The organism is Erwinia plantamica (assembly GCF_043420595.1).
Taxonomy (GTDB): Bacteria; Pseudomonadota; Gammaproteobacteria; order Enterobacterales; family Enterobacteriaceae; genus Erwinia; species Erwinia aeris.
Map to the genome: position 1 here is coordinate 115,344 of NZ_JBGCUC010000002.1, position 57,671 is coordinate 173,014.

General features: G+C 56.0%; 51 protein-coding genes, 1 tRNA gene and 1 pseudogene (2 of these 53 cut by a window edge). 10 read left to right on the forward strand and 43 right to left on the reverse strand.

Translation table 11 applies throughout. The annotated features are described in order from the left end of the window. The 3 genes in view from mutY to mltC are tightly spaced (at most 51 nt apart) and all read left to right on the forward strand, a layout consistent with a single transcriptional unit that may run on beyond the window. Nucleotides 1-820, forward strand: partial view of an A/G-specific adenine glycosylase gene (gene mutY, locus AB3U87_RS02360; RefSeq protein WP_301253216.1) — the 3' portion only. The gene continues 257 nt to the left of window position 1, outside the view; 820 of the gene's 1,077 nt are visible here — the last part of the coding sequence; the start codon falls outside the window, past its left edge; the stop codon is at nucleotides 818-820. Next, nucleotides 820-1,092 (forward strand): oxidative damage protection protein, encoded by a 273-nt coding sequence (locus AB3U87_RS02365; RefSeq protein WP_125287307.1) that lies wholly within the window; start codon nucleotides 820-822, stop codon nucleotides 1,090-1,092. The genes mutY and AB3U87_RS02365 overlap by 1 nt, the downstream gene beginning before the upstream one ends. Nucleotides 1,093-1,143: 51 nt before the next feature. Continuing rightward, nucleotides 1,144-2,220: a membrane-bound lytic murein transglycosylase MltC gene (gene mltC / locus AB3U87_RS02370; protein ID WP_199746323.1), complete on the forward strand. Its 1,077-nt coding sequence runs from the start codon at nucleotides 1,144-1,146 to the stop codon at nucleotides 2,218-2,220. Between the two features lie 111 nt (nucleotides 2,221-2,331). Here mltC and AB3U87_RS02375 read toward each other — a convergent pair whose 3' ends face one another. Both AB3U87_RS02375 and AB3U87_RS02380 read right to left on the reverse strand, forming a co-directional pair. After that, entirely contained in the window at nucleotides 2,332-3,159 is an 828-nt protein-coding gene (locus AB3U87_RS02375) for a phosphoenolpyruvate hydrolase family protein (RefSeq protein WP_301253196.1), read from the reverse strand. A 2-nt stretch (nucleotides 3,160-3,161) separates the two neighbouring features. Continuing rightward, on the reverse strand, nucleotides 3,162-4,382 hold the full coding sequence (locus AB3U87_RS02380) for a Tm-1-like ATP-binding domain-containing protein (protein ID WP_253458575.1): 1,221 nt from the start codon (nucleotides 4,380-4,382) through the stop codon (nucleotides 3,162-3,164). A gap of 280 nt (nucleotides 4,383-4,662) precedes the next feature. On the opposite strand from AB3U87_RS02380, the gene AB3U87_RS02385 reads away from it, so the two are divergent. Further along, nucleotides 4,663-5,298, forward strand: a complete 636-nt coding sequence (locus AB3U87_RS02385; RefSeq protein ID WP_253458572.1) for a TetR/AcrR family transcriptional regulator — start codon at nucleotides 4,663-4,665, stop codon at nucleotides 5,296-5,298. A 62-nt stretch (nucleotides 5,299-5,360) separates the two neighbouring features. Here the strand turns inward: AB3U87_RS02385 and AB3U87_RS02390 are convergent, their stop codons facing one another. Next, the gene (locus tag AB3U87_RS02390) at nucleotides 5,361-7,505 is read right to left on the reverse strand and encodes an ornithine decarboxylase (protein ID WP_394148261.1); all 2,145 of its coding nucleotides are present in this window, start codon (nucleotides 7,503-7,505) and stop codon (nucleotides 5,361-5,363) included. Nucleotides 7,506-8,295: 790 nt separating this feature from the next. Between AB3U87_RS02390 and AB3U87_RS02395 the strand changes: the two genes are divergently transcribed. Beyond that, a tRNA-Phe gene (locus AB3U87_RS02395) sits at nucleotides 8,296-8,371 on the forward strand. Nucleotides 8,372-8,666: 295 nt separating this feature from the next. On the opposite strand, the pseudogene AB3U87_RS02400 reads toward AB3U87_RS02395, so the two are convergent. The 36 genes and pseudogenes from AB3U87_RS02400 to AB3U87_RS02575 form a co-directional block, all read right to left on the reverse strand. Then, a pseudogene (locus tag AB3U87_RS02400) lies at nucleotides 8,667-8,774 on the reverse strand (helix-turn-helix domain-containing protein); the annotation flags it as partial. Nucleotides 8,775-9,131: 357 nt separating this feature from the next. Further along, entirely contained in the window at nucleotides 9,132-9,620 is a 489-nt protein-coding gene (locus AB3U87_RS02405) for a GNAT family N-acetyltransferase (RefSeq protein WP_394148262.1), read from the reverse strand. Further along, a complete protein-coding gene (locus tag AB3U87_RS02410) occupies nucleotides 9,617-9,910 on the reverse strand; it encodes a type II toxin-antitoxin system TacA family antitoxin (protein WP_394148264.1) in 294 nt (97 codons plus the stop codon). The genes AB3U87_RS02405 and AB3U87_RS02410 overlap by 4 nt, the downstream gene beginning before the upstream one ends. Before the next feature lie 393 nt (nucleotides 9,911-10,303). Next, complete coding sequence (locus AB3U87_RS02415; RefSeq protein WP_394148266.1) at nucleotides 10,304-11,641, reverse strand: VasL domain-containing protein; 1,338 nt, start codon at nucleotides 11,639-11,641, stop codon at nucleotides 10,304-10,306. A gap of 95 nt (nucleotides 11,642-11,736) precedes the next feature. Then, a complete protein-coding gene (locus AB3U87_RS02420; protein ID WP_394148406.1) occupies nucleotides 11,737-11,922 on the reverse strand; it encodes a DUF1283 domain-containing protein in 186 nt (61 codons plus the stop codon). Beyond that, the gene (locus AB3U87_RS02425) at nucleotides 11,843-12,076 is read right to left on the reverse strand and encodes a YHYH domain-containing protein (protein WP_394148268.1); all 234 of its coding nucleotides are present in this window, start codon (nucleotides 12,074-12,076) and stop codon (nucleotides 11,843-11,845) included. The genes AB3U87_RS02420 and AB3U87_RS02425 overlap by 80 nt, the downstream gene beginning before the upstream one ends. 57 nt (nucleotides 12,077-12,133) lie before the next feature. Further along, complete coding sequence (gene tssE / locus AB3U87_RS02430; protein WP_394148270.1) at nucleotides 12,134-12,589, reverse strand: type VI secretion system baseplate subunit TssE; 456 nt, start codon at nucleotides 12,587-12,589, stop codon at nucleotides 12,134-12,136. Continuing rightward, nucleotides 12,589-13,125, reverse strand: a complete 537-nt coding sequence (gene tssJ, locus AB3U87_RS02435) for a type VI secretion system lipoprotein TssJ (RefSeq protein WP_253458560.1) — start codon at nucleotides 13,123-13,125, stop codon at nucleotides 12,589-12,591. The genes tssE and tssJ overlap by 1 nt, the downstream gene beginning before the upstream one ends. Further along, nucleotides 13,103-14,188, reverse strand: coding sequence for a type VI secretion system baseplate subunit TssG (gene tssG / locus AB3U87_RS02440; RefSeq protein ID WP_394148273.1), 1,086 nt, complete (start codon nucleotides 14,186-14,188; stop codon nucleotides 13,103-13,105). The genes tssJ and tssG overlap by 23 nt, the downstream gene beginning before the upstream one ends. Next, nucleotides 14,152-15,906, reverse strand: coding sequence for a type VI secretion system baseplate subunit TssF (gene tssF / locus AB3U87_RS02445; protein WP_394148408.1), 1,755 nt, complete (start codon nucleotides 15,904-15,906; stop codon nucleotides 14,152-14,154). Before tssF ends, tssG begins: the two co-directional genes overlap by 37 nt. A gap of 431 nt (nucleotides 15,907-16,337) precedes the next feature. After that, on the reverse strand, nucleotides 16,338-16,655 hold the full coding sequence (locus tag AB3U87_RS02450; protein ID WP_394148274.1) for a hypothetical protein: 318 nt from the start codon (nucleotides 16,653-16,655) through the stop codon (nucleotides 16,338-16,340). 81 nt (nucleotides 16,656-16,736) lie between these two features. Further along, nucleotides 16,737-18,266, reverse strand: a complete 1,530-nt coding sequence (locus tag AB3U87_RS02455; RefSeq protein ID WP_420883676.1) for a T6SS effector phospholipase Tle3 domain-containing protein — start codon at nucleotides 18,264-18,266, stop codon at nucleotides 16,737-16,739. 118 nt (nucleotides 18,267-18,384) lie between these two features. Further along, nucleotides 18,385-19,149: a T6SS immunity protein Tli3 family protein gene (locus AB3U87_RS02460; RefSeq protein ID WP_394148278.1), complete on the reverse strand. Its 765-nt coding sequence runs from the start codon at nucleotides 19,147-19,149 to the stop codon at nucleotides 18,385-18,387. Between the two features lie 32 nt (nucleotides 19,150-19,181). Next, a complete protein-coding gene (locus tag AB3U87_RS02465; protein ID WP_394148280.1) occupies nucleotides 19,182-19,544 on the reverse strand; it encodes a T6SS effector phospholipase Tle3 domain-containing protein in 363 nt (120 codons plus the stop codon). Then, nucleotides 19,534-20,328, reverse strand: coding sequence for a T6SS immunity protein Tli3 family protein (locus AB3U87_RS02470; protein WP_394148281.1), 795 nt, complete (start codon nucleotides 20,326-20,328; stop codon nucleotides 19,534-19,536). The genes AB3U87_RS02465 and AB3U87_RS02470 overlap by 11 nt, the downstream gene beginning before the upstream one ends. A 366-nt stretch (nucleotides 20,329-20,694) precedes the next feature. Then, the gene (tssA, locus tag AB3U87_RS02475) at nucleotides 20,695-22,293 is read right to left on the reverse strand and encodes a type VI secretion system protein TssA (protein WP_394148282.1); all 1,599 of its coding nucleotides are present in this window, start codon (nucleotides 22,291-22,293) and stop codon (nucleotides 20,695-20,697) included. Beyond that, nucleotides 22,290-25,670, reverse strand: coding sequence for an ImcF-related family protein (locus AB3U87_RS02480; RefSeq protein ID WP_394148284.1), 3,381 nt, complete (start codon nucleotides 25,668-25,670; stop codon nucleotides 22,290-22,292). The genes tssA and AB3U87_RS02480 overlap by 4 nt, the downstream gene beginning before the upstream one ends. After that, nucleotides 25,670-26,752: a hypothetical protein gene (locus AB3U87_RS02485; RefSeq protein ID WP_394148286.1), complete on the reverse strand. Its 1,083-nt coding sequence runs from the start codon at nucleotides 26,750-26,752 to the stop codon at nucleotides 25,670-25,672. The genes AB3U87_RS02480 and AB3U87_RS02485 overlap by 1 nt, the downstream gene beginning before the upstream one ends. Nucleotides 26,753-27,117: 365 nt before the next feature. Continuing rightward, nucleotides 27,118-27,381: a PAAR domain-containing protein gene (locus AB3U87_RS02490; RefSeq protein WP_301253507.1), complete on the reverse strand. Its 264-nt coding sequence runs from the start codon at nucleotides 27,379-27,381 to the stop codon at nucleotides 27,118-27,120. Between the two features lie 14 nt (nucleotides 27,382-27,395). Further along, nucleotides 27,396-29,480, reverse strand: a complete 2,085-nt coding sequence (locus AB3U87_RS02495; RefSeq protein ID WP_370734653.1) for a T6SS effector phospholipase Tle3 domain-containing protein — start codon at nucleotides 29,478-29,480, stop codon at nucleotides 27,396-27,398. 16 nt (nucleotides 29,481-29,496) lie between these two features. Continuing rightward, on the reverse strand, nucleotides 29,497-30,246 hold the full coding sequence (locus AB3U87_RS02500; RefSeq protein WP_394148288.1) for a T6SS immunity protein Tli3 family protein: 750 nt from the start codon (nucleotides 30,244-30,246) through the stop codon (nucleotides 29,497-29,499). A gap of 335 nt (nucleotides 30,247-30,581) precedes the next feature. Then, nucleotides 30,582-31,331: a T6SS immunity protein Tli3 family protein gene (locus AB3U87_RS02505; RefSeq protein ID WP_394148289.1), complete on the reverse strand. Its 750-nt coding sequence runs from the start codon at nucleotides 31,329-31,331 to the stop codon at nucleotides 30,582-30,584. Between the two features lie 337 nt (nucleotides 31,332-31,668). Then, nucleotides 31,669-32,412 (reverse strand): T6SS immunity protein Tli3 family protein, encoded by a 744-nt coding sequence (locus AB3U87_RS02510; RefSeq protein ID WP_394148291.1) that lies wholly within the window; start codon nucleotides 32,410-32,412, stop codon nucleotides 31,669-31,671. A 241-nt stretch (nucleotides 32,413-32,653) separates the two neighbouring features. Continuing rightward, on the reverse strand, nucleotides 32,654-35,146 hold the full coding sequence (locus tag AB3U87_RS02515; RefSeq protein ID WP_394148292.1) for a type VI secretion system Vgr family protein: 2,493 nt from the start codon (nucleotides 35,144-35,146) through the stop codon (nucleotides 32,654-32,656). An 82-nt stretch (nucleotides 35,147-35,228) separates the two neighbouring features. Next, complete coding sequence (gene yiaA / locus AB3U87_RS02520) at nucleotides 35,229-35,669, reverse strand: inner membrane protein YiaA (protein ID WP_253458524.1); 441 nt, start codon at nucleotides 35,667-35,669, stop codon at nucleotides 35,229-35,231. Between the two features lie 75 nt (nucleotides 35,670-35,744). Then, nucleotides 35,745-38,402 (reverse strand): type VI secretion system ATPase TssH, encoded by a 2,658-nt coding sequence (tssH, locus tag AB3U87_RS02525; RefSeq protein WP_394148293.1) that lies wholly within the window; start codon nucleotides 38,400-38,402, stop codon nucleotides 35,745-35,747. Between the two features lie 176 nt (nucleotides 38,403-38,578). Beyond that, nucleotides 38,579-39,070 carry an Hcp family type VI secretion system effector gene (locus AB3U87_RS02530; protein ID WP_253458518.1) on the reverse strand — a complete coding sequence of 164 codons (492 nt, stop codon included), beginning with the start codon at nucleotides 39,068-39,070 and terminating at the stop codon, nucleotides 38,579-38,581. Between the two features lie 118 nt (nucleotides 39,071-39,188). Next, nucleotides 39,189-40,871 (reverse strand): OmpA family protein, encoded by a 1,683-nt coding sequence (locus tag AB3U87_RS02535; protein WP_394148294.1) that lies wholly within the window; start codon nucleotides 40,869-40,871, stop codon nucleotides 39,189-39,191. Then, the gene (gene tssL, locus AB3U87_RS02540) at nucleotides 40,868-41,542 is read right to left on the reverse strand and encodes a type VI secretion system protein TssL, short form (RefSeq protein WP_394148295.1); all 675 of its coding nucleotides are present in this window, start codon (nucleotides 41,540-41,542) and stop codon (nucleotides 40,868-40,870) included. The genes AB3U87_RS02535 and tssL overlap by 4 nt, the downstream gene beginning before the upstream one ends. Further along, nucleotides 41,539-42,873 (reverse strand): type VI secretion system baseplate subunit TssK, encoded by a 1,335-nt coding sequence (tssK, locus tag AB3U87_RS02545; protein WP_301250583.1) that lies wholly within the window; start codon nucleotides 42,871-42,873, stop codon nucleotides 41,539-41,541. Before tssK ends, tssL begins: the two co-directional genes overlap by 4 nt. A gap of 12 nt (nucleotides 42,874-42,885) precedes the next feature. Next, nucleotides 42,886-44,433, reverse strand: coding sequence for a type VI secretion system contractile sheath large subunit (gene tssC / locus AB3U87_RS02550; RefSeq protein ID WP_301250584.1), 1,548 nt, complete (start codon nucleotides 44,431-44,433; stop codon nucleotides 42,886-42,888). A 147-nt stretch (nucleotides 44,434-44,580) separates the two neighbouring features. Beyond that, a complete protein-coding gene (gene tssB / locus AB3U87_RS02555; protein WP_253458501.1) occupies nucleotides 44,581-45,078 on the reverse strand; it encodes a type VI secretion system contractile sheath small subunit in 498 nt (165 codons plus the stop codon). Nucleotides 45,079-45,708: 630 nt separating this feature from the next. Then, the gene (locus AB3U87_RS02560) at nucleotides 45,709-46,512 is read right to left on the reverse strand and encodes a carboxymuconolactone decarboxylase family protein (protein ID WP_253458499.1); all 804 of its coding nucleotides are present in this window, start codon (nucleotides 46,510-46,512) and stop codon (nucleotides 45,709-45,711) included. Between the two features lie 40 nt (nucleotides 46,513-46,552). Further along, on the reverse strand, nucleotides 46,553-47,296 hold the full coding sequence (locus tag AB3U87_RS02565; RefSeq protein ID WP_394148298.1) for a putative quinol monooxygenase: 744 nt from the start codon (nucleotides 47,294-47,296) through the stop codon (nucleotides 46,553-46,555). Between the two features lie 51 nt (nucleotides 47,297-47,347). Next, on the reverse strand, nucleotides 47,348-48,361 hold the full coding sequence (locus AB3U87_RS02570) for an aldo/keto reductase (RefSeq protein WP_253458495.1): 1,014 nt from the start codon (nucleotides 48,359-48,361) through the stop codon (nucleotides 47,348-47,350). Nucleotides 48,362-48,387: 26 nt separating this feature from the next. Beyond that, complete coding sequence (locus AB3U87_RS02575) at nucleotides 48,388-48,951, reverse strand: NAD(P)H-dependent oxidoreductase (protein WP_301250588.1); 564 nt, start codon at nucleotides 48,949-48,951, stop codon at nucleotides 48,388-48,390. Nucleotides 48,952-49,114: 163 nt separating this feature from the next. On the opposite strand from AB3U87_RS02575, the gene AB3U87_RS02580 reads away from it, so the two are divergent. Further along, nucleotides 49,115-50,020, forward strand: a complete 906-nt coding sequence (locus tag AB3U87_RS02580; protein ID WP_253458482.1) for a LysR family transcriptional regulator — start codon at nucleotides 49,115-49,117, stop codon at nucleotides 50,018-50,020. Nucleotides 50,021-50,148: 128 nt separating this feature from the next. Here the strand turns inward: AB3U87_RS02580 and AB3U87_RS02585 are convergent, their stop codons facing one another. Further along, on the reverse strand, nucleotides 50,149-51,087 hold the full coding sequence (locus tag AB3U87_RS02585; RefSeq protein ID WP_394148301.1) for an alpha/beta hydrolase: 939 nt from the start codon (nucleotides 51,085-51,087) through the stop codon (nucleotides 50,149-50,151). Between the two features lie 823 nt (nucleotides 51,088-51,910). On the opposite strand from AB3U87_RS02585, the gene AB3U87_RS02590 reads away from it, so the two are divergent. The 3 genes from AB3U87_RS02590 to queF are packed head-to-tail and all read left to right on the forward strand — an operon-like array spanning nucleotide 51,911 to nucleotide 54,237. After that, nucleotides 51,911-52,507: a helix-turn-helix domain-containing protein gene (locus AB3U87_RS02590; protein WP_394148303.1), complete on the forward strand. Its 597-nt coding sequence runs from the start codon at nucleotides 51,911-51,913 to the stop codon at nucleotides 52,505-52,507. An 18-nt stretch (nucleotides 52,508-52,525) separates the two neighbouring features. Next, the gene (locus AB3U87_RS02595) at nucleotides 52,526-53,413 is read left to right on the forward strand and encodes a queuosine precursor transporter (RefSeq protein WP_253458470.1); all 888 of its coding nucleotides are present in this window, start codon (nucleotides 52,526-52,528) and stop codon (nucleotides 53,411-53,413) included. Further along, a complete protein-coding gene (gene queF, locus AB3U87_RS02600) occupies nucleotides 53,410-54,237 on the forward strand; it encodes an NADPH-dependent 7-cyano-7-deazaguanine reductase QueF (RefSeq protein ID WP_394148304.1) in 828 nt (275 codons plus the stop codon). The genes AB3U87_RS02595 and queF overlap by 4 nt, the downstream gene beginning before the upstream one ends. 51 nt (nucleotides 54,238-54,288) lie before the next feature. Here queF and AB3U87_RS02605 read toward each other — a convergent pair whose 3' ends face one another. The 3 genes from AB3U87_RS02605 to puuD form a co-directional block, all read right to left on the reverse strand. Continuing rightward, on the reverse strand, nucleotides 54,289-55,569 hold the full coding sequence (locus tag AB3U87_RS02605; RefSeq protein WP_369896233.1) for an NAD(P)/FAD-dependent oxidoreductase: 1,281 nt from the start codon (nucleotides 55,567-55,569) through the stop codon (nucleotides 54,289-54,291). A gap of 148 nt (nucleotides 55,570-55,717) precedes the next feature. Then, entirely contained in the window at nucleotides 55,718-56,275 is a 558-nt protein-coding gene (gene puuR, locus AB3U87_RS02610) for an HTH-type transcriptional regulator PuuR (RefSeq protein WP_253458460.1), read from the reverse strand. A 23-nt stretch (nucleotides 56,276-56,298) separates the two neighbouring features. After that, a complete protein-coding gene (gene puuD / locus AB3U87_RS02615; RefSeq protein ID WP_301250593.1) occupies nucleotides 56,299-57,063 on the reverse strand; it encodes a gamma-glutamyl-gamma-aminobutyrate hydrolase in 765 nt (254 codons plus the stop codon). Between the two features lie 218 nt (nucleotides 57,064-57,281). Here puuD and AB3U87_RS02620 point away from each other — a divergent pair, with 218 nt between their 5' ends. Continuing rightward, nucleotides 57,282-57,671, forward strand: partial view of a glutamine synthetase family protein gene (locus tag AB3U87_RS02620; RefSeq protein ID WP_394148305.1) — the beginning only. 1,026 nt of this gene lie beyond the right edge of the window; only the first 390 of its 1,416 coding nucleotides appear in the window; its start codon is at nucleotides 57,282-57,284; the stop codon falls past the right edge of the window.

Genomic DNA, 57,671 nt, shown 5'->3' on the forward strand with positions numbered 1-57,671 from the left:
GCGCAATCTGCATAAGGCGGCGGTACAGGTAGTGGAAAAACACGGCGGGAAATTCCCGGAGACCTTTGCAGAGGTTGCCGATCTGCCCGGCGTCGGCCGCTCGACAGCGGGTGCGATCCTTTCTTTATCGCTGGGTCAGCATTTCCCGATCCTGGACGGCAACGTCAAGCGAGTGCTGGCACGCTGCTATGCCGTTCAGGGCTGGCCGGGCAGAAAAGAGGTGGAAAAGCGTCTTTGGCAGATTAGCGAAGAGGTCACGCCTGCCGAAGGCGTCAGCCAGTTTAACCAGGCGATGATGGATTTGGGCGCGATGGTCTGCACCCGCTCAAAACCCAAATGTGAAATTTGTCCGCTGAAGCTGGGCTGTATCGCCTGTGCGCAGGGCAACCAGACCGCTTATCCCGGCAAGAAGCCAAAACAGATTTTGCCGGAGCGCACCGGCTATCTGCTGATGATGCAGCGGGACGACAAAGTGTGGCTGGAACAGCGGCCGCCGGTTGGCCTGTGGGGCGGGCTGTTCTGCTTTCCGCAGTTCGCCAGCGAAGACGAGCTGCGGCAGTGGCTGCACAGCCGCCATATCGATCATGCGGCGCTGACCCAGACTATCGCTTTTCGCCACACATTCAGCCATTTCCACCTGGATATTGTGCCAATGTGGCTGAAACTGCCTGCCGCAGGCGCGGTCATGGATGAAGCCGCGGGTCTCTGGTATAACTTAGCGCAGCCGCCGTCCGTGGGACTGGCTGCCCCGGTGGAGCGCTTGCTGGCGCAGCTGCGTCAGCCGCAACCGATGGGCATTCCAACAGAAGAGGAAGAGTGATGAGCAGAACCATTTTTTGTACGTTCCTGCAGCGCGATGCTGAAGGACAGGATTTTCAGCTCTATCCGGGTGAACTGGGCAAGCGTATCTATAACGAAATTTCCAAAGAAGCCTGGTCGCAGTGGATGAGCAAGCAAACCATGCTGATCAACGAGAAAAAGCTGAGCATGATGAACCCGGAAGATCGCAAACAGCTTGAGCAGGAAATGGTGAAATTTCTGTTCGAAGGACACGATGTCCATATCGAAGGTTATACCCCGCCAGCAGAATAAACGTTGGGCCTCGCCATAGAGGCCCCCTCAATTTGGGCGTAGCACGACATAATGAAGAAACTGATAGGCTTGCTGGTTATCGCGCCGCTGCTGATTTCCTGCTCCAGCAATAAAAAGCCGGTTTTCCACGAAGAGTGGGTCAAGGACACCAACGGATTCGACATTCTGATGGGGCAGTTTGCCCATAACATCGAAAATATTTGGGGTATTAATGAAGTCCTGATCGCCGGTCCAAAAGACTACGTTAAATATAGCGATCAGTATTATACGCGCAGCCATATTAACTTTGACGCCGGTAAGATCACTATCGAGACCATCGCCGGTACGGATCCGATGGCAAGCCTGCGTCAGGCGATCATTACCACGCTGCTGATTGGCGAAGATCCGGGCAATGTCGATCTCTACTCCGACGCCAACGATATTCAGCTGGGTCAGGAGCCGCTGCTCTATGGTCAGGTGCTGGATAATACCGGCCAGGCGATCCGCTGGCAGGGTCGCGCGGCCAGCTTCGCCGACTACCTGATCCAGAATAAATTGCAGCGCCGCAACGCCGGTCTGCATATCATCTGGTCGGTTACTATCCCGATGGTGCCCAACCATCTGGACAAGCGTGCGCATAAATATCTGCCGATGGTGCGCAAGGCGGCGGAGAAATACGGCGTGGATCAGGCGCTGATCCTGGCGATCATGCAGATTGAATCGAGCTTCAACCCCTATGCGGTCAGCCATTCTGACGCGCTGGGCCTGATGCAGGTGGTGCAGCATACCGCCGGCGCGGACGTGTTCCGCATGAAAGGGAAATGGGGCAAGCCGAGCCGCAGCTACCTGCTCGATCCGGAAAACAATATCGATGCGGGGACGGCCTATCTTTCGCTGCTGCAGGACAGCTACCTTTCCGGCATCGCGAATCCGCTGTCACGGCGCTATGCGGTGATCACAGCCTATAACGGCGGCGCGGGCAGCGTACTGAGAGTCTTCTCCAGCGATAAGAATCGGGCCTTCAGCGCGATTAACGATCTGTCGCCTGCGGAGGTGTATCAAACGCTGACCACCAACCACCCTTCTGCCGAGTCGCGTCGCTATCTTTATAAAGTGAACAACGCGCAGAAGAGCTACCATCGCTATTAGTATTGCTGCGGGTAGCGCGGACGTTCCGGGTGGGGTAAAGCGAATAGCGCGCAGGCTGACTTCTGCAAAAGAGTAAAGCGGACGGATCCGAGGATCCGTCCGCTTCCAGCCTTAGCGGCTGATGTTTTTAAACCGCTTGGTGGTTTCCGTCAGCGCAACTTCGGTCGGCAACCGCTCCATGGAGCTGGCACCGTAAAAACCGTCGCACTGTGGGCACTGGCTGAGGATATACTTCGCGTCTTCCGGCGTGGAAATCGGCCCGCCGTGACAAAGTACAATGACCTCTTTACGCACTTTCTTCGCGGCTGCCGCCCATTCGTTGATTAACGGCACGCAGTCGGCCAGCTTCAGCGCGGTTTCCGCGCCGATGTTGCCGCCGGTGGTCAGTCCCATATGCGCCACGATAATATCCGCGCCCGCTTCCGTCATCGCTACAGCATTTTCCGTGCTGAAAACATAAGGCGTGGTCAGCATCTCTTTTTGTGCCGCCAGCCGGATCATATCAACTTCCAGCCCGTAGCCCATGCCGGTTTCTTCCAGGTTGGCGCGGAAGTTGCCATCAATCAGCCCTACCGTGGGAAAATTTTGCACGCCGGCGAATCCCATCGCCTTGAGATCGTCCAGAAACTTATCAAAATGGCAGAAGGGATCGGTGCCGTTGACGCCCGCCAGCACCGGCGTGTTCTTCACCACCGGCAGCACTTCTTTTGCCATATCCACTACGATTTCGTTGGCGTTGCCGTAGGCCAGCAGGCCGGCCAGCGAACCACGCCCGGCCATACGGTAGCGCCCTGAATTGTAGATAACGATCAGGTCTATGCCGCCCGCCTCTTCGCATTTCGCGGAAAGCCCGGTACCGGCTCCGCCGCCGATAATCGGTTCGCCGCGCGCAATCATCGCGTTAAATTTTGTCAGTATCTCCTGACGGGTAAAAGCCATGTTCAGCACTCCTTTTCGATCAGCTGGCGAAACTCTCTGACCGCCGCCAGCGCAAATTGCGGATCGTTGATATTAAACGGCAGGCGACGAATAACGCGGCGGCTGGTCTGTTTGACGTTCGCCTCCAGCGTGCTGATAAAGGCGGCGCGCGCTTCCGGCGACCAGAAAGCCTGGCCCGGCGCGTCCAGCGCGGAAAACCCGCCTTCCGGGATCAAAAACACGATGTCGCCTTCGCAACGATTAAGCTTATCCGCTATCCATTTCGCCATCGTCGCGTTCTCTTCCGGCGTGGTGCGCATCAGCGTAACCTGCGCGTTATGGTGATAGAAAAGCCGGTCGGCATATTTCTCCGGCACGCCGGAAGGATGACCAAAGTTGACCATATCCAGCGCGCCGCAGGAAATTACGCAGGGAACGCGGCTGTTGGCTACGGCGTCAAAACGCGTTTCATCGCAGGCCAGCACGCCGCCAAACAGGTAGTCGCAGACTTCGGTGGTGGTTAAATCCAGCAGGCCGCTCAGCATCCCGCTGTCGGTCAGCTTTTCCATCGCCTTGCCGCCGCTGCCGGTGGCATGAAACACCAGGCAGTCGTAATGCTCTTCCAGCATGGCGCTGACCGTCTGAATACAGGGCGTGGTGACGCCGAACATGGTCAGGCCCAGCGCGGGCTTGTCGTTACTGTCTTTTTCTATGGGAAAAAGCACCGCACCGGCGATTTGATGGGCCGCATTGCCCAGCACGCGACGCGAGATACGGTTAAGACCGGAGACATCGGTGACCGAATAGACCATGCTGATATCGCTGGCGCCAACGTAGCCGGAAACGTCGCCGGAAGCCATCGTCGAAACCATTACCTTCGGCACGCCGATCGGTAAGGCCTGCATCGCTGGCGTAATCAACGCCGTACCGCCCGAGCCGCCGAGGCCGATAACCCCAAGCAGATCCTGACGTTGGCTAAGGAAAATTTTAAACGCCTGCGCCATCGCGTTAATGGCCCTGCCGCGGTCGCCGCAGAACACGGCTTCACGCCCGTCCGGATGAAAATCGGCGACCAGCTCCGGCGGAAAATCAGCGGTGGAAGGCGTACTAACTGGTTGAGTTGACAGGTCAACTGTGACGACGTCAACGCCCGCCTTGCGCAGGCAGTCGCTGACATAAAACAGTTCCCTTCCTTTAGTATCAGCCGTTGCGACGGCGTAAACAAAACCACGATTAATAGTCATAGTCGTAACAACACCCTGTTATCAGACAGAATAAAGACTTGATAAAGAAGCAATAAAACAGTAAATAGAGATTGAGAGTTTTTTACTTTCAATTTGTTGAGATAACAGTATCACTATCGTCAATGATAAATCAATTGAATGGAATAAGTGTCTCACAAGGATGTTGGCTATGCTTAATAACAAAACCTGTCCTGCAGACGCCAGCGAATGGGAATGCCCTTTACGCGCTGCCGTCTTCAATCGCTTGAATATCAGGCAGATTTAACAAAATGAGGTTAATGTGGAGCAAAGGGATTCCGCTGGGGTTGTAAAGCTGACCGCCACACGCGCAAGAACACGTCGTTTACTGATCGAGACCGCTATGCGGCTTTTTGACAGCGGCGCGTTCCCGTCCATTACCGAAGTCGCGCAGGAAGCTCAGCTTTCTCGCGCAACGGCCTATCGCTATTTTCCAACGCAGAGCGCGCTGGTTTCCGCCATCGTTACGGAGACGCTCAGCCCGATAAAAAGCTGGCGCCCGACTCGTGAAGAAGCCAGCGACCGTATTGACGAGCTGCTGACGTTCGCTTTTCCGCGCATGTTGGAGCATGAAGGCACGCTGCGCGCGGCGCTGCACCTTTCTCTGACCCAGTGGGCACAGTCGCAGTCCAGCGACAAGCCGGACAGAGAAAAGCTGGTAAGGGGAAACCGCAAGGCGCTGTTGCAGCACGTGCTGGAGCCGCTGAACGACGAGCTGCCGCCGGAGATTGTCGATCGGGTGATTAAGTCCCTGTCGCTGGTCTACGGCTCGGAGATTTTTCTGGTGATGAAGGATATCTGGGGCTGCGATAACGACCAGCTTCAGGATATCGGCAAGTGGATCGCCAGGGCTATTATGCGTCAGGCGCGGGAAGACGCCGCGCTACAGGCTAACTGAGCGGCGCTACCATGCGACAGAAGGGGCTTATCCCGCGACCTTAACGGCGCGGGATCGCTGGCTTAGCGGCTAAGCATATAGCCCATCAGGCGCTTCACGCCGTTTTCGTCCGTTTCCACATACACGCCCTGTAGCTCCGGTGAAAAACCCGGCAAGCCGTTTAGCCCTTTCTCCAGCGCAAGGAAATAACGCTGCGCCGCCCCGCCCCAAACCTCGCCCGGCACCACGCAGAGCACGCCCGGCGGATAAGGCAGCGCGCCTTCCGCAGCGATACGCCCTTCCGCCTCTGCAATGGGCACCAGCTCGACGTTGCCGCGTATAAATTCAATGTTAGCGTCCTGAGGGTTCATCGCCACCTTCGGCAGGCTCTGCTGGCGGAACATCGCCTTCTGAAGATCTTTTACCTCGTTACCGACATACAGCTGGTGCATCTCCAGACAGAGGCGGCGCAGCGTATAGCCTTCGTAGCGCGCGGCGTTTTTGCGGTAAATAGTCGGCAGCACGTCGCGCAGCAGCGCGTCCTCGCGGATATGCTGCTCAAACTGCGCCAGCTTCGCCACCAGATGCGCCATTTTCTCCATGCTTTCGGCGGGCGTCAGCAGGAAAAGAATGGAGTTCAGATCGCATTTTTCCGGCACCACGCCGTTTTCACGCAGGTAGTTGGCCAGGATCGTCGCCGGAATGCCGAAATCAGCATATTCACCGCTGGCGGCATCAATGCCCGGCGTGGTCAGCAGTAGCTTGCAGGGATCGATCAGATACTGATCTTTTGCGTAGCCGGCAAAGCCATGCCAGGCGGCACGTGGCGCAAAGCTGAAGTAGCGGCTGTCGGCGGCAATAGCGGCCGTCGACGCATCCTGCCAGCGCTTGCCGTCCACTTCGTCAGGGATAAAAGGCCGGATCATCTCGCACTTCGCGAGGATAGCCTTGCGCGCTTCAATCCCCAGCATGACGCACTCGTGCCACAAACGTCGTCCGGCTTCGCCCTGGTGCATTTTGGCATTAACGTCGAGCGCGGCGAACAGCGGATAAAAAGGACTGGTTGAGGCGTGCAGCATAAAAGCATTATTAAGCCGCTTGTGGCTGCAAAAACGCCGCTGGCCGCGAAGGTGGTTATCCTTTTTATGGATCTGGGAGGTTTGCGAAAAGCCAGCCTGCTGTTTGTGTACCGACTGGGTGACGAAAATGCCCGGATCACGCTCATTAAGTTCCAGCAGCAGCGGCGAGCAGGCTTCCATCACCGGAATAAACTGCTCGTAGCCTACCCAGGCGGAATCAAACAGGATGTAGTCGCAAAGGTGGCCGATGCTGTCGATAACCTTACGCGCGTTATAAACCGTGCCGTCATAGGTGCCAAGCTGGATAATCGCCAGCCGGAAAGGACGCGGCTGGTTGGCGCGATCCGGCGCGACGGCGGCAATTTGCTCCCGCAGCCACTTCTCTTCAAAACAGTGCGCATCGATACCGCCGATAAAACCAAACGGGTTACGCGCCGTTTCCAGATAAACCGGCGTCGCGCCCGCCTGGATCAGCGCGCCATGATGGTTGGATTTGTGGTTGTTGCGATCGAACAGTACCAGATCGCCTCTGGTCAGCAGCGCGTTGGTTACGACCTTATTGGCGCTGGAGGTGCCGTTCAGCACAAAGTAGGTCTTATCCGCGTTAAAAACTTTTGCTGCGAATTTCTGGGCGTGCTTGGCCGATCCTTCGTGAATAAGCAGATCGCCCAGTTTCACATCGGCATTGCACATATCGGCGCGAAAAATGTTCTCGCCGAAGAAATCATAAAACTGACGTCCGGCCGGATGCTTTTTAAAAAACGCGCCGCCCTGGTGGCCCGGACAGGCAAAGGTGCTGTTATCCATTGCCACGTATTTGGTCAGCGTATTGAAAAATGGCGGCAGCAGCTTTGCCTGATAGTCGGCGGCGGCGGCCTCCAGCCTGGCGGCATCGTCCTCTTCGCCCGTCAGCACGCCGGTGACTTCCGGCAGATCTTCCGCCTGGGCCAAATCGTCAAGCGAGATAAATACGGGCAGGTTAAAACCGGTATGGCGCAGCAGCGCCAGCATCCCGCTGCGCGAGTCGGCCACGGAGAGCACGATTGCCGCCACGTCCGTGAAGTCGGTTTTTTCCAGCGTCACGACTTCGCGACCGGTCTGAAGGTGGATCGCCACGGTGGTGCTGGCTGCAATTTTAAGTGGTGTCATTACGCAAATCCCTGGGCAAGGATAAGGGTGCCGGAGGCACAGCAACGGGGAAAGGCGCGGCCTTTACCCCACGAAAGCGTCAGTAGGGTCAGCTTCGACCGACAGACATCAGTAAACTCCGCGCGCGGCGGGTTTTACTCATGGCTAACCGTGAAGCAGGCAGAGCCTCACCGCATGGCGAGCGGCGTGGATAACAGAAGAAAATGGGATCGGCGGCGCGACATCGGATGATAGCGACAGTGCAGCAGAGCTTGCATGATGACGGCCTCGCAGGATGAAAACCGGGGCAATAATCGCATCTTTTATTTTGATGTTCAAGACGCAAAAAGCATTATCCCTATATAGCCATTTTGAAATAAATATATACATTTCATATAGTTATTTTTTACCACACCTCTTTTACGCTGATTTTTTTGGTGGTTATGCACTGAAAATGCAAACATATTCAGCAGTTTTCGGTGGTTTTGGTTTTACGAACTGACGGCATTTGCCCGACGTGTGCTTTCGCTGCCCTGCCCCGTTTATTAGCCATCTTCCTTAGCGACAAAGCCTCATCAGGAATGCCTGGCTTGCAAAGCTGTGCAGAACGGCGAGCAAATCAGTCTTTAGTATGATGTAACTAACCAGAAAAGGTAGCCCGCGAGCGCGACGGTTTGCAGCAGACAAATGCGGGCAATAGTGCCAAAGCGGCGCAAATCCAGCCGGATTGATGGAAAAGAGTGCAAACAGTTCGCTTTTGTGCATAAAGCCGTTGACGGTTTTCCGCGACTCCTGTTTAATGCGCCTCGTTGCCCGGATAGCTCAGTCGGTAGAGCAGGGGATTGAAAATCCCCGTGTCCTTGGTTCGATTCCGAGTCCGGGCACCACTAATTTAGTTTCATGGCGTTCATATAAGTCCTGAAACGTTATAAAATCAGTAAGTTAAAGAAACCTGATGGCGCTGAAAAGCTCTTTCAGGTTTTTTTACATCCAGAATTTTTGCGGCTTAATTGAAGGCCTGTTGGTTTGATAAACCTCGGAGCCCCGCCATGCCACTCACCGATGCCACCATCCTCAATACAAAACCGCTCGATAAACCTCACAAACTCGCGACGCGCAGGACCTTTACCTGCTGATTAAACTCAACGGCTCTAAACTCTGACAATTCGAATACCGCTTTGGCAACGTGGAGGACGCCAGCCCTGAGTTGCAGGAAACGGCGGAAAGCAAAGCCCCCTGCTTTCTCAACGCTGCGATGATGTCGGCAGGATGCCAATCCGGTTGCCTTATGCTGCCACCTCGTCAATAAATTTCACGCCGTCGGTGATGCGCAACCAGCGCGGATCGTTGATTTTATTAGAGAAAAAGTGGTTCAGATCGTACAGCAGGTAGCCAGGGTAATTTCGGATTTACGGTAACAGCCTCTGTCCCGTCAGCATCTGTGTCAGAGCAAGGCAGTAATGGCAAAGTTCAGTACATTCAGGAACGAAACTCGTTGGGCAGGTGGGGAGTATATCAACTGTCAGGCTGTCCATCATGTGCTCCGGGATCGGATCCAGCAACGAAGGCAGAAGCAGCCTCAAAACAATATATCATTGATGATTTAATTCAAAACACTACCATCTTATTGGCTCCAAATAATGCCAATCAAGCATGAACCAAATCCCCCAACGTCACCATCAACATCATCGGCTCTATCGGCGACGGCTCAAACCCCACCCGCAGGTAAAACTCCCGCGCTTCATCCGACAGGGCGTGAACCAGCATCCCGCGAATACCGATAGTTTCCGCCACCTGAATCACCCGTAACCCGGCATCCCTCACCAGCGCCCGTCCGACGCCCTGCCCGTGCAGTGATTTATCCACCGCCAGACGCCCCAGTACCACAACGGGGATCGGATCGGGCATATTGCGACGAAAGCGACCGGGGGCAGTGTTTGTCGTTACCGCGCTGGACGCCAGCGAGTAATACGCCAGTACGTTAGAATCGCTGCCACAACACACAAAGGTACGGGACGCGCCAGTGGTCTGATTTTTCATCGCCCGCTGTTTCAGCCAGTTATCCATAGAATCCGCACCGCAGCAAAACGGGGTAAGAATATGCCCGGCATGAAGCGGTTCAGGTGCGGAGATCATTTTTCCTGTTCCCACGGCGCAGGGGTCTGCATGGTTTTACGCAGTGCGGCGTTTGGCGCGGGAGCCTGATCCAGACGGGTCAGAAATGCCTGATAAGCCTGCGGATCGGCCATGATGATGCGTTGCTCGATCAACGCCTCTTCTGCGGCGGCGCGAGCGGCCTCCAGCACAAAGTCTGTGCGGTTTTTCCCTCTGGCTTTTGCAGCCCGATCGATAAGCTCGCGCTCAGCGGGCTTGATGCGCAGGTTCAGGGTTTCGCGTTTCATCGCCATGCTGTTTGCGGTTGGCATGATGTTGTCCTCTTGTGTTTCTGTGGATATAAAGTATACAATATGCGTAACGCAGATGTCATTACGGTAAATCCAGAAGGAATCGAACCGGAGTATCGAATCAAACGATTTTCTACGTATTTTAAACCACCATTATGATTTACAAGCAGAAATGAGGGTCAACCTCTGGGTCTTAACTGGAGATAGAAAAAAGATTTATCATTGAAATCAAATTGGTAATTAATTGAATGTTCCCGAGTCCGGGCACCCTATTTGTAAGAACGGACCTCCCAAGAGGTCCGTTTTTCGTTTCTGTATCCCGCTAAGTTTGCGTTCCCTTTCCGATCGGCGCCCTGCGCGCGTACCGTCCTGACGTCAAAATCTGACAAAAAATCATGACAGGCTGAACGCCACTTATTTATCCGCCCTGGCCTTTTCTGCCTCCTGCTTCAACAAAAAATAGCGAGCCTGCAACTGCGCCAGCGCCCTTTCCGCCTGCCGTCGCTGGATATCTGACTGGCTGAGCGAGTAAAGACGCAGCTGTTCTTCGGCCGGCACCGAGCGGTTAAACGCCTGGGTGGCGTTATACACCACCGACTTCAGCTCGCTGACCGTCATATATTTACCGCGCTGCCCGTCGAGCGCATTCAGCTTTGAAGTTAGCTGCTGTAGCTGCTCCATTCCTTGCTGCCAGCCGCCCATCGCCTCTTCAGGCAATGCCGCCGCTTTTACTTGCTGCTGCCATTCCGTTGCTATACCGCGTGCCTCCTCCGGGCTGGCTGCCAGCGCCAGGTCTATCAGCTGCTGCCCATAATTCAGCGACCAGTCCGGTGCAAGGCCGCTAATATGCGCCAGCTGCTGCTGAGTATCCCGCAGGACGTTTTGCGGCAGCGCACCATCCTGCTTCAGGCTGTTTATCTGCGCTGTGGAAAGCGGCAGCGGTAATGGCGTCAGCGATGCCTTTAGCTGTGCCACCAGCGGGTCTGTACGATGCAGGCTATGCCATGCCCATTGCCCTATACATCCCGCCACCAGCATGGTAAGCATTCCCGCAACAAAAGGTTGCCAGCGGCGGGTCTTCGGCGGTGCCGTCGTCACCTCAAAGTTGGACGTGGGCTGCGCCACATAGATCCACCGCGCCGCGCCGGGCACCATCTCAGCAACAGACTGCGCGGCGGCAGGTAATGCTACGGCTGGCGCGGAAACAGGATTATCGCCCGTGGCGGCATCGCTGTTTTCCAGCCGCACCGCGCTGGTGTGCATCAGCGCTGCCAGCGCGTCGAACTGGCTCAGATTCCGCAGCTCAAGGCGTTGTAACACCTCGTTAAGCCGTTTGAGCTGCTGTTCGGCAAGGTAAAGCTGGCTGAGGTCGCTGTAACTGGCGGGAAGCTTGCGCATCCATTGCTGCACGCGACGGCTAAGCGCGCTGAGGATCTCCACCCGTGCATGCACCCGTGGCGGCCAAAGATTTCCCCACTGGTGACGGATTAGCGCCTCCAGGATAGCCAGCCCTTCGTTCAGCCCGGCCAGTCCGGCCAGCTGCGCGCGCGCCAGCGTGTACCAGGCCGCCGTTTGCAGCTCTACGCCGTTGTGCTCAAACAGCGCGAGGCTGAGTTTTTCTACGTGTTGCCAGTTAACGTCCGGGCGTGCCGGATGGGACAGCTTGCCCAGCTCGTCGCGTAGGGCGGCGTAATCCGTCAGCGTGCGTGGGTCGCCGCCGGTTTTCAGGTAGGGTTCGGATAAAGTAGTCATAAGAGGTTTCAACTTCGAAAAATAAAGGCGTTTGAGATAAAGCAACAGGCTCGTGATTGGTTAACAGATTTTGATCCAGGCGGGCGGCGTGATAGTCAGCCTGCGGCTTCTCTTCCTGTCGTCCTGTCCAGGCAGCGCCGGGTGACAGGTTCCCAGTAGGCATTAAGGTTTCTGCTGTTTATGCATTGCGTGGCCGCACCGTCAGCAGGCTGGGCGGCGCGTTTTTGCGGCGTAGCTTTCTTTTTTTTTGGCCTGTGCCGTTTGTGGATCTTGCCCGGGATACTCTACCCGCCGGTGCGGGCTTCTGTGGCAGTGATACTCGCCTGTTTTACGATTGGTATGGCAGCCTTCAGAATTTGTTCGGCCCGAATGGGCTAAAACAGAGGGGCTTAACATCATGCAGATTAACAGCGCTGTGCCAGCGTGAAGTTTCATTCGTGCTCCCTGTCGAATGCAGAGCCGGAAGGTCTGTATACGCCTCCGTTCTCTGGTTCAGAGGATGGATTGCCGATCGAGATACTGCTGCTGTTTCATATGGCGGATCAGCACCTTGCCTTCCGGCAGAAATTCGGTGCCGTAGCGCACCAGGCCAATCCCTTTCAGCTCGGCATCAATGCCATAGCGCAGCTCGCCGGGCATGGCCTGCGGCAGCAGCGTTACCTGAATGCTGTTCAGGCGCGGCTCGTAGCGGAGCAATACCTCGGACAGCGTGGTCATCAGCTGGTGCGCCGTGCCGGGCATTCCCTGAAGGATTTTGCTCATATCCGGCAGGCCGTAACCGGGCAGATGCGCCAGCGTTCCGGCGCGGCAGTTGAGAATACGCTGCATATTATCGAGCACGGAAAGAATGACCTGGTTCTCTTCGCTGATGTTGTGCAGATCCAGCCCGCCGCTGAAGTTGCCGTAAAGCATTTCATACAGCGAGGGAGCGTTATGTGAGTGCGGCATTATTTCTCCTTGAGGGAAAGACTGTTATCGCCCGCTTCCAGCACGCGAGCGTTATCCGCGTCCAGCGCTTCACGCGCCAGCACCTGCTTCCAGTTATTTTTAGTCAGATCCGGCTGGCGGAATAACCCCACCACCGCGACGAACTCCGCCTCTGGCGCCATCGGCATATCCAGGTTGACCGCGCCGCCGGGAGTCAGGATCACATCCCGGCTGGCGAGCAGGTCGCTACTCAGCAAGGTATCGCCTTCAGTAACCAGCTGCTGATAGACCAGCTTATCGAAGACCTTACGGTCGCGAAGCTGATAGACGCGTATCACTACGGACTGAGGCGCGCTGTGGCTTTCGCGCGTATCAGTATTCAGCGCTTCCCGACTGGTAAAATCGAGATGCAGCACCTTTATTTGTTTATAAAAAATGGCGGACACCGCCGAGCGGGTGCCGTCGGTGACGCTCTGCGTCAGTCCGCAGCCGGTCAGGCTGACGGCCAGTAACGGCAGTAGCCAGCGGGCGGATTTAATTGAATTGGTAGGTAACACGCTGATTTCCTTGTACGGAGACGGCAGACGACAGCCCCTGATAGCGGCCGGATTCAATGGTAAAAGTTTGCGGCACGTCGCTGGGGATCTCATCCCCTTCCACGCCCAGTACGCCGCTCATGCCCAGCCGGAACGGCGCTTCGCCAAGAGGGGCTACGCGCAGCAGCGCCGTGCTGACGGTCAGACGAATTTTTGCCTTAAAGCGCCAGCCCAGGTAAACGCGCAGCATCACCAGAAAGTCCTGATACAGCTGACCGTCCGGCATCCAGCCCTGGGTTTCGCTTTTGCTGTCGGTTATCAGCTCAATCAGCAGCTGGCTGCTGGTATCCATGACTTCGTCACCCAGCGGCGTATTACCGTCCAGCAGGAAATCTTCCTCGCCGTAAAAACCTAGCGGCTGGCTGATTTCCACCGGCCGCAGGCTGTAGGGGCTGACGCTGGCGCGGGTTTCCGGGGCCAGCAGGCGAACCAGCGCCTGGATCCCTTCCTGGGTTTTTGCAGGCTGCCGCAGTACGCCCAGCAGCGCCAGGAAGCGAGAAACCGGCGTGGCGATATGGCTGGCGGTGCCGGGAATGCCCAGCCCGACTAACCCCAGCAGCGACTGGGAAATAGCGTCCGTGCCGCCTGGCTCAAAGGTGGCCGGATAGGAGTATTTACGCCAGATGCGATAGAACTGCGTCAGGATGCGGTGGCTGAAAATATCGAGAAATGCCTGGAGCGCCTCATGCCCTTCCCTGCGCTGGGTAATATCGTCCAGATAGCTGGTGGGCAGCGGTGAATCCACGCCGTACATGCCCATAAACGTGGTCCGTATTTTGGGTGCGGCCGTGGCATCGTCTTCACTGTATTCAACGCTTTTCAGCTCGCTGGCGGGAAACCCCATCCCCGGCCACGGGGTAAAGCGCACCGCATCATCCTGCGGACGGCTGGAGCTGCCGAGCGGTGGTCGTTCCGGGTGCTGTTTTTCCAGCAGCTGACAGAAGCGATAAAAGTTTATCCGCGTCAGCTCCGCTTCCAGACGCGGGCTTAACCGGGAATGCGGCGGTTGTGTTTCTCTTCCCATTGCAGGCGTTCTCCGGTGGGGTTCAGAATGATAACCAGTCGATTAAACAGATAGATATCGGTATACAGCGCGAAGAAGTGACTGAGCATTTCGCCAAACAGACAGATATCGCCGTGGCCGGCAAAGCCGTGGCTGTCGAGCGTGACGTCAATCTGCACGCCCCGCAGCAAATGGCCTTGTTCAAAGCGCTCGATTTCGCTGTGGCTGACATCGACAATCGCTTCCAGACGGCGGCGATTCATCTCGCTGCCGGTCCACTCGTACAGCGCCAGCGTGCCGCGCAGCACGTCGGCATTGTCCATCATCGACAGGAAATTGCTGCCGAGATGGCTCAGCACGCGCCAGTGAAAACGGTCGCGATCCGGCGGATAACAGGGCAGCGTGGGCGCACAGAGGTTGCGCACGTCCACCTTTGCCGAACTGGTCTTCATCGCGGTATCCAGCACCGTGCTCTGCAACGCGCGGCGCGGCAGCTGGCCGTTGGTGCCGGTAAGCGTCAGCGACAGGCTTTCATCATCCGGCACGGTATGGTTATCAAAGGCTTCCCCGCCGAGGATAAGCCAGGTGTTATGCAGCCCGGACGCGCCGCGCCGCACGCGGGTATGGTAGTAATATTCCGGCGCTTCGTGACGCATCATGCCGCCCTTGTGGCGGAAGCTGGAGAACGGCACGTAGGTATGCCGCCCGGAGGAGATCACCGAATCGACGGAATAAATTTCGGTATGGCCATCCTGCACGCGCATAGGGCGCAGCAGGTACTCGGTCTGAAGCGAGTTCAGCGTCAGCGGGTCGGACTCCAGCGGAAAAAGATTGATGACCGGCGCGCAATGCAGCCGCAGGTGCTTCTCGCTGAAGGTGAAATCGTGCTCCCAGCGCCGCGCCAGCACTACCTCGATTTCAAACCATGCCAGCGCGGCAGGCAGCGTCACGCTCTCCAGACCGCGCAGGCCGGTGAACATAAATTTTTCCCGGAAGGTGAAGTACTCCAGCAGCAACTGGTAGCCGCTGAAGCTGCTTTCGCCTTTCGGCCACAGCCCGTCTTCCTCGCCAAACCCCAGCGCGATAAAGCGCGCGTCCAGCGGGCGACGCTCCGGCTCTCCCGGCAGGCGCAGCCAAATAGTGGCGGTGTTTAAGGTAAAGGCTTCATGCATCGCACAGGCCAGCGGCGCGTCAGCGTTAAAATAGAACGGGATCAGGCTGAGATCGACCCGGCTCCAGTCGGCCAGGCTGCTACAGGCAAAACGCAGGCGCACCACCGATCGCCCTTCCGCATCGGTTGAAAGCGCGGCCTCCTCCAGTGCCAGCGGTTGCAGGCCGATCTGCTGAGTCGTGGTGTAGCGACAGCGGGTCGCTTTCTCGCCAATGGGCCGCGAGAGGATTTCAAACCCCTTCGCGATGGCTATTTTTTCTTTCATTTCGCGCCAGTCGGGGCTGAACTCTACTATCGACATTGACGGAATAGTCCGTAAGTAGTGCGGCCACAGCAGCGTGACCAGCCCTTCAGTCAGCTCGGGCAGATCGTCATCAAGCTTTTCGCGCAGGCGGCCCATCATAAAGGCGAAGCCCTCGAACAGGCGCTCCACATAAGGATCGCGGGCGTCCGCTTTATCCAGATTCAACAGCGCCGCGCGGTCCGGGTGAGCGCGAGCGAACTCTTCACCCGCTTCAAGCAGGTAACGCATTTCCGCGTCGTAATAACGTAGGGTTAAGTCGTCCATGAAGATAAATCTCAACTTTGGCGGATCTCCTTCAGGCCGCCTGGAAAAGCGCGGTAGAGGAAAAAAGCCGGTAAAAAAGAAGGGTGTGAATGACTAGCCGATGAAGTCGATAGTCGACTCATGCAGGTGGCGCGCCAGAGCGGCCCTGGCCTGCTGGTTTTTCTCAGTGATAACGCGTGTGCTTTCCCGGGCGGCGAGCAGCCCCGCTATCGCTAATTTTAGTGCCTGATATGAGCGTATCCTGCGCGGCCTGATGGTCAGATCGCCATCCTGTGCCGCTTTTCTTTTCTCCCTTATCACAAATCTTTGCTACGCTTCTGTCTCTTAGTATCAATAAGATATTAAGGTTCAGTGGACATCCGTCGTCATATTTAATCGAAAACTTGAGTAGATTCCGTTTTCCGGCATTCGTAGCTGTATTTCTCATAACGTCATTTGTCCTTCGCCTGACGGACCGCCGCATTCATCTTCTCTATCTCCGCCCGCGCACCGGCCCGTTTTGCCACCAGGTCAAACGGCGTGTCCCTGCGGATCAGCGGCGGCATCGGCGGTATGCTCAGCTTACCGCTATGGTAATAGTCGTCGCTCTCCAGCCAGTCCGCCTGCCTGCGTAGTTCCGCCAGCGCCGCCCTGTCCCATGAGTGCCAGCAGAACCCCACCGGCAGGTCATAGGCCACCACCCGGCTCATAAAGTCCTTATTCATCGGCAGCGTGCTGTGGTCGGTCGGGCGCAGCACGTATGTGCGCACCTCCTCCCGCATTTCCTCATAAGACTGTTTTTCATACCGTATCCGCTGCTCTTTTGAACCCGGACCCGGCTGGTAGTAGCCCTACGCCGGCTTACGCTGCATTTTCCGGTCAAAGTAGCCGTACAGGGAGATGTAGTAACGGTAGTCCGCATCGACGGGCTGCCCTGTACGTGTATCTCCATCCTGGACCGTATCAATATCAACTTGCCCGTAGCCATATCCCGTCGGGCCGCTCTGTTTTTCCGTGCTGCGGTAGTCCCTGTCAAAGTCCTTCAGCTCCTCTGCCGTAAGCGGAACCGGCACCCGCGGCGCGTTTATGTTCAGCCTCTGCGCCCGCTCCGGCGCCGGCCACGTCAGCTTCTGCATCACCGTGGTGGTGCTGTCCCAGAACGGCCTGCCGTCGCCCGGGTCGCCGAAGCGCGTGGCCGGGTCGGGCTCGCCGCCGCAGGGGATGTTGCGCGCCAGCATGCGCACGTACAGCGTGTCTCCGGCCTGCCTGAACAGCGGATGGGGGGCTGTATAGCCGCTCTCCCGGGTGTTGGGCAATCCCTGCCAGCCAATGCTCCGCAGCGGCGACGAACCCATAACGCGGTCGTGCGGATTGCAGTAGATAAAGGTGCTGCCGTGGTTGTCCCGCTCCGGCAGCCCGTTAAACGTTTTCCCCGCCGGCGTCCAGCTTTCCCCGTCGCAGCACGCGCCCGCCAGCAGGCCGCCGGCGTTTTGCCCCCGCAGCCGGCCCCTGTTCTCCGCCACCTTTTTCACAATACCGGCAAAGGTCGCCTCGCGCGCCTCCGGCGTGATAATTTCGTCAGGCGGATAGGAAACGTAGGTGGTCGGCTCATTATCCAGCGCGTAGGGCGAGTTCATCACAAACAGCGCGTCCGGCGCCTCGATGGCCGCCGCCGCCAGCGCCACCATCGTCCCCTGGCTGTGTGACAGCACCGTCACCGTGTCTTCCGGGTGGGCGCGGCGGATTTGTTTTATCAGCCCGGCCAGGCGGCCGGCGGCGTGAGCGTAGTAGCTGCGCGGCGGCGCCCGGGTCAGCAGGCGGTCGCGCTCGCCGTTCATCAGCTGCGTGCTGAACGGGACCGGCACTCCCAGTAAAGAAATCCAGTTGTCAAACCCGGCCCCGCTCCACAGGCTGACCAGCTGGTTGCAGCCGTTCTGGAAGGGGCCACCTCCCCAGAAAAAAGGCCCCCCGCTCTTTCTCTCTTCCGGCGTGAGCTCGTAGTAGTTATCGCCGCGCTTATTTTTCAGCGGAATGGCATAGTCGTCTTCCTTTCCTTCAGCGGCCCGGTAGCCCCAGTAAAAGCGGATTACGGGAGAGCGGCCCTCTTCCGTTATCTTTCTCGGCGGGACAATCCATTTTTGTTTTATGTCACCTTTTTTTCCGCTATCGCCATAACAACCATCCCATCCTGAATCATTTTTATCACAGGGCGCCATATAACCTTCCGCATAACGATTTTCTTTTAACCTGTATTTTTCATCTTTGTCATCCAGTCCTAAACGACGATTCAAACCCTGACATAATGCTTCTTCAGCGTCGTTATACCACTCTCCTTCTGAGTTAACTCCATGCACAAAAATAATCAGCCCCGGCAACTGCAAAGGTAGTTGAACCTCGGCATTAACTTTGATGTTTTAATGTGATGTCATAGAGTAGCCAAAAGGCATTCCATTATCTGTCAGATGGACATCAATTTTTCTTGTAGGTGAACTTCTGTTATTACTCATCACCCCCCCTCTTATTTTGCACAGGCTCTAAGCGGCGATCGCACTGCATCGTTTCCTGGATAGTCTGAGAAACATCAATAGACAGAGTAGGTTGATGAACCGGGCCGGTTGCTCCGGAATAAAAAGAGTTGTTAGTCGCTTCCTCATCTGGATAAAACGTCCATTTTAAGGCGTAAGCACTGGTTGGTGAGCGTTCAGGAAAAGCATATTTAATCATATAAAATCCCTCATTCGTTACCAGCATATCGTAATTTTTGGTATTCCCATTAGGATCCTGCGTATACCCACCATAGGTCACCGAGCGTTTCGTTTTACCCCCATCAGTGGTTAACGCAACGATATTCATACACCCTTTATCCGATCCCATACAGGCGGCTTTGTTGTCATTTCTTGTCACAGGAAATGCCAAATAATCATCACGTGTAGAAGTCCAGAAAAAACGACCCTTAAATAAGTAGCCTGATGAGGGTGAAATCTGAACGTGGATGTTTTTTAATTTATTATTATAAAACGTCTGCCCGTTCTCACAGCGGGTATAATTTTCCAGCGTGAAATAGCGATTATCATCAATACGGTAAATAATTTGCGGCGGCCCGTAAACCGGCGGGGGTGCATTCCTGTCTTTTTCGGTCATCACCGTTTCATGCAGTGAGCCGGCCCCGAGACCAAAAGCGGCCCCCTCTGTCACGCAGCTGGTTAACAGCGGCGCGGTTAACAGAACGGATAACAGACACGACATTTTCGTCAGAATATTCACAGTGGTTAATTCCTTTTTATGTAAATCCAGGCTCAGGATTTTTTTGTGGCGTGGGGGCGCCCCGCTTCACAGGCTGACCAGCCGCTTTCATTGTGACTTACTTCAGTTAAACGACCCGCATCATATTTATTTTCCACAAGGGAAAATTTATCTTTAAGTCCAAGCCTTTCGTTTAACCCGTCACATAAGGCCTTTTCCGCATAGTCATACCATTCCCCCTCAGAGTTGACTCCATGTACAAAAATAATCAATCCGGGTAATTGCAGCGGCACCTGAACTTCGGCATTAATATTTATATTTTTATGGGAGGTCATGGAGCAGGCAAAAGGCGCACCATTATCAGTTAGTTTTACCTCAACCTTACGCGTAGGCGATAATAGCCGACTATTGTTCATCAAGACGGCTCCTTACCGGCTGTTTTGGTTCCAGACTACGGTCGCAATGCATGTTTTTATCTATACTTTTAGTATAGAATTTTGATAAATCTATTTTATAAAACCCACCCACGGGAATCGGCTCACCCGGTTTGAATAAATCATAGACACTCTCTATTTTAAGCACACCGAAATGGTATTCATCATTAAAACCCCATCCATCTATCACAGGATATATTCTGTTAACACCTCGATAGTAAATCATATAAAACCCCTGATTCGTCACCAGCATATCGTAATCTTTAGTGTCCCCATTAGGGTCCTGCGTATACCCACCATAGGTCACCGAGCGTTTCGTTTTACCCCCATCAGTGGTTAACGCAACGATATTCATACACCCTTTATCCGATCCCATACAGGCGGCTTTGTTGTCATTTCTTGTCACAGGAAATGCCAAATAATCATCACGCGTAGAAGTCCAGAAAAAACGACCCTTAAATAAGTAGCCTGATGAAGGCGAAATCTGAACGTGGATGTTTTTTAATTTATTATTATAAAACGTCTGCCCGTTTTCACAGCGGGTATAATTTTCCAGGGTGAAATAGCGGTTATCATCAATACGGTAAATAATTTGCGGCGGCCCGTAAACCGGCGGCGGTGCATTCCTGTCTTTTTCGGTCATCACCGTTTCATGCAGTGAGCCGACCCCGAGACCAAAAGCGGCCCCCTCTGTCACGCAGCTGGTTAACAGCGGCGCGGTTAACAGAACGGATAACAGATACGACATTTTCTTCAGAATATTCACAGTGGTTAATTCCTTTTTTATATAAATAAAAATTCGGTATTTTTTAGAAAAATCCCCTTACCACTATTAAACAAAACCCATCCGGCCGGGAAAATGGATTTTATATTCTTATTACACGACGGGCTGTCCAATAAAAAATAAGTGAAATAAAACCTCATTGGACACAGGTCGCTCAAACAGCCCCTTAACCCTTGCGTTCTTTGTCAGCAAAAGCCTCGGCCGCAGCTTTCAATATTGCCCCTTGGATCCTGATATACACGCTGTCATATTCGGTGCTGAATTCTGTATGGTAAAACTGTTCCCTGTTTAAAAATCTGGTATGTAACTGAGCAAAAACTATTACCGGCATTCCTTTCTGAATGACAATTACCCACACAGCACCGCCGCACGGGCCGGATCGAGTACGATCAGGCCGCTCAGCAGCGTGTCCATCTCTGGCTGAAGGCGATCTTTTTCCGTTTCGCTGCGTGCAGCTTTGTTGCGCAGCAGCTTCAGTCGTCGCGCGCGAACTTCAAATAAAAGTTCAGGGCACCACTGCGGCAGCGTCAGCGTCTGCGCGCCGCTGTCCAGTTCGCCCAGCAGGTGCAGCGCCAGATCGTTACGGGCATATTGCTCCGCCACGCGCGCCATCAGCAGACGCATCAGCCAGCGATCGCGGGCGGAAGCCATACCTGGGCGGGATTGTAACCAGACGAACGCGGCCTCAACCCCCTCGCTGTCCGCCAGCGCCAGCAGCTCCGGTTCCAGCGTCAGCACGGCTTCATGATCCTGCGCGACTGCCGTTACCACGTCGGTGCTCCAACTCTCAGGGTCATCCATCACCTGCTGATTGATCCAGTTCAACGTGACCTCATCGGCAAACGGCGTGCCGTCGTTAAACGCCAGCGCCTCCAGCCCCGGCAGCCGTGACAGCAGTCCTTTTAGGTCCCGACAGAGGATATCGGCGCGCACCGCATCCGGATCCGCTTTCGTCAGCGCCTGCCAGGTGTACCACTGTAAATCGAGCCACAAATGGTTAACGCCCTGGGCAAAAAGGTCATCGGTCTGCTCCAGCAGCTCCATCCAGCTCTGCTGGAGATAAAGACGCTTGAGATGGGCGCGATGATCCGGCTTTGGCGGCAGAAGGCGGGTGCGCCCGCTGGCGTCAAGCGGCGGCAGTTCGGTCAGCGTATCCCAGCGGATACTTTTCATCAGATGGTGTCCTCCCAGCCAGCCGCCCGGCCGATCGCGAAGATATTTCGCCAGCATTTTCGCCTGATCGAGCAGGTCACGACCGGAAGTGACGGTTGTCATTACCGGTGCGGCCGCTGACGACGCAGCGGAGGAGGATGCGCGATCTTCCCGGCTGGTCTGCGGAACCAGACTATCCGCGCCGCCGCTTTGCGCCAGCCGGTTTTCCAGCGCCAGATAAAGCCCGGCGAGCTGCGGACGATGCTCCTCAGCCAGCAACTGCATGGCCTGTTCCACCAGCAGCAGCGCGCCGGTAATACGCTGCATGGTGGCCATATCTACTTCCGGGTAGAGCGAAAGGCTGTCGAGTACGCGTCCGCTACCAAGCCACTCCAGCGCGGATTTGCGGCTGCGCTCGCGCTGCGGGTGCAGCTGCGTGCCAAAGCGTTGCAGCATGGCGGCCAGCAGCTCCAGCCCTTCCGCCAGACCGGCTTCGCCATCCTGATGCAGCCGTGCCCAGATGTAAAAGGTCGCCACGCGCAGATCCTTGCTTACCGTGGTCAACAGCTTTTCCGTGAGCGAGCAGATTAGCGTGGTATCAATGCCCGAAAGCTTGTTCACCTCTTCCCGGATAAGCTGAAAATCATCGTCATAGCCGGGTTCATCGCCCGCTGGCTGTACGTCACGGATCGGCAGCAGCCAGGCGCGCCAGTCTTCCGCCCGCGCCTGCGCCAGCCGCATCAGCGCGGCTTGATCTGCGTGGCAGGCGGTCACGATATGCTGTAGCGTGGTCATTCATCTTCTCCTTCCATGGCGGGCATCTCGCTATCAGCCGCCAGCGCTCTGGCGGCCAGAACAGCATCAACGCTGAAAATTTCTGCCGGTAGCCTGAAGTTGCGCAGCGCCAGCAGCTGTAACGGGCCGCTGCCCAGCTGCGAGCGCAGCGCCCATTGCAGGTTGCTGCCGTCAGGAGCGGTAAACGTCATCATCCACTGGCTGCTGTCCAGCTGGCGGCGCTTGCCCTGCTCCAGCCAGCGGATCAGTCCCCAGGTGCCGCTGTAATCGCCAAACAGCCTTGCCCCGGCACTGGCGGTGCTCCAGGTCAGCAGGGTACCGGGTTTGAAGGTGTCGCCCGGCCAGCGGAAGGTTTGCCATTCGGCCATCTGATTAAAGTATTTCTGCTGCTGACCGTCGATGGTCAGCAGCGTCTGCACCACACCCGGCGTCGGACGCGCCTGCAGTTCAAAGCTGATGCCCTGGCTGCCGTCGGTGAACAGCACGTCAGAGAGCTGACTAAGCTGGTTAAGGGCTTTGAGAAGTGCCGGATTAAAGGTCAGCCCCTGGCTGTTGGTCCGATCCGGTACCCACTGGCTGCCCTCTTTATGCAGCACGCCGCTCAGCTCGGCGTTAAGAAAACGCTCGATACGGCCGCTATCCCTGCGCAGGAATTCGGCCAGCATCGGCAGTGAAGCATCGTTGCTGCTGGCGGCAAACGGATAGCGCCCGTCAAACGCGCTGCGCCACAGGGCCACCACCGAGCGGCTCCACCTGTCGTTGAGGCTGGCCGCCGACGGTTGCAGCACCGTCTCCCAGGCCTGCGTCAACGGCTGCACGAACATCGTTTGGCCAAAGCCGCTCCACTCTTCGCCCAGGCTGGCGGCAATCAAGCTGCCGTACTGGCGGGTATCCGTCAGGTCGATGCTTTTGCCCTGAAACACCGTCTGTGCCAGCGTTTGCATCATCTCCTGCGGATCGGAGCTGCCCGCCACCTGTTGCAGACGCAGGCGCACGCGGGTAATGCGCGTCAGATAAGTTTGCAGGCTCAGGCTGTCATCGCCCGACAGGGCGTTGGCGGCTTTATTTCTGCCCATCAGCGTCAGCAGCGGGCCGAAGGTGTCGTCAAGCGGGCCCTGCGGACCGGCGGCGCTCTGGTCGATTACCGGCTTTTTGCTGCTGCCCACCAGCTCCTTCGCCGATTTGATAAGGGAGTCCGACAGCGCCTCGCGCTGCTCGCCGGTCTGCCCCTGCCATGCCAGCGTGTTCATCAACGCAATCAGCGGCGACTGGCGGACGTCGCTCATCAGCGTCAGCTGGTCGGTCACGTCGGCAATATTGCTGGCCGGATTAAGGCGCAGGCTGTTAAGGAAGTTGAGCCAGCTACCGGCAAAATCGGTGAAATAGCGCTGCGTCAGGCGCGCTTTCAGCGCTTCCGGAGACAGATCGGCGGCGAGCCCCTGGCGGCTGTCGCTGAGCACCCAGTCAATCTCATCACGCCGCGATGTTGCCGCTTTGTCGATAGCCTGCTGCACGCCGCCTTCCCAGGCCTGCCGGGTAAACATGCCCGGCACCATCCTGTCGGTGGTGAACAGGCGTCGGGCATCCGTGCCGTTGGTCATATCCTCCAGCGTAACGTCCGCAAAGTTGCGGCGTACCGATTTGAGCATGTTTTCATACAGGGTGCTTTCGGCGTTGCGGCGGCCAATCTGCTGGAGCAGCACCTGACGGACCTGAGCGACCATCGGGCCATCCGGGGTGATGGCCCAGCGTGGCTGGTACGGCAGTTCGGCAATATAAAATGCCCACAGATCCGGCGCCAGGCTCTGCCATGAGCCGGGTGAGATCCCGCTGCGGGCTGGCTGTACCGTTTTCATCACCGTGGCGTAAAACGTGCTGTCCACCTTCTCGGGATGCGCCATCATCAGCCAGGCCTTCAGCTGGTCGTAGCCGGGTTTTGCCCGGGTAGCGCGCAGCGGGCTCTCCGGCGGCAGGTCCGCCAGCGCGTTCAGCTGCTGCCGGAGCGCGACGTCCGCCGGATCGCGGATCAGTCGGTTATTCGCTATGCCATACCACGGCATCATCGCCGCCAGCAGCGATGCGTGATGATCGAGGCCAAAACGCCGATACCAGGGTGCGCCTTCCTGATGCCAGTGTTTCAGCAGCCCGGCCTCGTTGCGCAGCGCGTACAGACTGGTCAGCTGCTGGTCGGATACCGCCTGAGTTTGCACCACGGCGCGGGCCTTCTCCGCCACGCTGATTATCTGGTGGCGATTAAGCGCGAAGGAAACCAGCAGGCCCGCGCCCCACACGCCAGCCATCGTCATCAGCGCCCAGGCCAGCGTCTGCTGCCAGGGCATCCCGACGCGACGGCCGCGCAGCCGGGTACAGTCATTCACCACGCCCTGCCAGGCGGCGGATAAGGTCAGGGCATGGCGCGGCATTACCTGCGCACTCTCCGCCGTCCCACGGCTTTCCGCCAGGCTGAACATCAGGCCGCGCAGGATGATGCGCTGCTGCGCGCCCTGTAGCCACGGCGACAGCTGCGTTTGCCAGCGCGCAATACCGCCGCGCGCCAGCTGCTGGCCCAGGCGCAGCAGAAAGTCGTGCTGCCGGTGCTGTGCAATCTGCGCCATCCCCTGCCTGCGCAACATCGGCAGCAGGTGGTTAAGCTGTGAGGCGATATCCTCCGGCAGCGCGCGCAGCGGAAACGTCGCGCCGACCGGCTGTTCGGGCCGTCCCTCCTGCGACCAGCCGCTGCTGCATAGCTGCCACAGCCATACCGGCGGCAGGTAGCGCAGCAGGCTGCCGATGCTCTCCAGCGCGCGTAAATCACTATCGCTCTGCTGCGACGTCAGGTTTTGCTCTTTATCCAGCACGCGGATAATGCCGTCCAGCGGACGGCCGCAGCGAAGTTTGCGCAGCGCGTGATATTTTTCGGCGTCCACTTCGCCCCCCAGGCTGCCGCCATCAATCAGCACGGTACGGTTACCTTCCAGCCACTGCTGCTCTTTCAGGCCGGGCAGCAGGGTTTCACGCGCCATGTCGTCGCCCACCACCAGCAGCAGACGCACTTTGAAGCGCCAGAATAGGCCGTAGCGGGCGCGGAGATGGGTGTTCAGATCGGTAATGGATATTGACTTAAAAGGTACGAGTTTTTCTCTGCTGTTGTCTCCTGCCGGGCTGACGGGAGTCCCCGTTGCCGCAGGATTGAAGATAAAAAAGATCAGGGTACACAACAGGCACGCCAGGAAAATAAATCCGATTAGCGGAAACCAGAACTGTCGGGTAGCGGCTTCGACCGGTAAGACTTTCAGTTGAGAAAGCAGGAACAGCAATAGCAGTAAAATAGCTACGGTCAGCAGCCCGAGCCCCAGTAGACGAGAAAAATTTTTCATTATTTAACCTTGCTTCCTTGCTTAGCGGCGGTACGAATAAACGCAGGCAGCAGCAAGCGGGCCACTGATTTCCGTAAAAGCAGCGCGATACCCGGCAACATGATCCCCAGCATCAGCAATACACAGGATGCTCCCCACCAGGAAAATAGCCATACGGGATATTTGCTGCCCAAACACCACAGCAAAACGGAATGCAGCAGTACGGCCAGCGTTATTCCGCCTGCGGGAAAAGGGGCCGTCAGCGCCATTTCAGACCGCTGATACGGCACCGCTGTCTCAATACCGGCCGCCATTGCCCAGGCCTGTTTATCATCAGCCCACACTAACCAGTGGCTTCCTGTTTCGTAATCCGCCGTTTCTGCCGCCGCTACCATCATCAGCCAGCTGGCAAGGTGCCCGTATTGCTCGCTACCCCGGTCAAAATCAATCAACCCGGCCATTGGCGCCAATCCTGACAAATGCAATGACAGGCCATGCGTTGCCGTTGCCAGTAGCTGTCGTTGAGGTGCGGTTAAGCCACTAAACCATATCAGCCGTATTGCCTCAGCGGGCTGCTGTACCATATCCCGCAGCTCTTTTAACTCGGCAGTGAGTTTGTTGGTTTGCAGCGGCATAGCACGGAACAATTTCAGCGCATCCGTACGCGCAGCAGAAGGGAGCAAAGAAGGCGGCATCAGCAATAGCGCTCCGGCCATTTCAGCCTGAGTTTCACCCGGCTGACGATAATGCAGCGCCAGTACTAATACTGGATGCTTGAGTTCCGGAAGCTGCTTATTCCAGTACTCGAAAGGGAACGTCGTCGGTAAAATTTGAACGGTAACCTTCCACGGTAGCGCCTGCTGTTGCCATATTGCAATAATCCGCTCCCGTTGTTCCTGCGCAGTATTTTCTGTAGCGGAAGATGTCTGAACGATCACCGTCACGCCTCCGGCTGGATACCAGCGGCTCAGTGTCGACGTTGCCTCAGCAATCAGCTTCCGGCAAAGCTGTTCAAAGCGGGAAATTCCCGGCACCAGAACTTCATCGGGAAGCAGCGTAGTTGATTTATCCTCACCCTCCTCCTGGCTGGCAAGCCCGATCAAGCGAGGAATGCGCTGCGCGTCCGGGGTTAACATTACGCGGCTGACAACGCACAAATGCTGATGCGCCTGCCGCTGCCAGGCGGTGTGCATATTCAGCCGCCAGCTGTTCCAGTACCAGATGCCAAGAGTCTGCGTTTCCCACCACAGCAGATAGAGTGTGACAGCGGCCATAACAGCCATCAGCGTATAGCCAGTCAGCGACAGCCGCGCGTCTGATGGCAGGGAAGACAGCCCGCCAGCGGGCGCAGTAAGGAGTGCCCATGCAAGAGCGATGCAGATACCAAAGAACAGAATAAACAAACAGATCCATGGCGACCACGCGGCAACCGGACCTCTGGCTGGTACCTCAGGAACTGACCATCCCATCAGTCGATCTCCATATCCTGAAGGCTGGCGATTACCTGCGCACCGCATTCCGTTTTGCAGCCGTGCAGTACGATGCCACGCCCCTCTTCTTCATAACCTGCCGCATCGCATTCAATAATGCGATTATTGCCATGCTGCGGACAGGTCACGGAATCGTTTAACAACGCAACATGCCTACCCTGTATTTCAAACGTGGAGGATGCCGAGATAACTTTTCCTCCGTGAGTGGTCGCATCTCCCAGTACTACTGCAAATTTGCCCATAACTTTTTAATCCCTTAATAAGTTGACGTGGATGGTCTGCCCTGTGCGTTAAGCTTTTTGTTGATCGCCTCCCATTCCGCTTTTTTTGCAGCGGAAACGGTTTCCGTAGAGATTTCAGGAGGCATGGGTACGTCGGGCAATTTACCCGTGTTGAAATAGCTGTCGTAGCCTTTGGTCCAGTCCGCCATATCACGCAGCTTTGCCATAAAGGCTTTGTCCCAGGTCGCATCACAGAAACCAACGGGTAAATCGTAGGCAACTATTCGCTGCATAAATAGTCGACTCTTTGGTAGTGTACTGTGATCGGTGGGCTGCGAAATAAAGGCGCCCACACGGATACGCCGCTCCTCATCGGTTTCCGGGCGCATCACGGGTTCAGCTTTAGGGTAATCCTTGCCGGAGGGTCGGTATTCACCGGTAGGTACCTGGATTTTTGGATACAGCACCACAAAGTTATTAAAGGTATCGTCATTGGGGGTCATAACTTTCTGGCCTGAATTATTTTCCACTTCCGATGATTGTCCCCAGCCCGTTCCCTTGGCTGATGTGGGATTTTTATTCCAGCGCTCGCCATCGTCGGGACGCGTGGCATCGAAATTAATTAACTCAGAAGCCAAAATAGGATTTGGAACTTCTTCCGCATTAATATTAAGAGTCTGATAGTCAGGTGTGTTATAGGTGAGTAAATCACCATCATCGTCCCAGAAAGGTTTGCCGTCCGGTAACGGCCAGAAAGGGGTTTTAGGATCCGGTGCCGTACCGCAGGGCGTGGCACGTGCCATCATCCGCTGAAACAGATGCCCCTTATACGCTGTTATTAACCTGTGTGGTTGTTGCTGTAGTCCGCTGTTCGGCAACCCCTGCCAGCCCAGACTTAACAGCGGTGATGACCCCATTACCCTGTCATGTGGATTACAGTAAATATACAGACGCCCGTGGTTATCCCGTTCAGGGATCCAGCGATCGGATGTGGTGACATCTTTGCGCATTCTGGTTTTTATCGCTGGGTAGTTAACACCCGATGATTCGATACCATCAGGCGTGTAGGTGATGCTCGTCAGCGGTATTTCAGATTTATGGCTTATCGCCGGCGTCCAGGGCTGTTTATCCTCCGATTGACCAACACACAGGTCGATATATTTATACGTCGGCAGAGCGGTGGCACGCTCGGCTATTTTTTTTATAATCGCCTCCAGCGTCTGTTCCCGCGCCCTGTCCGACAGTAGCTCTTTATCCGGCAATGAAAAATAATCCGTAACCTTTGTACTCATGGCATAAGGTGAATTAAGGATAAACAGGCTGTCCGGCGCTTTATCCGCAAGCAGCGTGGCTGCAAGAGCTATCATGGTGCCCTGACTGTGCGAGATAACGCTGACGGTGTCCTGTGGGTACGTTTCACGAATGCTATTGAGCAAATCTGCCAGACGTCTGGCCGCATGGGCATAATATTTACGCGGCGGCGCCGTCTTTAACAGGCGATCAAAGTCCGGCGCGAAAGTTTGCACCTCCACGCCCAGATAACGCATTCTTTCATTAAACCCCGTATCGCTCCAGAGAGAGACAAGATTGTTGGTACCGTTCTGGAATGGTCCGCCTCCCCAGAACCAGGGGCCTTTTTCCCGCAGCGCTTCTGGCTTCAATCCTTGCTCTTTTAATTGGTGGTAATCCTCATTCTGCCGATTAACCAGCGGAACTTGCCAGCTATCCTCTTCTCCGTCAGCGGCACGATACCCCCAGTAAAAACGGACGACCGGAGAATTAGCTTCAGAGGCGTTTAGTAACTGACGGTCTTTTTTATAGTTAGCAGTATCAAAAATATCGTCAACATTATACTTATTAGGTTTCAGTTCAAATGATGTTAATTTCAGCCCCAGTCTTTTATTAAGGCCCTCGCATATATTTTCCTCTGCCAGTGAATACCATTCCCCTGTTGAATTAACACCATGTACAAAAATGATAATCCCTGGATAATGCATAGGCAATTTGCACTCAGCCCTGACGTTCACGCTTTTAGGTGAGAGGCAACTGCGAAAATTCGGCTTCCCGTTATCATCAAAAAAACACTCTGCGTCACGGGTGGGTTCATTTTTTATTTCCATTGAAACTTACTCCCTGTCAGTTTTTAATATACCTTACACGCTTTGGTTTAATGTTATTATTACAGTGAAAATGATCGTCCTGTGACACTTTTTTTAATTTTAAACTTGATAACTCAATCCATTCAGTTTCGTTTCCTTTCTCGTCAGCTCGCGTTAGTTTTTTTAAGAGCTTACTAGTAAGGCTATCTTGGGCGAAGATGGCACCATCCGTTATGTAAACAATGTAACTTGGGGATATTTTCTGCCAACCAAACCTATTTATTTTACCATCAACACCACCCTTCATAATAAAATATATTGATCCCCCATACTTATAATCAACATATCTGTCTGGATAAGCAATAACATTATCACCGGCAGCGTAAATAAACTTACCTTTAAAAGACAAGACGTTATTTTCCTGCATTACCGAAACTTCATCCTGCGGTTCTTTATCATGACCTTCTATTCCGGCAAATATCTTTATTTTTTTATTTGTGTCATTATAATAAACAAAGCCGCCGCTGTTACAGTCCAGATATTTCTCAAACGTAAAAAAACGATGATCGTCGATGCGATAAACTACCTGTGGCTCGACATCGATCTCAACATCCCTTATTGCCCTCCCCCCTGAAGCGCCGGGATAACCGTAGCCAAAACTGCCTCCCACGGTTTGCAGCATCGGTAATAAGATAAAGCCTCCTGCCACAACTACCACTAACAGCAAAACGGCGACCAGGGCCAGTTTCAGGCCGGTACTGACGGTGTCTTCATTTTTATCACTCATAATAATATCTCATCAGTTATCGAACATTTTCTTTTCCTGAGTTTTTACCGGGTCAGGATAAATTTTTGAGTTTCAGTGCATATAAGTCATCTTATAAAACAGAACTATATTTAACTCATTGCGAATATTTTCCTCCATAAAGGAAAAACTCACCGATGGCGTTTACGCTATGAAAAAATAATATCAGTAAAGTGCGCGGGAAGTTTGCACTCAGCCCTGACGTTTACGCTTTTAGGTGAGAGGCAACTGCGAAAATTAGGTTTCCCGTTATCATCAAAAAAACAACCTACGTCACGGGTAGGTTGATTTTTATTTCCATTGACACTAACCCCCTGTCAGTTTTTAATATACCTTACACGCTTTGGTTTAATGTTATTATTACAGTGAAAATGATCGTCCTGTGATAATTTGTTTAACTTTAAACTTGATAACTCAATCCATTCAGTTTCGCTTCCTTTCTCGTCAGCTCGCGTTAATTTTCTTATGAGATTACTCGAAGAGCTTTTCTGGGCAAAGATGGCACCGTCCGTTATGAAAATATTGTAACTTGGGATTATCTCACCCCAGCCAAACAAATTTATTTTACCATCAACACTGCCACTCATAATAAAATGAGTTGCCCCGCCATATTTGTAATCAACATTTCTGTCTGGATAAGCAATAACATTATCACTGGCAGCATAAATAAACTTACCTTTAAAAGACAAGACGTTATTTTCCTGCATTACCGAAACTTCATCCTGCGGTTCTTTATCATGACCTTCTATTCCGGCAAATATCTTTATTTTTTTATTTGTGTCATTATAATAAACAAAGCCGCCGCTGTTACAGTCCAGATATTTCTCAAACGTAAAAAAACGATGATCGTCGATGCGATAAACTACCTGTGGCTCGACATCGATCTCAACATCCCTTATTGCCCTCCCCCCTGAAGCGCCGGGATAACCGTAGCCAAAACTGCCTCCCACGGTTTGCAGCATCGGTAATAAAATAAAGCCTCCTGCCACGACTACCACTAACAGCAAAACGGCGACCAGGGCCAGTTTCAGGCCGGTACTGACGGTGTCTTCATTTTTATCACTCATAATAATATCTCATCAGTTATCGAACATTTTCTTTTCCTGAGTTTTTACCGTGTCAGGATAAATTTTTGAGTTTCAGTGCATATAAATCGTCTTCTAAAACAGAACTATATTTAACCCATTGCGAATATTTTCCTCCATAAAGGAAAAATTCACCGATGGCGTTTACGCTATGAAAAAAATAGTTTTAGTAAAGTGCGCGAAAAGTTTACACTCTGCCCAGACCTTGACCTCTTTAGGTGAGAGGCAACTGCGAAAATCAGGCTTCGCGTTATCATCAAAAAAACACTCTGCGTCACGGGTGGGTTCATTTTTTATTTTCATTGGCACTTACTCCCCGTCAGTTTTTAATATACCTTACACGTTTTGGTTTTATCTTATCATTACAATGGAAATAATCGTCCTGAGCAGTTCCATTAACTTTAAAATCTAAAGAATCACCCCATTCAGGATCACCTTTCTTGGGAGGTATATTGTACTTTTCATATTTATCCCCTGGTCCTTTGGCATAAATCGCATCGTCTAAAATAGTAATTACACTATAGGAAGAAGAATAAATATCCATAACTACTTTTCTTGATGGATAAGAAATGTTTTTATATTTTAAAAAATAATTCGAACCTCCATACTTGTAACTTACATTACGATCAGGATAAGCAATAACTTCATCGCTTGCAGCGTAAATAAACTTACCTTTAAAAGACAAGACATTATTTTTCTGCATTATCGAAACTTCATCCTGAGGTTCTTTATCACGCCCCTCAACACCAGCATATATCTTTATTTTTTTATTAGTGTCATTATAATAAACAAAACCGCCGCTGTTACAGTCCAGATATTTTTCAAACGTAAAAAAACGATGATCGTCGATGCGATAAACTACCTGTGGTTCGACATCGATCTCAACATCCCTTATTGCCCTCCCCCCCGAAGCGCCGGGATAACCGTAGCCAAAACTGCCTCCCACGGTTTGCAGCATCGGTAATAAGATAAAGCCTCCTGCCACGACTACCACTAACAGCAAAACGGCGACCAGGGCCAGTTTCAGGCCGGTACTGACAGTATTCTGATTCTTGTCACTCATAATAACACTCCATCAATTATGGTGTTATTCACTCTTATCCGCGTTATCTTTTTAATGATTAATAAACCCCCATGATGTTTGACTTTTTTTTTAAAAAGGATTTCACAAACTTATAGTTACCCATTACCATTTAACTTAGCCCATAATAAAAGGAGCGCTCATTTTATTTAATATGACTCGATTCACATCAACTAAAAGAAATAAGCAGGAAATAAAATTCCTGCCATTTCATTCATATCAACTATGATCTTTTTGGCAATACAGATAAGATCATATCTTCAACTACCTCGGACTGGGACAATTCTGTCTCACCAGTGGCAGAGGTTACGCCTTCAATTATTTTTCCGTCCGGCATGGTAATTCGGTAAGGCAGATTTCCAACGGGATGGCCGGTCAGGCCGTGGGTGACAACAAATTTTTCGTCGAAACTCTCCGGCTCAAAAGACTTCATCACCCCCCGCAGGCTCCCGGCGCCCGCCTTCTTTATCCCCGCGTTCTTTATCAGCAGCCTGCCCGGCCCGCCGATTTCAACGTTCCCTCCCTTCAGCCTGATGTACCCCCCGCCGCACACCAGCGTCAGCTCGTCCTGCGCCGTCACCACCAGCTTTTTACCGCTCGACAGGTGCGTGTCCCCCGTTGACCAGCTCGTCAGGCTGCCCCCCTGCGCCTGCACGTCAATATCCCCGCCCGACGCGAACAGCTTTGCCCCTTCCCGGCCGAACAGGCTCACCTGCCCGCCCGCCGACAGCGTAAAATCCCGCCGCGCCCCCACGTCCAGCTGCCTTCCCGCCGTCAGCGTCAGGCTCTCCTGCGCCGACAGCTGCATGTCCTCCCCGCTCGCCACCGCCACGCCCGCCGGCGCGCTGCACAGCAGCACCTCCCGCCGCAGCCCTTCCAGCCTCTCCTCCAGCAGCGCCTGCTGCCGCCCCACGTCCGCCGCCAGCGCACGCGCCTGCCGCGCGCTCGCCGCCAGGGAGCGCATTTCCGCCAGCGCCGCCGACAGCCGCGACAGCGCCGACGCCATCTCCAGCTGTTCGCCCTGCGCCTTCGCCTGGGCGTCCGCCGTGATAAACAGTCCCTTGCCCGCCCGTATCGCGCCCCAGCCGTCGCTGCGCAGCTCGAACCCCTCTCCCCGCTTCTGCTTTTCGCCGTCCACCAGATGGCCGAGGTTCAGCTGGCTCTTGCCGCCGTATTCCGTGCTGAGCTTGACGTGCTCCTGCCCCCGCGTGTCGTCCATCCGCAGCTTGTTGTTCGCCGGCGTGCGCAGCACGTTGCGCCTGAAGTTGCGGATGGTGACGTGATCCCCGTGCGCCGAGTCGTGCAGCGCCCCCGCAATGTACGGCCGGTCCGGGTGACCGTGCTCAAAGGCTATCGCCACCTCCGTGCCCGCCAGCAGCGGCAGGTGCAGCCCGCAGGTGTCGCCCGCGTAGGCTCGCGCCTGGCGCACCCACAGGCTCTCGAAGCCGGTTTCCCACATCGCCCGGTCAAACATCATGCTGACGCGGTAGCGTCCGTCGCGGTCGATGTGGCCGTAGGTGTCGTTCACCGTGGTGCTGGTGACCCGCGCCGGAAGCGTGCCGGCCATCACCGGCGGCGGAAGCGGGATCGGCCGGAAGCCGTAGCGGTCGTTCAGCGGGATGCCGTCCAGTTCGGTTTCAAAACTGCGGTCGCGCCGCGCGGTGCTGACCACGGCGGTAACCAGCATCCCGCTGCGAAACGCCCCGGCGACCTCCTCGCCGCCGGTTACGCTCAGCTCGCTGCCGGGCGCCAGCGTCGGGCAGGAGGTCACCGCCGACAGCCGCGTCTGCCCGTTCAGGCAGCGCTCGTGGCGCAGGCGGGCGTAGAAGGTGCCGCTTTCCGGCGCCGCTTCTGGCCCCTCGCCCGGCGTCAGGTAGTTACCTCCCCAGCTGTAAGCTTCGCCGCAGGTGGTGTCGTCGCCGCCGGTGACGTCGGCATGGACGTTCATGTCCTGCATGGCGTTGCGGTAGTTGTAGTCGCGACCGCTGACGCTTTTCTCCACCACCACCGAGCGGCTGGCAAGGTTCCATACCGAGTCGCTGCCCGCATCGTGCATCCCGGACGGCGGCACGGCCGGCAGCGTCAGCCCCTTCACGTGGCCCTGTCGGCCGTCGTAGAACTCCACCACGTCAATATGCAGGCGCGCGTCCGGGGTGAAGCGGAACCAGATGCCGACCTCGCCCAGCAGGCGGGTGATAAACGCCAGGTCGTCCTCGCCGTACTGCATCACCTGCTCGCGGCGCGGGTAGTCGTGCGCCAGCGTAAAAACGAAGTCCTGGCCGCGCATCCCGTGCCGCTCGCGCAGGATTTTCTCCACAATCTGCGGCACCGACATGTCCTGATAGATGGCGTTGTGGCGGCTGCGCGACAGCAGGGCGAGGCGCGGCCGCAGCGTTACGGCGTAGAGGGTCTGGTCGGCGGAGGTGCCGAGGCGCTCAAAGCCCGTCACCACGCCCTGCACCACGCGCACCGGCCGCTGTACGCGGATCCCCATCCCCTGACTGACCGGCGCCCGCAGGGTCAGCGAGGCCGGCTTCAGCAGCATCGCCTCGCGGGTGAGGCCGGGGTCGGCGCTGGTGAACTCAACGCGCCAGCTGAACGGCTCGCTCAGGCGCTCCTCGCCCCGGAAGGCCAGCACGTCTGGCTGCGCCTGGCTGTCGCGCACCGCCAGCAGGTGGTGGCTGTGGCTGAAAAAAGAAACCGGATTTATGCTCATATGATGTCCTTATCAGGCCGCTGCCGCGTGCGGCAGCGTGGCTATTTCCCTGTGGATAAAGCGGGAGAAGTCCAGTCAGGGCTTAATCTTGCGCAGGCTGATCCTGTAACTCATTCGGCGCGGACTGAACGTTGCATAAGCTGTCGCGCGTGTTCTTCTGCACCGCAACGGCACCAAACAGCGCCATAAAGAACGTCACCCCGTAAAAGCCCTTTTCGTTGGGCATCAACGTGGCGTTCCACAAGCCCGTGACCAGTAAAATCACGGCGATCGTAAAGGAGAGCAGGCAGATGAAGTAGTAAAGCTGCGTGGTCGGTATGTCTTCAAAGCGGTCGCGCACGGTCTTCTGCAACGAAACGGCGGAAAACAGCCCGAGGATCAGTACGGCAAAGTAGTAACCTTTTTCATTCAGCTGCATGTCGGCACGCCACAGGCCGAACAGGTAGACCAGCACGCCGCCGAGCATGGCGATCCAGGAGATTGCGATAAAAGCGGGTGAAACCGGGATATTTTGCGTTTTCATTTTTATTACCTTGTCTGTTGGTGGGATAAATGCTGACTGTGAGGGGCACAAAGGTATCCCCCTCGGGTTAAGGGGTTACAGCGCGTCCGCCTGCGGGCCGTCAAACTCCAGCACGATGCCCTCTTCCTCATCCCAGTAAAGCCGGAGATGCTGCGGTTTCTGCTTCGCCGCCATCTGCTGTAGCAGCTGCTGGCTCAGCACCGGCAGGATCTGCTGGTTAAGCAGGCTGTCGATATTGCGCGCGCCGGTATCCGGCAGCAGGCAGGCGGCGGTCAGCGCCGCTGGCAGGCTCTCGCCCAGGGTGGTTTTCAGGCCGTAGTGGCGCGCCAGGCGCAGGCTGACCTGGTTCAGCTTCATGTCCACGATAGTGCGCATCGCGGTTTCATTCAGCGGGCGGTAAATCACCGTCTGAAAGCGCGCCAGCAGCGCGGGCTGAAAGTGGTCGCGCAGCATTGGGCGCAGCAGCGTCTGCAACTCGCCTTCCGTGGCGTCCGGGTTCTCTTCCAGCCGCTGCATGATAGCGTCGCTGCCGAGGTTGGAGGTCATCAGGATCACGGTATTGCGAAAATCGATCTCGCGCCCCTCGCCGTCGCGCATAAAGCCGCGATCGAAGACCTGGTAGAACAGGTTGAGCACGTCGCGATGCGCTTTTTCCACCTCGTCGAGCAGCACCACGCTGTACGGGCGCTTGCGCACCGCCTCGGTGAGGATGCCGCCCTGGCCGTAGCCGACGTAGCCCGGCGGCGAGCCTTTCAGCTGCGAGACGGTATGCGGCTCCTGATATTCCGACAGATTAAGCGTAATCAGCGACTTCTCGCCGCCGTACAGCACGTCGGCCAGCGCCAGCGCGCTCTCGGTTTTGCCGGTGCCGCTCGGCCCGACCAGCAGAAACACGCCCTGCGGACCGTTCTCAGCGGTCAGCCCGGTTTTCGCCGCGCGCAGGCGTTGTGCGATGGCATTGAGCGACGCATCCTGGCCGACCACGCGCCTGCCGATTTCCGCTTCCAGAGTCAGCAGCTCCGCCTGCTCATCCTTCATCAGGGAGGAGAGCGGCACGCCGGTCCAGTCGGCAATCACGCCAGCCACCGTACGGGCGTCAACGTCAAGCGCCAGCAGCGGGTTATCCTGCCGGACGGCCAGCAGCTGCTGCTGAAGCTCGCCCGTTTCGGCCTGGCGGCTGATGTCGGTACGGCACGCCAGCAGCCGTTGCGTTAACGATCTTTCGCGATCGTACTGCGCCTCCAGGATCGCCAGCTCATCCCGACGCGCGGCAATCCCGCTTTCAATTTCGGTCAGCCGTCCGTCACGGATGGTCTCGCCGAGAGCGATATCCTCCTGGAGCCCCTGATTTTCCATCTCCAGCGCGGTGATCTGCGCGTTAAGAGCGGTGATCGCCTCCGGCACGGTATCCAGGCTCATACGCACGCGCGCGGCGGCAGTGTCCAGCAGATCCACCGCTTTGTCAGGCAGCTGACGCCCCGTCAGATAGCGGCGCGACAGGGTGACCGCCGCTTTTACCGCGTCGTCGGAGATATGGACGCCGTGGTGCTGCGCGTAGCGCGATTTCAGGCCGCGCAGCATCAGGCTGGCGGTCTCGTCGTCCGGCTCGTCAACTAACACCCGCTGAAAGCGGCGCTCCAGCGCGGCGTCCCTCTCAAAGTACTGCTTGTACTCGCTCCAGGTGGTGGCGGCGATAGTGCGCAGCTCGCCTCGCGCCAGCGCCGGCTTCAGCAGATTGGCGGCATCGGCTCCGCCCGCCTGGTTGCCCGCGCCGATAATGGTGTGCGCCTCGTCGATAAACAGCAGCACCGGCGTCGCCGACTGCTGTACCGCTTCGATAACGTTCTTCAGACGCTGCTCGAATTCGCCCTTTACGCCCGCGCCAGCCTGCAACAGCCCCAGGTCAAGGGTACGCAGCGAGACGGTTTTCAGGCTGCCCGGCACGTTGCCTTCCGCAATGCGCAGCGCCAGCCCTTCCACCAGCGCGGTTTTGCCGACGCCCGGCTCGCCGACCAGGATCGGGTTGTTCTTGCGGCGGCGCGACAGGATATCGACCATCTGGCGGATTTCGGTATCGCGACCAAATACCGGATCGATCAGCCCGGCCTGCGCTTTGGCGGTGATGTCGAGCGTGAACTTGTCGAGTGCCGCCTGTAAGGCTTCATTCAGCGTATTGCCGGATACGCTGCCGTTCGCCTGCTCCCCGGTCTCGCCCAGCGTCGTGGATAAGACGTTAAGGCTCTCCTGCTGCTGCACTTCCGGGCGCTCGTCGGACTGCGCGTCCAGCAGCGGACGCAGGCGATCCAGCTGGCTGCGGCTCAGGCTCAGCAGCGGCCACAGCCCTTCGCAGCCAACCAGCGACGGCTTATCGGTCAGCGCCGCCAGCAGGTGGTGGCTGCGAATATGGGCGGCATCGTCTTCCAGCGAGGCGATCAGCCACGCCTGCTTAATCAGCGCCAGCAGCGAGTCGGCAAGCCCAGGGCGGGTGCGCACCGAACGCGGTACGTTATCCAGCCAGCTCAGCAGAGCCTGCCAGATACCATCCATGTCCCATTCATAGCGACGCGCCAGCACGGTGATATCGCCTTCGCCCTGCTCCAGCAGCTTCAGCAGCCAGTGCTCAATGCGGATTTCGCTGTGGGCGCGGGTCTGGCACAGCGACGCGGCGGCCTCCAGCGCGCGGGCGCAGAACGGATTTAAACGACGCAGCAGAACGGCCGACTGGTTTTCCATATGTTCTTCTCTCTTCCGTAATTAATCAGGTTCAGACACGCTACCGCCCGTCGCTATTCCCTGCTGTGAGGAACCCGAAGCGCATCAGGTCAGAAGGTGGGATTATTTGCTGAGCCGCCGCTCAGCAGTGGCTCAGCAAATAAAACAGCGGGCGGCGAACCGCCCGCTGGGGCTTATCAGGCAGTAGTCCGTTCGTTCCAGGAGTCGGAATGAATGATGTTGCCGTCTTTATAGGTCCAGGTGATTTTTTCGTAGCGCAGTTCGATACGCTCGAGGTGGTTATGCTTCTCCTTCGAGGCGTCCTTGACGTCGTGCATCAGCGGAGCCACTTTCACCAGCTTGACGTTCTCCAGTTTGGTATTGAAATACTCCACTTCCTGACCCGCATCGTTGATGCGATACCACTTGAACTCGGCGGATTTCAGGGTCTGGCCGGTGGTCACCGCTTTATAGAGGTACGGGCTGGAGGAATCGATTTCCTTGGCGAACATAAACGGCGTATGCACGCGGGTGCCGGTCAGCTTGCCGGTGTTGTTGTCGGTCGGGATGTACAGGTTATGTTCCTGCGCCAACACTTCGATGCTGCCTTCACGATCTTTCACATCCACGGAGCCTTTGATGTCCGCGCCGCCGTCGTCTTTCAGCCACAGATAGACTGGAATTGCCATGTGTTACTTCTCCTTTTTATCCCGTCCTAATTTGTGCCGCCTTCTGGCTGGCCGCCGCCGTTTTCCCCGACCACAGCATGGGAAAATGCGCTCAGCGGACGCCGCGAGACAGCCCGAACTATTCAGGGTTTGCTGTTATGTCATCATCCTGTGATGACGTTTGGGGATGGTCTGCCGCCAGGCAGGCGTTTGCCTGCGGCACCAGACTAATTTCAACCCGGCGATTTAACGCGCGCCCTGCGGGGGTAGCATTGGTGGCGATGGGGCGACTGGCCCCAAAGCCCTGCACGGCAAAACAGGTCGGCGAAACGTCGCTGGTTTGCAGCATCCAGTCACGCAGCGCTTCTGCCCGCTTCAGCGACAGCTGCTGGTTGGCCTGCGCCTCGCCGGTACTGTCGGTGTGCCCGGCCACCACAATCAGCCAGCCCGGTCGCGCTTTGATATCCACCAGCGCGTTAACCAACAGCTTCAGCGAGCCGGGTTTAAGCACCGCTTTGCCGGTATCGAACAGCGAAAGGCTGTCGAGGCGGACGGTTTCCGGCACTTTCTCCGCGACGGGCGCCGGTGGTGGCGGCGGCGGAACCCAGGCGCGGATAGCTTCCAGCAGCGGCCGTTGCAGTCGTCCGCCCTGATATAACCCCAGCCCGAGGCGCAGCGGCACGCCGTTGCGGGCATAGTTATCCAGCCCGGCGGCATCCTGACGCAGCACCTCGACCGCCGCCGCTTTCGGCGCGTAGTCGTCCATGGCGATACGCTGGTAATCATTGATATCGAACGCGATGCGCTGTACCAGCTGGCGATTGTTCCAGGCGCTGCTGCACAGCGCGACAATCGCCGCGATAACGAACAGTCCCAGGCCGTAGCGGCAGGCGCGCTGGGGTGGCGTCAGGCCGCCGCCCTCCGGCAACAGCGGCAGAACGCATTCCGGCAGCGGTGAAGATAACGAGGAAGATCCTGCCGGAAGCCACCCGTTGACGCGGTTCAGCGCGCTATGCTGCTGCATCCAGCGGATCCAGAGGGAAGAAGGTGACGCGCCGCCGTCAATCGCCGCGCTCAGCCCCCGGACGACGCAGACTGGCCGCGCGCCGTCGGCGAATACCGCCTCAACGTGTCGCTGAAGCCATGTCGTCAGGCTGTTGAACAGCACCTGCTGCTGCCAGGCCGCGTATCCGCCCGCCGCCAGCCAGCTGCTCAGCGTGCAAGGAGCCATGCTGTCGCGCCAGACGCGTACCGACTCGTCGGGCATCGCCGCCTGCCAGAGAGGCTCGTCGATCATCGCGCTACCTACCTGACCGCACAGCACCAGCGGCACGGAATAGCCGGTTTCGCGCCGTAGCTGCTCGAGCTGCCAGCGCAGCGTCAGCAGCTGGCTGGTCAGGGCTTCATAGTCCTGATGCTGTTGAGGAGAAATACCGATCGTCACCGAAAGCTGGCGGCCCCACTCCGGCCGTAGGGACAATAGCTGACGGCCTACCGCGTCCAGCGCCTGATGCCTGGCCACCCGCACCCAGCAGCCGTGCGCTACGGTCAACACCGAGGCGTCATCCGGCCACGCCTGCGCGCTGTCGCCACAGACCAGCACCACCGGCTGCCGGTAAGCGGTATCAGGAAGATCGTCGGCACATAATGCGTCTTCCTGCGCCGGACGAGGCCGGGCGGCCAGCACCACGATAATCAGCGCCCACCAGCACAACATCAGCAACACGGCAACAGACCGCGAAACCGGCAGAAAAAGCAGACACAGCCCGGCAGCAAGCAGCGCGGCCCAGAACGCCAGCGTGCGTTGCAGTCCGGGACTCACGGCACGACTCCCGGCAGCAGCGACGCCACCAGGCTGCTCAGCCAGCGATCCAGCCACCACCAGACGGCGGCCAGTAGCAGGATCGAGAAGCTAATACGCAGCGGCCAGCTGGCCAGCCAGCCGCCGAGCCCCCGGCCGGGTTTACTTTCTGCCAGTACGCTCTGCGTCCGCGGCCCGCTGAATGGTGCAACCTGATCGTTCAGCGCCTGCACCAGCTTTTCCCGTTCCGGGTCGTTCAGCGAACGATAGCCGCCAAGGAAACCCAGCAGCATCACGCGCTGGAAGCAGGTCAGAACGGCAGGATTTGGCGCAGGCTCGTGCAGAACTTCTCTCATGCGGTTACAGAGCCTGTCGCCAGCGTCCAGCGTGCCGAGGAAATGCCCCTGAAGCGGCATGTGATACCACTGCACGCAGGCGTCATCCTGCACGCCGCGCCCCTTAATGACCTCGTCAATCAGGGCGCATTGCGCATACAAAATATGCTCGCGGCTTTGTTCGTCGTAGCCGGCTTCACTAAGCGCCAGCTGCACCTGTTCCGCTTCTGCCACGCAGCGCTCCCACAGTACGCGCCCTTCCCCCTCCTCAAATACCGGGCCATGGCGCAGACTGATGACCTGCAGCCAGGTGTTTTGCAGCAGCGCGTCGATATCACACTCTTCTTTCTGGCTCATGTTCTCAGCACCGCAAACAGTTCAAGTTCAGGTTCGCCCAACATGCCCGGCACGTAGAACATGCAGTTCCCGCTTGCCAGCATCTCTGCGGCGGCCGGATGCGACAGATCGAGCGCGAAATATTGGTTTTCCAGGCGCAGCGGAATGGCCGCAGGCACGTGATGCAGCGGCTTCAGCGGAATGCCCTGCTGCGAGGCGTTTACCAGCCCGGTAACGTAATCCGGGCTGCCGACTTTGCACTGGCGCGGGAACTGCTCCTGCAGCTGTGCCGCAGGCAAAGGCGAACGGACGGAAAGATAGAAATCCGCCTCCTCGCGCAGTCGGGGATCGTGCAGGCGCGCCAGCCACTGACGCAGCCGCTTATCCTGCTCCAGAGCGACAGGCACCACCCGCGACGGCAGGCTGGCCTCCAGCAAATCGCCCAACAGCGCGAACAGCGGCGGGAAAACGTCGTTCAGCCGGGCATGCTGATAAGCCGGGATGGCGCTGACCTGATGCGCCAGCGAAAAGGTCAGCAGGCTGCCTGCCAGACGCGCCAGCTCAGGATAAAGCCGCTCCGGCGCGCTTTGCGGAAAGCGCAGAAACTGGCTCAGCACCGGTTCGGCGCTGTTCAGCGCGTTGAGCAGCCAGAACAGCGAGACATCGGCAACGGCAAAATCCGCCATGCGCTCGTTGCTTTCGCGGCGCATGGCCATCAGCCGGTTAAGGCGGGTGCGCAGCTGGGTCATCAGCAGGTCAAGCTGCGACAGCAGCCACGGGCTGCTCTGCACCGTAAGTATCGCGGGCAGAAAAGTCTCGTCCTGCGTCCAGCCGCTCTGGCTGTCCTGCTTCAGACGCGCTACCGGACAGACCAGATAATCACTGTTGTCCTGATGGGCAAAACGCAGCGTCAGCTCGGGCTTGATCACCGCAATCTGGCGCGTATCGTCGCCAAACTGGTTACGAATGTCGCGCCAGCGCTGACGATAGCGCACCGGACGTTCGGCAACCTCATCGGGACGCAGGCAGTTGCCGCCGTTCGCCCTGAGCAAGGGCAGCGCAAGCACGACCACGACCTCCTGACCTTCCGGCACGATCGCCGGCGGCAGATCGTCGCCGTTGTCGGTATCGATAAGCGTGCCGTCCTGGAAGCGCACGTGAAGATGACGCGCCTGTAGCCGCCCCAGCTTCAGGATCTCGGGTTCAAATTCGGCGCGGATTACGCCCCAGGGATGATTCAGTCCCCTCTGTGCGATACATTCCGCTGACCAGGCCGCATACGCGGCCTGCTGCTGGAAATGCTGTGGCGAGACCATGACGCCCCGATCCCACAGCGGCTGTTGCGTTTTCATCCCGTCTCCGCCTTACGCTTTTGCTTTTGGCATCTGGGAAACCAGAGACAGGTTGACGTCCATGCCTTCCACCTGGAAATGTGGCACCGCGAACAGCCTGACGCGGAAGAAACCCGGATTGTCTTCGATATCTTCAACCATCACTTTGGCATCGCGCAGCGGATGGGAAGCCTGCAACTCGTCGCCCGGATCGGTCATTTCCGTCACCAGGCCGCGAACCCAGGTATTCAGCTCCAGCTCCAGCAGGCGACGATCTTTAGTGGTGCCGATGTTTTCGCGCTGGATCAGCTTCAGGTAGTGCGCAATGCGCGACAGCAGGAAGATATACGGCAGGCGCGCGTTGATCCGGCTGTTGGCCGTGGCGTCGGCGGTGTCGTACAGCGTCGGTTTTTGCGTTGAGTTGGCGGAGAAGAAGCATGAATAGTCGCGGTTTTTATAGTACGACAGCGGGATAAAACCAAGGTTGGCAAACTCAAACTCGCGGGTTTCCGGGATCATCACCTCAGAAGGGATTTTCACCTGATTGCCGGTGCCGAGATCGTACAGGTGGATCGGCAGATCGGTCACCGCGCCGCCCGCCTGCGGCCCGCGGATTTGCACGCACCAGCCGTTGTTGATAAAGCTTTTTACCATGTTGGCGGCAAAAGCGAATGAGGCGTTGGTCCACAGATATTTGTGGTGATCCGGGCCTTTCACTTCTTCGACATAATTAAAGCTGCGTACCGGCACGGTATCCGGGCCGTACGGCAGACGCCCGAGCACGCGCGGCATGGTCAGGCCGATGTAGCGCGAGTCATCGCTTTCGCGGAACGACTTCCACTTGATATATTCCGCGCGGTCGAAGTAGTTACCGATATCTTTAATCGCCGCCACCTCTTCCATGCTGTCCTTCAGGAAAAACTGCGGGCCGACCGAACCGATAAACGGCATATGCGCGGAAGCGGCTACTTTAGATATGTTGCGCAGCAGCGTCACGTCCTGTGCCGAGGCGTCAAACTCCCAGGAGGAGATCAGCGCGCCAATCGGTTCGCCGCCCGGCGTGTCGTATTCGGCAATATAGGTGTGCGCGTACAGGCCGCTCTGGATAATTTCCGGCGCGTCCTCGAAATCCTGACGCAGATCCTCTTTCGACAGATCGAGCACTTCTATCTTCACGTTCTGACGGAAGTCGGTTTTATCCACCAGCGACTTCAGGCCGCGCCACAGGGATTCGACTTTCTGGAACTCGTCATGGTGCATCACCGCATCAAGCTGGCGGCTGATCTGCTCATCCAGCTGCGCGATATGGTGATCCAGCAGAGTTTTATCCAGTTTATCCACCTGCGAACCGGACTGGTTCAGACATTCAACCAGCACCTTCATGGCGGCGGTTACGCGTTCGTCGACGCTGGCATCGGACATCGCCTGGTTGTCCTGCCAGACGTTCAGGTCGCTGAGATGCGTTACCGGACTCAGATTGATTTTTTCAAACAGTGACGCGTAAACACCGCCCGTAGCAGGGCGATCGAGCACGGTAGCGGTACCGGCAGAGGAGGTTTCATTTTGTACAGACATCAGCATTCTCTTGTATTAGTCCATTAATATTTCCGTCACGCTTCCTGCTGCAAATGCGTCAGCTGCTCGCCTGGCGGCTTAACTAAGCCTGCCGGGAGCTGCCCGTCTGCCGCCGTGCTGCAACCTGAAGTGTTCGGGACCAGGCGTCAGCAATCAGGCTTTTTCCGTTGCCAGGGCGGACAGTTCGGTGCGCAGTTCGTCACTCAGGGCAGGGTTTTTCAGGATGGTTTCCAGCTCCTTGCGGAAGGTGACGTTATCCAGCAGGTTGGCCTTCAGGTCGCGCAGAAGATTGCGCATCGCCAGCATCGCCTTAAGCTGTGGGATTTGACGCGCCACCTGCTCCGGCTTGAAGTCCTTCATCTCGCGGAAAGTCAGCCGGACGTTTTCCTCACTGCCGTCGTTGGCCAGCGTGTTTTCCACGGAAATATTGAGAGCCGGGGAGAACGCCGCCAGAACGCTGTCGAAGTTGTTTTTATTCACGTTGACTTTTTCACGCTCGGACAGCGCGCGCTGCTCCTGACCGTGGCTGAAGTCGCCGGTGACCAGCAGCTTCAAAGGCAGCTCCATTTTCTTTTGGGCGTTGCCGGTATGCAGATCCAACGTGATGTTAACGCGGGCTTTGGGGATTTCGTTCTGATAAGAGTTGCTCATATTTATTCCTGTAAAAAATAAGCATGGAAAGCAGGCAGAGCGCACACTTTCCTTGTGTACGGGCGTGACTATAGCAGCCTGCCCGCCACAGGCAATATGCTGATTTATAATTTGTGATCTGATTTATAAGGGATTTTATTAAAATTTGCGATAAGTGACTGAATAGGGTAACTAAAAAAGAATCGGATTCATCTTAAAAATTATTCTTTTTTTGATCACGATCTAATTCAGAGTAAAACCTTTTAATTAGTTAATTACTTAACATTATTTCCAATAATTACCATAACGGCAGTTATTAATCATGATGAATTACATTAAAGTGCTCTACGTTAAGAACGCCCGGTTAGCGCGTGCTACCGCGTCAGAAGCTCATCGGGCAGTGCAGCCGTACAGAGGACAGTCAGGAACTGTTTTGAAGAAGAGCGCGTTCTTGTGAATAAGGAAGCGCGCATGGTCAGGCGGTCAGGCGGTCAGGCGGTCAGGCGGTCAGACGGTCAGACGGTCAGAATGGCAGAATGGCAGAATGGCAGAATGGCAGAATGGCAGAATGGCAGAATGGCAGAATGGCAGAATGAAGCATAAAGAGCCGGCGCAAAAACGCCGGGCATGTTGTGCTGATGTCGATGGCTGTTAGCCTTCTTTCGCCGCGCGAGCGCGCAGCACTTCGCCTACAACTGGCGCGGCGGAAAACGCATTTGGCCAGCCGGCGTAGAAGGCTGCCTGGGTTACAATCTCACCCGCCTCCTCAGCCGTTAAGCCATTGTCCATCGCGCGGTTAAGGTGATAACCAATCTGCGCGCTCTGCCCCGAGGCAATCAGCGCGCTGACGGTGACCAGGCTGCGATCCCTTGGCGCCAGCGCGGGTCGCTGCCACAGATCGAGAAAAAGAGGCTCGGCCGTAAACTTAACCAGACCGGGAGAAACAGGCCCCACGTTTTTTTCCACCGTTTCCGCCCGCTGTTTTTCCACCTCCTGATTAAGCGGCAACAGCGCCGGAGAGGCTTCGGCTAGCTGTTCGGCGCTGACGCCGCGCTCGTGAAACACGCTTTTAGTCGCGGCAATCGCGGCCATGGCATTTGGCCAGCCGGAATAGAAAGCGAGATGCGTGATAATTTCTGATACTTCCGCTGGCGTAACGCCGCTATCCAGCGCCACGCCGACGTAATGGCCAAGCTCGGCAGGCTGATTTCTGGCGATAAGAATAGCCACCGTCACGATGCTACGATCCCGCAGCGACAGCGCGTCGCGTTTCCACAGATCGTCCGTTATAGCCTCACGCCCAAAGCGGGCCAGCGCGGGAGAAACCGACTCGATATCCGCGACCGACAGGGCGGATGGAGTAACCTTCAACATAAATTCACCTCTTTTCTCTTCAGCAAAAGCGACATCGGCAAGGACCAGCGATATCGCGGCGGCGGCAAGCACTTTTTTCATCGTTTAGCCTCAAGGATCCATTAAACGCAACACAGCATTCTTAACGTGTTTTATCCGGCCTTATACCGCCCTTGTTTGTGAGCAGGACGGGCGTGACAGGGACAGATTCTTTCCTGGCGGACATTTGTGCCGTTTGCGCTATATACGCTCTGAAGTGCGGCGTTGCCCGGTGTTGCTGATACGCAGCGGCGCTGGCGTAGATTTCGTAGAAGTACCAGCGGCGGGTATTTTGCGCATCCGTCGCGGCATACATTGCCAGGACGCCCTCTTCAACTTTTAAAGATTCGGCCATTTCCGGCAGCACGATATTTTTAAACGCCTGCTGATGCTCGGGTTTCACATCGACAATCACCAGGTTATCGATCGTTTTTTCATCCTGAACGATGCGCTTATCGCCCAGGAACTGCGGAACAAGTTCTGTTTTTCTCTCCTTAGCGACCACCTCAGGCGCCTGCTGAATAAAAGCCTGATACGCTCTGGACGCTAAATGCTTTTTGTACGCTTCATCATCTGCATATACTTCTACTCTGTAGGTCAGATAAGGGTTGTACTGATGCCTGAAAGCGTACAGCGCTAAGGTTCCCGGCTCGTTTTCTATAGCGGAACGGCTGGTCATTTTGATGATGTCACGGTAGCGATCGCTTTTTCCCGCTTTAACTTCCAGCTCGACAAGACTCATAGCCGGTTTATTCGCCGCTGTTGCGTCAGTGGCAAACGCCGGGCTGTCGATCGGCAGATACAGCGTTACCGCCAGGATTTGTGCCGCGAGGAGCCTTTTCATCATGATTTACCGTCTCCTTTCTTTGCTATCAGGGCAGGACAATGCTTAACGCGCTCATACCTTCTTTCGATCCTCTGTCTGAGGCGTTTTTTGCGCCATCATCCCCACCAGAGCGTGCGGCTGATAGCACGCCTCCAGAAAGTGAATATCTTCCTGACTGAGCTGCAACTTCACGGCTTTTACCGCGCCGTCGAGATGCTGCTTTTTGGTGGCGCCGACGACCGGCGCGGTGACTTTGGTTAACAGCCAGGCGAGTGAAATTTCGGTCATGGAAACCTGATACCGACGGGCAAGCTCCGCTACGCGTTCAATAATAATGCGGTCCTGCGCCGCCGTTTTATCGTATTTTCCTTTCGCATACGCATCTTCAGCGGCACGCCGCGTTGGCGGATTATCCAGCCGGGCAAGACGACCGCTGGCCAGCGCGCTGTAAGGGGTCATCGCAATATTATCTTCAGCGCATAAGCCGACTAATTCGCGCTCGTCCTCGCGCATAATCAGGTTGTAATGGCTCTGTACGGAAACAAAACCGGTCAGACCTTCCCGCTCGGCCAGCGCATTCGCTTTAGCCAGCTGCCACGCGAAGCAGTTAGAAATGCCGATAGCACGGATTTTGCCCGCCTGAACGGCCTGATGCAGCGTCTCAAGCACCTCAAGTATTGGCGTATGGTGATCCCAGGCGTGACAGATATAGAGATCGATATGTTCCATGCCCAGGTTTTGCAGGCTTTGGTTAAGCGATCGAGCAATAGCCTGTTTGCCGGTAACGCCGCTGGCTATTTGTTGTGGCGTGCGCGGCAGAAATTTGGTGGCGACCACCACCTCATCGCGCCTCGCCATATCCCGCAGCGCCCGGCCGAGATAGCGCTCGCTTGAACCGTTTTGATAGGCTATCGCCGTATCGAAAAAAGTCACGCCCTGCTCCAGGCCGTAACGGATGATCTCACGGCTTTCCGCTTCAGCCAGCGTCCAGCTGTGCTGGCCCGTCGCCGCATCGCCAAATCCCATGCAGCCCAGACAGAGACGGGAAACCGTTAAGTCGCTTTTCCCCAGTTGCGTATAGTCCATTACCTTTTCTCCTTTATTAACAGGATCTAAAGCGCCGGTTTCGACGCTAACGCTTTTAACTGCGCAATGAGCCGTGCGGCGTGATCCTTGGCCAACATTTTCTGCTGTGCGATGTTTTCATCCCGCTCCGCGTAACTTATGCCACAGGTGTACACGGGTGTTTGCATCTCCAGATTGCACAGCCTGGCCGTCGTTTCAAACTGAATAAGATAATCATCAAGGCTATGCCCGAATGCACCTTCAGCAGAATAAAGCGCCTGTGCTGCACCAGTGGTAAAGGAAAGGATAAGTTTTTTGCCGCCGAGTTTTGCCGTTGAACCCTGTGCGAACCCGTGAACAAAAACCTCGTCCAGCCAGACTTTCATGATCCCCGGCAGCGAATACCAGGAAAACGGAAACTGCCAGACGATCGCCTCGGCTTTTAACAACGCCTCCTGCTCGGCCCGCACGTCAATTTGATGGCCCGGATAACAGGCATCCAGACGACGGATTTCCGCATCTGGCAGCGCCTTAGCCACCTCGTTCAGAATGGTTGCGTTACCGATTGACTTCGTCAGATCCGGGTGTCCGGAAATAATAACTATATTCATTTTTAGCCGTTAATCTCCTTTCTCATTTTCCCTGATTTACCCGGCGGGAGGTTGCCGAAGGAAAGTATAGGCTCGCGATCCTGATAGAATTAGGACAGTATCGGCTTATGGATAATTAGCCTGTGGCTAATAATCAGCGGCGTGGCTGCATCAGGACGACGTAATGAATAACGTGATATACAACCAGATCCGCATTTTTCAGAGCATCGCTCGTGAAGGCTCTATTTCGGCCGCCGCCAGGAAACTGGAAATCACGCCGCCCTCGGTCAGCAAGGCGCTTAAGCTGCTTGAGCAGCATATCGGCCATCCTCTTTTCGTGCGCACCACCCGGCGTATTGAGTTAACGGATGCCGGACGGCAGCTGTTAGAGCAAACCTTATCCGCGGTGGAATCGCTGGAAAACTCGCTGGAAAATATCCGGGGTCAGCAGCAGGCGCCTTCCGGGCTGGTCAGGATCACGCTTTCCCGCTTCGCTTATCTGCTGATCCTCAAACCGGTGATGGCGGCATTTTGCCAGCGTTATCCGGGCATCCGGCTGGAAGTGTCCGTGTACGACGGCACCGTGCATCTTGTTGATGAACGGGTCGATGTGGGGATCCGTTTTGGCGATATCCTTGAGGGCGGCGTGGTGGCGCGCCAGTTGATGAAGCCCTTTCGTGAAGGGCTGTACGCTTCGGCAGCCTACCTGAAGGCGTTCGGTACGCCGACAACGCCAGCCGATCTGCCGCAGCACCAGCTTATCGGCTACCGATTTATTACCGCTCACCGCCTCCTGCCGCTGATGCTGGAGCACAACGGCGAACAGCTGACCGTGGATATGCCGGGTCAGCTTATCAGCAACGACATCGACGTGATGGCTGACGGCATTCGCAGCGGGCTGGGTATCGGCAGGCTGTTCGAGCCGGTTTTGCAGCTGCAGCCGGATAAAGAGAGGTTTCTGCCGGTGATGGAAGCTTTCTGGAAGACCTATCCGCCGGTTTATCTCTATTACGCAAAAAGCGCGGGTAAAACGAAAAGAGTAAAGGCGCTGATTGATTTTCTGCTGGAGAACCGGCCTGGATATAGCTGACAAAAACACCGGTCTTTAGCGGGGTAAAGTAACCGTAAAACCCGCGCTACGGCGCGGCAAGCACATGCTCGCTGGCGGAAGACGCCCGCGCGCATGGCTTATCCCTGTGCCGCGCGCGCCTTTTATCTTTATTCAGCCTGTCGGCACGCGCCCCGCTCTTCGCCATGCTGCGCCAGATGGCGTAAGGCCTGCCGGAAACCGGCATCAAAGGTCTGACCGTGCGAAAGTTCAGGCCACGACCAGTAGGCGGCAGATAAACCGGCCTGGCGCAGCGATGCCAGCGTGGCGCGAACCCTGTCCTGCACTTCCGCCGCCGGCGCATGCGGATTATTTCCCGGCTGGCCGTCGCCTTCACTGACATAGAGCGACTTCGCGCAGAAGCGCGACGCTTCGACCTTCGCCAACTTAGCCAGCACGCCGTCGTACTGCCGGTTCAGCGTTGGGCTGGTCGGATAGTAAAAATGAAAGAACGACGAGGAGAGCCAGGCGTTCAGCGTAAAGACCCCGCCTAAGGAATGGCCCCAGAGGCCACGCCCGGCGGAGTTTATCTTTAACCCTCTTTCGGCCTGCGGCGCAATTTTTTCCTCAAGCAGACGGCGAAAAATAGCGTCGCCGCCGCCCTTTCTTCCTCCGGGCCGGGCGCTTTTTTCGCCGTCCGGCGGCGTGTAATCATAGGTTCTGGCGGCCAGGTCAAAAGGCAGCGTCGTCTGATAACCGACGGCGACAATCACCGGTGGGTTTTGCGCCGACAGCGTTTGCAGCAGCCTTTCCGACAGCCTGTCCATTACGGCGTTGCCGTCGAGCAGATACATCACGGGAAAGCCGGCAGGCGGCGATTTCTTATTGGGAATGCCCGTCCATATTTTGTAATGTCGCTGTCCATCGGCGGAATCAAGCGTGCTGACGCGAAAGTGATAAAAAGCCGATCCCTTATCCGCAATATTCGGGCCAGACGGCCGCATATCGGGCTGACACCAGGCGCCTGTCGTATAAAAACAGGTAAAAAAAAGCGCGCCCAGCCGGCAAGCCGCGCGCGCGTTTCGGGTAATAAATAAATTAATATTCATCTACATGCTCTCAATAAAAACCCGGACAGGCAGGCGATGAGGAAAAGTCGCGTCTGTCGGTTTCTCCTCAAAAATGCAGGCCCGGCTGCGTGATAGCCGACAAGCGGAAAACGCCACTATAATGAGAATGATTATTAATTACAAATAAGAGCCGTCCCGGCAAGCTATTTCTGGTGTCGGATCTCCGCGCGAAACGCGCATTAATTAACGGCGGGTTTAATACCCACACTTTTTGCAGCAAACGTAATACGAAAAATACCAGGCGTAATGGGGTTTAATTTTACCAAATCGGAAAAATTAAATTTTTATATGAGAAGCCCTGGGACGATAAGGATTTGTGAAAAATGCGGCGGTCGACAATCTGCGTTCAGCAGCCATACCCTGGTTATTTTTTTGGCATGGTTCATGCTTCGCAACAGAAGGATCGCGAAAGACAGAGGTTATTGTGTAGCTGGATCTACGCCTTTAAGCGTGACAACTCTGGCGAACCTGATGGGTAAGCATCAGGTTCGCACGGTGAACTGGATTCCCTGGCGTTGGCAAGAATACTGGAGATATTTTTATTATGTGCTGCTTTGTACAGATAACTTAATCTTACACCCTTAATGAAGTCAACAAAAAAAGAGACAAAACTTCCACTAAAATGAATACCAAACCTGCCATAAAAGTATAAATGATTGATTTTATTTAAATTAACACTTAATGCAACAGCAAAAAAGCAGACAAAACCAGGTCTGACCTGTCTACTCCCTGCTTCACATTTATTGAATAACATTAAATTTGCTTATAAAATGCGGCAGATGACAGCAACCGGACGCTTATCATGAAAACATCGGCATTGCAGAGAAAAAACAATATAATCAACAATATAGATTATATTATTAAAAGCCGGGGCGAGACAAAAGTCTCTTTCGCCAACCGTACCGGCGTCACCCGCGCGACGCTGTATAAAATTCTGGATGGCAAAGTCAATAACGTACAGCGCTCGACCATTACGCGAATCGCGGATTTCTTTGGCGTGTCGTGCGAGATTATTGAAAATCACGATCTGCAATCTATCGAACTGATTGAAAATACGCTGTCGCCCGACGGCGATAAAAACCCGGCTGCCGTGCCGGTTATTCCTCAATCGGCATTTTTACGCTGCGCGGACAAAAGAGTGGGCCAGCTGGTGGCGCACTATCCCGTTACCTGGTTTTTTGGCGAGGTCGCTAACACGGTCGCGCTACAGGTTGAAAGAAATCTGGGCAACCTGTTTTTTCCTGGCGATGTGCTTATTATCAAACGCCATACGCCGCCACAGGAGAAACAGCTGGCGCTGTTTTCCTCCCCGACTCAGGCGCTACTTGTCAGTGATATCTACTCCGGCGCTGAGGAAGCTTCCCTGCTGGGCGCCATTATCGAAGAAAGAATCCAATAACCCTAAGGACTGTTCTGCATGGAACAAAACAAGAAATACAAGCTGTTGGGCTTTACCCGCTCGGATGTGATTACGGCCAACGTCATGGTGCTGGCGACCGGCAAGCATATCAGCATCGGCCTGCCCGAGCTGGAAAGCAGCGAAATCACGGATGATTTTAACCGGCATGAACTGAAATCGCTTTATCGTCGCCTTTATGGCGATAACAGCACCGTGACCTCTTACGATATTGGCGACAGGCATGAACGCTCCTGGTACGCCTATCTGATCATCAGCATTGCGCTGACGGTTATTTATACGCTCAGCACCGTGAGCGGCGTGAAACCCGTGCTGATCCCCGTGGTGAATTTCGTGGTGCCGCCCGCCATTTTTTTCTATCCGCTCTCGTTTATCCTGGTGGATATTATCAACGAGTTTTACGGCCTGAGAATGGCAAGAAGAACGATATTTATTTCATTTATTTCTAATACGCTGTTTGTGGCGGGCCTGTGGCTGACCAGCCTTTTACCCGGTCTGAAAGAGTGGGAGCTGAATATCTCCTACGCCACCTTTGTTAACAGCATTGTCTCCGTACTGTTTGCCTCTTCGGCCGCGTATCTGGTGTCGGAAAATATTAACTCGCTGATCCTGTGCAAAATAAAAGAGCTGACCAATTCGCGCTTTCTTTTTGTGCGCGTGCTGACCAGCAACGTTATCGCTTCGGCTCTTGATAGCGTGATTTTCTGTACGCTGGCTTTTCACAACGTGCTCAGCATGGCGACGATTAAAACCATGATTATTTCGCAGTTCATTATCAAGCTGGGCTACGCGCTGCTGGGCGTTGGCCCTATTTACGCTACCCGTGAACTGTTCAGACGCTATATCAATAAAGAAAAACAGGTTAACCGTGCAGAGGAAGTAGTATGAAAACAGAGGAAATTACGCTGCTGGGCAAAAGCACCGGCTATGTTCAGCATTATGCGCCGGAGCTGCTGGAGGCGCTGCCGCGGTCGCGCGGTCGCCAGGAAATCGGCCTGACGTCGGCGGAGCTGCCCTTTTCCGGCTTCGACCTGTGGACGGGCTTCGAGCTTTCCTGGCTTAACGCTAAGGGCAAACCCGTGGTGGCTATCGCCGAATTCTGGATCCCGGCCACCAGCCAGCATCTGATCGAATCAAAATCTTTTAAGCTTTACCTGAACAGCTTTAATCAGACGCGCTTCGCCGCGCCGGAAGAGGTCGCCACCACGCTGGAAAACGATCTGTCGCGGGCGGCCGACGGCAGCGTGAAGGTCAAGCTCTATCCCGATTTAAACGGCTACGCCGCTTTTACCGCAGCGCTGCCCGGCGAATGCATTGACCATCTTGATATCGCCGTGGAGGACTACGATTTTTCTCCGCAGCATCTGCAGGATGCCGCCTCCGGCGATGTTGTGGCCGAAACGCTCTCCTCAAACCTGCTTAAGTCTAACTGTCTGGTGACCAATCAGCCCGACTGGGGCAGCGTGGTCATCCATTATAAAGGCAAGCGGATCGAGCGGGAAAAACTGCTGCGCTATCTGATTTCGTTCAGGATGCACAACGAGTTCCACGAGCAGTGCATTGAGCGCATCTTTAACGATATCAAACACTATTGCCGCCCGGAAAAGCTAAGCGTGTTCGGCCGCTACACCCGCCGGGGCGGGCTGGATATCAATCCGTTCAGAAGCGATTTTGAAGCGCAGCCGACCACGGGCCGCCTCGTCCGTCAGTAATGCCCGCCAGGCGCCCGTTCCTGTTTATTACGCTGCAAAATGGCTGTCTCTCTACACGCCCAGCCTGTCGCGGATGCTGTAATAAGCCGCGCCCATCGCCGTAAGCGGAATACGCATATTGCGGCCGCCGGGGAACGGATAGTGCGGCAAGCGGGCAAAGGCGTCGAAACGTTCGGCGTCGCCGCGCAGCACTTCCGAAATCAGCCGACCGGCCAGATGGGTACAGGTAACGCCGTGCCCGCTATCACCCTGCATATAGTAGATGTTGTTTTCCAGGCGGCCGAACTGCGGCATCCTTGAGAGCGTAAGCAGGAAGTTGCCTGTCCAGCGGTAGTCGATTTTTACCCCTTTCAGCTGCGGGAAGGTTTTCAGCAGCTTCGGCACGATCAGCCGATCGATATCCTCAGGATCCCGCGCGCCATAGACCACGCCGCCGCCGTACAGCAGGCGATGGTCGGCCGTCAGCCGGAAGTAGTCCAGCAGGTAGTTGCAGTCCTCCACGCAGTAGTTGGAGGCGAGCAGCGACGCGGCCAGCTCTGCGCCAAGCGGCTCCGTGGTCAACACCTGCGTGCCGCACGGCATACTGCGTTTTGACAGCGACGGCTCCAGTTTGCTGCCGAGATAGGCGTTGCCCGCGACGATAACATAGCGCGCCGTAACCTGGCCCTGCGCCGTTTTTACCACGGCCGGGCTGCCATGCTGGATCTCCACTACCGGCGACTGCTCGAAAATCCGGCCGCCGTTCAGGACTATCGCCTGCGCTTCACCAATCGCCAGATTTAGCGGATGCAGATGGCCGCCGCGCTTGTCCAGCAGCGCGCCGACGTAGCGATCGCTGTCGATCTCCTGGCGGATCTGCCCGGCGTCCAGCAGCTCCAGCTGGTCGTTGCCGTAGCGTTCCCAGTTCTGCTTCTGCTCCTCCAGCGTGGCGAACTGACGGGCGTTCAGCGCCACGAAAAGGCCGCCCTGCTGATAGTCGCAGGCGATGCCGTAACGTTTAATGCGCTCGCGAATAATATCGCCGCCTTCAAACATCATGCTGCCCAGCATTCTGGCGGCATCTTTGCCGTAGCTTTTTTCAATCACGTCCACGTCGCGGCTGTAGGAGTTGACCACCTGACCGCCGTTGCGCCCGCTGGCACCAAAACCGACCTTCGCCGCTTCCAGCACCACGACCTGGTAGCCGTTTTCCGCCAGATGCAGCGCCGAAGACAGCCCGGTGTAGCCTGCACCAATGATGCAAACGTCGCAGGAGATCGGCTCCTCCAGCGGCGGAAACGGCGTGTAGGCGTTGGCGCTGGCGGCATAGTAGCTTTGCGTATGTTCAGTCATGCTTACGGCTCCAGAGAGATCCAGACGGATATCGGTTCGGTGAATATTTGCGGCGCGACCCGCGCCCGTTGCCGCTCTGTATGGCGTCAAAAGGCGCGGGAATGCACCGTCGTGGTTCACAGGTCCGCGCTGCAGCGGCCGTCAGGCATCAGAAGGTGGTAGGCGTATGGGCGCTGATAATGCGGCAAATTTTTGCCGAGGTGTTGCTGAAGCTGTGCGGAATGCCGGTGTTAATGGCGTAGCTTTGCTGCGCCACCAAATGATAGCTCTGACCGTTGAATTTCAGCACGACTTCCCCTTCCAGCAAGGTGCCTATCTCTTCCCCCTGATGCTTGATGCGCTCTCCTGTGGTGGTGCCTGGCTGATAAGTTTCAATCATCATCGCCAGCGTGCGGTTCGGCGCGCCGTTATGGATAAGCTTCATGGAGACGCCCTGACTGCCGATCTCAATCAGCTCGTCAGGATTAATCACCACCTGAGGCTCGTCCGGGATCTCCGGCTCCGCAAAAAATTCGGACAGCGACAGCCCGTAAACTTTTAGCAGCTTTTGCAGCGTGCTGATGGCCGGGCTGACCTTGTCCTGTTCAATGGTGCTGATGGCGCTGTGTGTTAATCCAGACAGTTCGGCAACCCGGCGCTGTGACAGACCCAGTTGCTGGCGGATCCCGGACAAACGCTTGCCTGGTGCCAGGCCGTCATTGTTCATAAACGCATTTCCTTCAATGTGAGTCAGAGCTGCTGCTTTTCAGCGTGATGCTGCTGACATGCCGTGATAAAGCCTTCAAGCAACAGGCGCGACAGCGCATATTCGCTGCTTTTCCATTCCGGGTGCCACTGTACGCCCAGCGCGTAGGGATGATCGAGCACGCTGACCGCCTCCGGCAGCCCGTCCTGGGAGTACGCCTCCACGCGAAGCCGCGGGCCAAGGGTTTTTGCGCCCTGCCCGTGCAACGAGTTTACCCAGAATGTTTTGCTTCCGGGTATCAATTGCGAAATTAATCCGTCCGGCTGGATTTTGATCTCATGCGAGGGCGCATATTGCTGATCTATTGGCAGATCCGGGTCCTCACGATGCTCAAGAAACTGCGGATGGTCGCAGAGGCGACGGTAGAGGGTACCGCCCGTCGCGACCACCAGCTCCTGCAAACCGCGACAGATGGCAAAAATGGGGATGCGCCTTTCGAGCGCCTGCGCAATCAGCGCGATGCTCAGAAGATCTCGCCCGGGATCGGCGGCAGGCTCATCGCCGTTTTCACCATAATGGTGCGGCTGCATATTACTGGGGCTGCCCGGCAGCAACACGCCGTCCAGCAGCGGCATCACGCCTGCCAGCAATTCCGGCTCTGCCAGCGCGTGCGGCAAGGCGATGGGTAAACCGCCCGCGTCCAGAACCGCATTCAGGTACTTATCTTGCAAGGTATGACTTTGTTGGCCTTTGACGGGGTTGCTGCACATCACCACCCCGACAATTGGCCTGTAAAATATATCGACCATGCTTCACCTCTTGTTTCGGACTGAATTTTTTACAAAAGCGTCTGAAATTACCTGAAATGCGCAATATTTCCGCTGACTGGTATTTTGATAACCCTTTTTTAAATCAAATGCAACATTTGACAAACAATTTGTTTCCGTCCAGATTGTTTTTGTGTGCATTATATTTAACAACGTGAATGCGATCCTGTTATCCCCTACCAAGCCAACAGCGGTGAATCATGGAAACTAACCTTGTAGCAGTGGAAAACTTTAAGCAGCCGGAAGAGAGACGGAGCAGCGCCTTCGCCAGAGAGGTCGAAGCCTATCTGAGCCGCTATCCGGATACCCATTACGTCGATGTGATGCTGACCGATCTTAACGGCTGTTTCCGGGGCAAGCGCATCCCGGTGGCGGCGCTGCGTAAGCTGGAGAAAGGCTGCTATTTCCCCGCCTCCGTTTTCGCGATGGATATTCTGGGCAACGTGGTGGAGGAGGCGGGCCTGGGCCAGGCATCCGGCGAACCCGACCGCATCTGTGTGCCCATCGCCGGGACGCTGACGCCCTCCGCCGCCGATCCACAGACCATCGGCCAGCTGCTGTTGACGATGCTGGACGAAGATGGCGCTCCC

Excerpts from the sequence above, each read along its gene's own strand:
- AB3U87_RS02480 (WP_394148284.1), bottom strand. The coding sequence starts at position 25,670 with ATGAAAAATTTTTCTCGTCTACTGGGGCTCGGGCTGCTGACCGTAGCT.
- tssC (WP_301250584.1), bottom strand. The coding sequence starts at position 44,433 with ATGCTGATGTCTGTACAAAATGAAACCTCCTCTGCCGGTACCGCTACC.
- AB3U87_RS02515 (WP_394148292.1), bottom strand. The coding sequence starts at position 35,146 with ATGAGCATAAATCCGGTTTCTTTTTTCAGCCACAGCCACCACCTGCTG.
- tssK (WP_301250583.1), bottom strand. The coding sequence starts at position 42,873 with ATGAAAACGCAACAGCCGCTGTGGGATCGGGGCGTCATGGTCTCGCCA.
- AB3U87_RS02415 (WP_394148266.1), bottom strand. The coding sequence starts at position 11,641 with ATGACTACTTTATCCGAACCCTACCTGAAAACCGGCGGCGACCCACGC.
- AB3U87_RS02605 (WP_369896233.1), bottom strand. The coding sequence starts at position 55,569 with ATGACTGAACATACGCAAAGCTACTATGCCGCCAGCGCCAACGCCTAC.
- AB3U87_RS02510 (WP_394148291.1), bottom strand. The coding sequence starts at position 32,412 with ATGAGTGACAAGAATCAGAATACTGTCAGTACCGGCCTGAAACTGGCC.
- AB3U87_RS02505 (WP_394148289.1), bottom strand. The coding sequence starts at position 31,331 with ATGAGTGATAAAAATGAAGACACCGTCAGTACCGGCCTGAAACTGGCC.
- tssB (WP_253458501.1), bottom strand. The coding sequence starts at position 45,078 with ATGAGCAACTCTTATCAGAACGAAATCCCCAAAGCCCGCGTTAACATC.
- AB3U87_RS02590 (WP_394148303.1), top strand. The coding sequence starts at position 51,911 with ATGAAAACATCGGCATTGCAGAGAAAAAACAATATAATCAACAATATA.
- tssA (WP_394148282.1), bottom strand. The coding sequence starts at position 22,293 with ATGACCACGCTACAGCATATCGTGACCGCCTGCCACGCAGATCAAGCC.
- AB3U87_RS02500 (WP_394148288.1), bottom strand. The coding sequence starts at position 30,246 with ATGAGTGATAAAAATGAAGACACCGTCAGTACCGGCCTGAAACTGGCC.
- AB3U87_RS02390 (WP_394148261.1), bottom strand. The coding sequence starts at position 7,505 with ATGACACCACTTAAAATTGCAGCCAGCACCACCGTGGCGATCCACCTT.
- yiaA (WP_253458524.1), bottom strand. The coding sequence starts at position 35,669 with ATGAAAACGCAAAATATCCCGGTTTCACCCGCTTTTATCGCAATCTCC.
- AB3U87_RS02530 (WP_253458518.1), bottom strand. The coding sequence starts at position 39,070 with ATGGCAATTCCAGTCTATCTGTGGCTGAAAGACGACGGCGGCGCGGAC.
- AB3U87_RS02565 (WP_394148298.1), bottom strand. The coding sequence starts at position 47,296 with ATGATGAAAAGGCTCCTCGCGGCACAAATCCTGGCGGTAACGCTGTAT.
- tssL (WP_394148295.1), bottom strand. The coding sequence starts at position 41,542 with ATGAGCCAGAAAGAAGAGTGTGATATCGACGCGCTGCTGCAAAACACC.
- tssH (WP_394148293.1), bottom strand. The coding sequence starts at position 38,402 with ATGGAAAACCAGTCGGCCGTTCTGCTGCGTCGTTTAAATCCGTTCTGC.
- puuR (WP_253458460.1), bottom strand. The coding sequence starts at position 56,275 with ATGAACAATGACGGCCTGGCACCAGGCAAGCGTTTGTCCGGGATCCGC.
- AB3U87_RS02375 (WP_301253196.1), bottom strand. The coding sequence starts at position 3,159 with ATGGCTTTTACCCGTCAGGAGATACTGACAAAATTTAACGCGATGATT.
- AB3U87_RS02410 (WP_394148264.1), bottom strand. The coding sequence starts at position 9,910 with ATGCCAACCGCAAACAGCATGGCGATGAAACGCGAAACCCTGAACCTG.
- AB3U87_RS02575 (WP_301250588.1), bottom strand. The coding sequence starts at position 48,951 with ATGAATATAGTTATTATTTCCGGACACCCGGATCTGACGAAGTCAATC.
- AB3U87_RS02365 (WP_125287307.1), top strand. The coding sequence starts at position 820 with ATGAGCAGAACCATTTTTTGTACGTTCCTGCAGCGCGATGCTGAAGGA.
- tssF (WP_394148408.1), bottom strand. The coding sequence starts at position 15,906 with ATGGACGACTTAACCCTACGTTATTACGACGCGGAAATGCGTTACCTG.
- AB3U87_RS02425 (WP_394148268.1), bottom strand. The coding sequence starts at position 12,076 with ATGAAACTTCACGCTGGCACAGCGCTGTTAATCTGCATGATGTTAAGC.
- mltC (WP_199746323.1), top strand. The coding sequence starts at position 1,144 with ATGAAGAAACTGATAGGCTTGCTGGTTATCGCGCCGCTGCTGATTTCC.
- AB3U87_RS02595 (WP_253458470.1), top strand. The coding sequence starts at position 52,526 with ATGGAACAAAACAAGAAATACAAGCTGTTGGGCTTTACCCGCTCGGAT.
- AB3U87_RS02380 (WP_253458575.1), bottom strand. The coding sequence starts at position 4,382 with ATGACTATTAATCGTGGTTTTGTTTACGCCGTCGCAACGGCTGATACT.
- puuD (WP_301250593.1), bottom strand. The coding sequence starts at position 57,063 with ATGGTCGATATATTTTACAGGCCAATTGTCGGGGTGGTGATGTGCAGC.
- tssG (WP_394148273.1), bottom strand. The coding sequence starts at position 14,188 with ATGGGAAGAGAAACACAACCGCCGCATTCCCGGTTAAGCCCGCGTCTG.
- AB3U87_RS02560 (WP_253458499.1), bottom strand. The coding sequence starts at position 46,512 with ATGAAAAAAGTGCTTGCCGCCGCCGCGATATCGCTGGTCCTTGCCGAT.
- AB3U87_RS02585 (WP_394148301.1), bottom strand. The coding sequence starts at position 51,087 with ATGAATATTAATTTATTTATTACCCGAAACGCGCGCGCGGCTTGCCGG.
- AB3U87_RS02580 (WP_253458482.1), top strand. The coding sequence starts at position 49,115 with ATGAATAACGTGATATACAACCAGATCCGCATTTTTCAGAGCATCGCT.
- AB3U87_RS02465 (WP_394148280.1), bottom strand. The coding sequence starts at position 19,544 with ATGAACAATAGTCGGCTATTATCGCCTACGCGTAAGGTTGAGGTAAAA.
- AB3U87_RS02495 (WP_370734653.1), bottom strand. The coding sequence starts at position 29,480 with ATGGAAATAAAAAATGAACCCACCCGTGACGCAGAGTGTTTTTTTGAT.
- tssE (WP_394148270.1), bottom strand. The coding sequence starts at position 12,589 with ATGCCGCACTCACATAACGCTCCCTCGCTGTATGAAATGCTTTACGGC.
- queF (WP_394148304.1), top strand. The coding sequence starts at position 53,410 with ATGAAAACAGAGGAAATTACGCTGCTGGGCAAAAGCACCGGCTATGTT.
- AB3U87_RS02405 (WP_394148262.1), bottom strand. The coding sequence starts at position 9,620 with ATGATCTCCGCACCTGAACCGCTTCATGCCGGGCATATTCTTACCCCG.
- AB3U87_RS02570 (WP_253458495.1), bottom strand. The coding sequence starts at position 48,361 with ATGGACTATACGCAACTGGGGAAAAGCGACTTAACGGTTTCCCGTCTC.
- AB3U87_RS02490 (WP_301253507.1), bottom strand. The coding sequence starts at position 27,381 with ATGGGCAAATTTGCAGTAGTACTGGGAGATGCGACCACTCACGGAGGA.